Here is a 56,110-nt window from a genome sequence, read left to right on the forward strand (position 1 = left end):
ATTCAGGAGTATCTATCCGATATTCTGGACTTCGCCCACTGGAACCTTCCACAGACCAACGACGATGTCCGGCGCGTTTTGTGCGATGTGGTGCGCGGTGGTCGCCTTGTGCCGTATATGGACAGGGAGTGGACGCAGCGCCCGCGCGTGTTCCGGCTCACGCCAGCACCGCAGTTCTGGCAGTCAGCCAGTGCATCAGGCGGGGGAAACGCGAACCGTCCATTGACATGGGATCAGTGGGTCTCGTTCAAGGCCGCACAGGAGGGAAAAACGGCTGGCGCAGGGTCGGTCCTGTCTACGGCATTCGATGCGCCCTCGCAGGTAGCCAAAGCCGCTCGCGGCTTAACACAGGCTGTGAGTAGTGCCGCGAGTACCAGCGGAGAAGGTGGAGGCGCAGGACTCTTGGGGTTCGTTAAGACGGCGGCAGGCGCATTGGCCAGCGGCGACGATGTTTCGGACAGCGGCACCACCGAAGGTGAGTCGACGTCGCTCAGCGACTCTCAGCCATTCGACTATCAACCAGATAGCTCAAGTGATGACACTCAGCAGTTCGCGGCGCGTGGCGTCCGCTTGACGGGCAACGAGCCCGGTGGCTATCGCACGAATCCTAACGGCGTGGATGTGGACTACTTCGATTCGAATGGCAACCTCTGTGCTCAATATCACGCGAGCCACGGCGAACCACATGGTCATAATTTCTCCGATGGGAAGCGGGACAACGCTCACCTCCCGATGTCTCCAATTAACTGCGAATGAAGAGAAGGCGATGAATAAACCGGAACAGACTTGGGGCTGGGAATTGGCAACCCGAAGCGACATGCTAAAGCGTGTACTGGGAACGTATACGTCGTTTCATGATTCGGCCGTTCGCTCTTTTTGCATGATTCGTCGGCGAGAAACGCGCGAAGGTGCTGACGGGCTTCCAATGCCCGGTACGCGAACGCGCGACCTGGTAGATGTGCAACTGGAAGTGCTTCACGACCGCTATGGACCGCCTCCTGCAGGGCGAACCCGCGACTACGTCGTTTTCCTTGACTGTCTTGACGTGCGAACCGCAGAGATTGACATAAACGCAATGCTTGAGGAAGCCACCATAATGGAAATGTCGCTTACCAAAGCCGAAGGCGGATTGCTCAAGCTAGACCTGGTGCCGAACGTCGGATTAGACATTCGACTCACCTGTGCGCAAGTCGTCGTCCGCGACCTGCAGCCCTATGTCCGCCCATCCTCATGAACGGCAGCGACATGACAGACACCATACTGACGGCATGGAACCATTTCCACGATTGGTATTTGAGGGGCGTCTCAGCAGATATGAATGCCGGAATTGTGGAACTGACGTTGATGTTCGATGACAGAAAAACACGCGCCCGTGTGCTTTTCAAAGGCGTATCCCGGTGTCTTATGAACGATTTTCTGATTCAGAACATCATCTACAATGCAAAGATACTGACAGACTACAGTGTCGAAGAATACGCGCGAGCACTCGGCATGCTCGAAAAGTCATACTTCGGCAAAGAAAATCACAACCCAAAGCCAATAGCAATGTTCACCGCAACGCTAGGCGCTGAAATACTTGTCGAATTCGATACTTTCGATGTAATGCCTGACTCCACCGTCGGATGATTGACGAATGCAGCATACGGCATATCTAGATCATCATGAGCGCGATATGGGGAAACGCACAGCGGCATACTGATGGCACGAGATCGGACGAGAAAATTTGAAATCTTCACGCTCGACGTCTCGTAAATTGAGCGACTCAAACAAACTACCGTCGTATCGGATTGGACGTTATATAAAATTGACCCAGAAATTGGAGAATAGGCGGCAAACACAGCCACGAATGGCCTATGGGGATTGTGGATTCAACCGGTCGATATGCAGAGCCTATCCATGATTGAACATTTCGCCTGCTACTATGACCCGGACACCAGGAGCCTGGTGCCCAACACGCTCTAACACTCGCTAGCCCCCGCTCTCATCCTCGCTCGCAGGCACGGAAATGCCGATGCGCGCGAACGTTTCCTCCAGATGATTCACGCACACGCGCACTTTCGCAGACTGCGCGAGCCGCGCCGGGTACACGGCCCAGACGTTGGCCGGCTGCGTGACGCCGGGCAGCACGCGCTGCAAGCGCCCGCTTTCCAGCAATGGCGCGACATCCCACATCGAGCGCAGCACGATGCCGCGTCCCGCCAGCGCCCACTGCACGGCCACCTCGCCGTGATTGGTGGAAAGCGGCCCGGCCACCTTCACCGAAACCGTTTCGCCATGCGCGTTCAAGCGCCATACGCCGAACGGATGATCGCGTTCCTTGATCGCGAGACACGCATGCTCTGCAAGATCGGCGACTTCCTGGGGCGCGCCGCGCCGCGCGAGATACGCGGGCGCCGCGCATAGCACGCGATAGTTCGTGGCAAGACGCCGCGCGATCAGATGGCCGGCGATCTCGTCGCCGATACGCACGTCGAGGTCGAAGCCCTCGCCCGCCACGTCGACGAGCCGGTCGAACAGTTCGAGCCGCACGCTCAGTTGCGCATACCGCTCGGAAAGACTCGCGAGCGCAGGCGCGACGAAATTGCGGCCAAAGCCGAAGCTGCTCGACACGCGCAATGTGCCGCGCGGAATGCGCCGCGCGGTGGAGACGTCATCCACGAGCCGCTCGACCTCGTCGAGGATCTTGCCGGCCGATGCATACACGCGCTCGCCCGCCTCGGTCATCGCGACGCGCCGCGTCGAGCGGTGCAACAAACGCGTGCCGAGACGCGCCTCGAGCACGCCCACGCGCTTGCTCACATAAGCCGGCGACGCCGAAAGCGCTTCGGCCGCCGCACTGAAACTCGCCTTGCGCGCGACCATGCAGAACACGCGCAAGTCGTCGAGTTCGGGCGACGCTACGGACTTCGGCGCTTTCGGTGCGTCCGGCATGTGCGTCACAGCGCGGCGGCTACCGCTTCGCCCAGCACAGTCGTGTTCGCCGTGCCACCCATGTCGGGCGTGCGCGGGCCTTCCACCAGCACCTTCTCGATGGCCTGCATGATCGCGTCGTGCGCGGCCTTGTATTGCGCGTCGCCGTTGCCGAGGAAGTCGAGCATCATCGCGCCCGACCAGATCATCGCGATGGGGTTCGCGATCTTCTTGCCGAAGATGTCGGGGGCGGAACCGTGCACCGGCTCGAACAGCGAGGGAAACTTGCGCTCGGGGTTCAGGTTCGCCGATGCCGCCAGACCGATCGTGCCCGTGCATGCCGGGCCGAGGTCCGAAAGAATGTCGCCGAAGAGGTTCGATGCGACGACCACGTCGAAGCGATCCGGCTGCAGTACAAAACGCGCGCACAGAATATCGATGTGCTGCTTGTCCCACTTCACGTCGGGATACGTCTGCGCCATGGCCGCCACGCGCTCGTCCCAGTAGGGCATGCTGATCGAGATGCCGTTGGACTTCGTGGCCGCCGTGAGCTGCTTGCGCTTGCGCTGGTCCGCAAGCTCGAACGCGTACTTGAGAATGCGGTCCACGCCGTGACGCGTGAACACCGACTCCTGCAACACGAACTCACGCTCGGTGCCTTCGAACATCTTGCCGCCCACCGAGCTGTACTCGCCCTCGGTGTTCTCGCGCACCACGAGAAAATCGATGTCGCCAGGCTTGCGGTTGGCGAGCGGACACGGCACACCCGGCAACAGGCGCACCGGGCGCAGGTTCACGTACTGGTCGAACTCACGGCGGAACTTCAGCAGCGAGCCCCACAGCGAAATGTGATCGGGCACCTTGTCGGGCCAGCCGACCGCGCCGAAATAGATCGCATCGAAGCCCTTGAGCGTGGCGAACCAGTCGTCGGGCATCATCTTGCCGTGCTGCAGGTAGTAGTCGCAGCTTGCCCAGTCGAAATGCGTGAATTCGAGCTTCAGGCCGAACTTCGCGGCCGCCGCCTCGACGACGCGCACGCCCTCGGGCATCACTTCCTGGCCAATGCCGTCACCGGCAATGGCGGCGATTTTGAATGTCTTGCTCATGCTGCGTTCTCCGTTTCTGTCTGTCGCGATGCGCCAGCATGCCTGAAAAACGGCGCGCGACCAGCCCCGCAGGCGTGGATAGATTCAACACGAAACGTGAATAATCGCACGAGTGCGCGCCACGGTCCATGCACGAGCCTGAATTCAGCGTCCGGCGATTTCCTGCCGATGCCCGATCTCGCCTACACTCTCGTTTGGCTCCACCGCGCCTTTCGCTGGACCGGCGCATATCCTGATCGACCGACTTATGTTCTCGCTTTCCGACACCCTTCCCTCCGACAAACCCGCCCTCTACGAATCGCTCGCTGCGCAGGCGCGCTCGCTGATCGAAGGCGAAACCGACGTCATTGCGAACGCGGCAAACTTCGCTTCGCTCGTGTTTCATTCGCTCGAAGGGCTGAATTGGGCGGGCTTCTATTCGTTCGACGGCACCGAGCTCGTGGTCGGTCCGTTCCAGGGCAAGCCGGCGTGCGTGCGCATTCCCATCGGCAAGGGCGTGTGCGGCACCGCAGCGGCCACGCGGCAAACCCAGGTGGTGCCCGACGTGCACGCGTTCGCGGGCCACATTGCGTGCGATTCGGCTTCGCAGTCGGAAATCGTCGTGCCCCTCGTCACGCCGGACGGCGAGCTGATCGGCGTCTGGGACGTGGACAGCCCGCATCTCGCGCGCTTCGACGAAGAGGACGCGAAAGGCATGGAGTTGCTCTGCCGCACGTTCGTCGAGTACGGCATGAAGCGCGCTTAAACGCGCTCAAATACCACGCTCAAGCGCGTTGCGCGAGGTCTGCGGCAACGCGCCGTGGTGGTGCCAGTGCAGCAATGCCAGCACATCGAGAAAGGTCCAGGAGCCGCTAAGAGGTTGCCAGCCAGCGGCGCGACAGCCCACGCCAGAACCTGGCCAACCTATGCTTGCGCGTGCTGCTCCGCCAGCGCGGCGAGGGCTTTTTCCACACGCTGCAGGACTGCGCCCCAGGCGCCGTTCTCGCCCTGGCGATAAAGCCGCGCCGTTGGATACCACGGCGAATCCTCCCGGTCTCCGAGCCAGCGCCAGCACGCCGCATAGCGCGACAGCACCCACACCGGCTTGCCGAGCGCTCCGGCCAGGTGCGCCATCGAGGTGTCCACGGTAATCACGAGATCGAGATTCGCGACGATCGCGGCGGTATCGGCGAAATCGCGCACGTCGTCCATCGGGTCGAACGGACGCAAGTCAGTGGGAATCCCGGCGAGTTGTGGCCGCGTCGTCGCGCCGAGTTGCAGGCTCACGAACGTCACGCCCGGCGTGCCCAGCAGTGGCATGAACGCGCGTGCGTCGAGCGAGCGGCGCTGGTCGATGGCGTTTGAACTTGCCTCGTCCTCGCGCGGATTGCCGGCCCATACGAGCCCGACCTTCAGCCCCCCCGCGGGCAGCCGCCTGCGCCACGCCTGCGCCTGCGGCGCGTGCGCATGCAGATACGGCACGCGCGCCGGAATCGACGCGACCGAGGTGCCAAAGCGCAGCGGCAGGCTCATCGTCAGGCACCAGAAGTCGTGGCGCTCGATACGCCCCTGGCCGTTCAACGGGATCACGCGGTCGGCGCCCGCGAGCGTTTCGAACAACCGCGTGAGCGCCGGCGCGCAGGCAATGCTCACGTGCGCCGCGCCCAGCGCCTTGAGCATCGGCACATAGCGGCAGAATTGCAGGCAGTCGCCGAGCCCCTGTTCGGGCCACACGAGAATCGACTTGCCCGCGAGCGGTTCGCCTTGCCACTGCGGATACGGCACGGGCGGCCGGCCGACGCCGCCCTCGCCGATCGACGGATCGTGGCGCGCTTCGTACAACGGCCACGCCGCCTCGTACGCGCCCAGACGCAGCAGCGGCAACGCCAGGTTCACGCGCGCCGCCGCGTAGTCGGGACGCAGCGCGAGTGCGCGCTGATACGGCTCGATCGACGCCTCGACCTGGCCGAGTTGCCAGAGCGCGTTACCCAGGTTGTTGTGGACTTCGGCATGGCTGTCGTCAAGCGCGAGCGCCCGGCGGCATGCGGCCTCCGAGTCGGGCAGGCGGTTCATCTCCTTGTACAGCAGGCCCAGGTTGTTCCATGCCGCGACGTGATCCGGATGCTGCCCGAGCACCGCAAGATACGCGGCTTCGGCTTGCTTGAGGCGGCCCAGACGCCACATCAGCACGCCCTGATTGAGCAGCGCCGCGGCATGATGCGGATCGATCTCCAGCGCGCGTGAAAGCTCGGCTTCGGCTTCATCGGCGCGGGCGTCGTTCATCAGCGCGAGGGCGAGGTTGGCGCGCGCGGGCAGGTCGCCGGGGCGGATCGACAGTACGCGCCGGTACGCGTGGCAGGCGGCCGCGAAATGTCCGCGACGGTACAACCACGCGCCGAGTGCGACGTACGCGTCGGCCTGCGCCTCGGGCGTGGCAAACGGTGGCGACGCGCGGTGCCGGGCGTCGCCGGCGAGCGTGCGGGCTGCCAGCTCCAGGGCCCTTGCGTCGGCGGGCTCGGCGTCCAGCACGCGTTCGAGCGCGCCGAGCGCGCTCTCGTGCCGGCCCGCCGTGTGCGCCGACAAGGCGTCATGCCAGGCGGCGTCTGCGGACGGTGTGCGAGCTAGGGACAGGTTCATCGGCGATCTCATGAAAGGCAAAGCGCTTGCGGCGCGACATCGCTCAATCTATGGACGTCTCATCGTCATGAACATTGGCAAAGTCCGAAAATGCGATTTCGGGCCCAATCGCGCCCTTATACTGGCTGCGCGCCGCGCCACCGTTGCGCGCGGCGCCCTGTCCGATCCTGGCCGAGCGTCCCGTGCAGCCGCATGTGATCTTGCGCGTCGCCACGCTCGACGACGACCCCGGTGCACGCCCCGAGTTCCATATCTGGACCTCGCACGACGTCCCCTGGCTCACCGATGACGGCGAAACGCCGCATCATCCCGAGTGGGCCACGTGAGCGACGTGAGCGCCTCGGCACATGCTCAGGAGGCCGAATCGTCTTGCGCGTGCGCCTTAACGAAGTCGACGAACGCGCGCAACGGCGCCGGCAGGTGCCGCCGTCCGGGATAGTAGAGAAAGGGCCCCGGAAACGAGACGTCCCAGTCGTCGAGCAAGCGCACGAGCGCGCCGCTTCGGATATGCGGCAGCAGCATCTCCTCGAACAGATACACCACGCCGACGCCGTCGAGCGCCATGTTGATCAGCAAGTCGAGCGCGGCGCCGGGACGCACGACGAGCGGCGTGGGCGGGTCGAGGCGCAACACTTCGCCATTGCGCTCGAAATGCCAGAGCGGCAGCGCGCCGCCCGCGAACTGCACGCGCAGGCAGGCATGCCCGAGCAGCTCGCGCGGATGTTCGGGCTGCCCGCGCGCCGCGAGATACGCGGGCGAAGCGGCCGTCGCGAAGCGCTCCACGCGTGGGCCGATGGGTATCGCGATCATGTCCTGCTCGAGCCGCTCGTCATAGCGGATACCGGCGTCGCAGCCGATCTGCAGCACGTCGACGAAGCCGTCCTCCACCACCACTTCCACGCGGATCTCGGGATACGCGCGATGAAACGGCGCGAGCACGCCGGGCAAGATGGTCCGCGCCGCGCTTGCGGGCACGTTCAGCTTGAGCGTGCCCGCGGGCTTTTCGCGGTAGCCGTTGAGCACGTCGAGCGCCGCTTCCATCTCGCTGAAGAGCGGCGTGATCGATTCGAGCAGCCGCTGGCCCGCCTCGGTCGGCGCGACGCTACGCGTGGTGCGGTTCAAAAGGCGCAGCCCGAGCTTCGCCTCCAGCCTGCGCACCGCGGCGCTCAGGCTCGACGCCGAGACGCCGCCCACGCGCGCGGCATCGCGAAAGCCACCCGCGCGCGCCACTGAAACGAAAGCGGCCAGATCGTTCATTTCCATCGGCATCGTTCACCTCGCACTGCTCGAACGCACTGTTCGAAATTATGCACAGCCTGTTCTGATCAGACGGGATTATCGGACAATTCGAACGCGCCCATACTGCGGGCATTCGTCAACCGAGGAGTACGCAATGCCGAACCGCAAACCCGCAAGCACGTATGAACTGGCCGGCCGTCAGGTGAACCGCATGGGCTATGGCGCCATGCAACTGGCCGGGCCCGGCGTGTTCGGGCCCCCGAAGGACCGGGCGCAGGCCGTCGCGGTGCTGCGCGAGGCGCTGGCGCTGGGCGTCGATCACATCGACACGAGCGACTTCTACGGCCCGCACGTGACGAACCAGATCATCCGTGAAGCGCTGCACCCTTATGCGCAAAACCTCACGATCGTCACCAAGGTGGGCGCCGTGCGCGACGACAAGGGTGCCTGGCTACCGGCTCTCGAGCCCGCCGACATCGAGCGCGCCGTGCACGACAACTTGCGCAATCTGGGCCTCGAAGCACTCGACGTGGTCAACCTGCGCATCATGGGCGATGTTCACAAGCCCTCCGAAGGGCCCGTGGAAAAGCAGGTCGAAACGCTTGCCCGGTTGCGCGAGCGCGGCCTCGTGCGCAACGTGGGCATGTCCAACGCCACCGCTGCGCAGATCGCGGCGGCGCAACGGCTCGTGCCCATTGTGTGCGTGCAGAACCACTACAACCTCGTGCACCGCGACGACGACGCGCTGATCGACGCACTGGCCGCGCAGGGCATTGCCTACGTGCCGTTCTTTCCGCTCGGCGGCTTTACGCCGATCCAGTCGTCGGCGCTTGCGTCGATCGCCGCTCGCCTCGACGTCACGCCGATGGCGCTCGCGCTCGCGTGGCTCCTGCGGCGCTCGCCCAATATTCTGCTGATTCCGGGCACGTCCACGCTTTCGCATCTGCGTGAAAACGTGGCGGCGGCGCAGATCGATCTGGACGACGAAGTGCTCACGGAACTCGACGCGATCGGCAGCAGCGGCGGCGCAGCCGCGCACGCCTGAGCGCCAGGCCGTCACGCCATGTCGGCCGTCTCCAGCTTGTTTGCCAGCGCGTCGCGAATGAGCGCGACCGGCCGCACGAGGCGCCCCGGCAGCGCCCCGTGCACGAGCCACACGTTCAGGCCCGAGCGGAAGTCGGTCGCGTCGATGACCTGCAGCTGGTCGCGCAGCGGACTGCGCGCGAGCGCCTGCGGCGCGGCGAGCCCGACGCCCATACCGCGTGCGACCAGCGAAAGCTGCAGCTCCGAGCCGAACGCCTCGACCGCCACGTTGAACGGCAAACCCGCCATGCCCATGGCGCGGCTCAGCGCCGAGCGCATCCCGCAGCCGTCCTGGTTCAGCACCCACGGGTGATGCGCGAGCGCGGCGAGCGTGGTGGGCTCGTCGGGCAAGCCGAACGAGCGCGCCGCGACGACGAGGGTCGGCGTATAGCCAAGCTGGGTCGCGACGACACTCTCCGGCGGCGCAACGGCGGCGGGCAGCAGAATGACCGCCGCATCGAGCCGTGCGCGCTCGACTTCGTCGAGCAGCCCCGGCGACCAGCCCGCCCTCACCCGCAGCGTCAGCTTCGGAAACTCGCCACGCAATTGATCAACGGGCTGCTCGAGCGCCAGCTCCGAGAGAAACGGCGGCACACCGAGCTTGAGCTCGCCAGTGGGTTCGGTCTCCGGCGAAGCGACCGACATCAGGTCGTCGACCGCTCTCAGGACCGAGCGCGCGAGGCTGTACACCTCGTTGCCAGCAGCCGTGGGTTTGAGGGGCTTGCTCTGGCGGTCGAGCAACTCGACGCCGAGCGTCGTCTCCAGGTTCTGCACGCGGCGCGTAAGGCCCGGCTGCGTAAGGAAGAGCCGCTCCGAAGCCCGCACGAGCGAGCCGCTTTCGACCACCGCCACGAAGGCTTCCAGATCTCGCGTGTTCACAACGACTCCGCATAAAGATTATCGCGATAATTCAATTGTCGCATAACGTGAGGCTCCCTACGATACCTGGACCTGCCACGTTGCGGAGCCAATCGATGGAGCACCCCGCTGAAACCTGTACGCGCGTGATTGCGCGCGAAGCCACCCCCGCGAGTCACGCCACGCTCACGCTGCCGATGACACTGTTCTTCGCCGCCGCTGTCGGCGTGATCGTCGTCAATCTCTCGGCGGCTCAGCCGCTCGCCGGGCTCGTGAGCCATTCGCTGCATCTGCGCCCGGCGTTCGTCGGCGCGGTCGCCATGCTGCCGCAGCTTGGCTACGCCGCCGGCCTGCTGCTGCTCGTGCCGCTTTGTGATCTGCTCGAAAACCGGCGCCTGATTTTCCGCACACTGCTTGCCTGCTCCGCCTTTCTCGCCCTCGCGGCGCTGGCGCGCTCGGGCCCACTCTTTCTCGCCGCTGCGTTCCTCGCGGGAGCGACCTCCAGTGTGATCCAGATGCTCGTACCGATGGCCGCCTCGATGACGCCCGAAAGTCATCGCGGGCAGGCGGTAGGCAATGTGATGAGCGGCCTGATGCTGGGCATTCTGCTGTCGCGGCCGCTTGCCAGCCTGATAGCGGGAACGCTGGGCTGGCGTGCGTTCTACGGGATCGAAGCGGCAGCGGATGGCGTGCTCGCCGTGGTTCTCTTCCTGCGCACGCCTCGCCGCATGCCGGCCGTGACCGCACGCTACGTCGATCTGCTCTATTCGCTCTGGACGTTGCTGCGCACCGAACGCGTTCTGCGGCGCAGCGCTTTCCTCGCGTCGCTCGCGTTGGGGGCGTTCTCGGCGTTCTGGACCGCCGTTGCGCTGCTGCTGTCGCAGCCGCCGTTTTCGCTGGGCATGAACGGCATTGCCGCATTTGCGCTGGCCGGCGCGAGCGGCGCGATCGTCACACCGCTCGCGGGCCGGCTGGGCGACCGTGGCGCGGGGCGCGCGGTCCAATACGCGGCGCACGCGACGATGCTCGGCGCGGTCGTGCTGCTGGGTGTGGCGGGCGCGGGCTGGGGTGGCTTTTCGCCCGCCGCGCACCCCGTGCTGGCGCTGGGTCTGCTCGTTGCGGGCGCAGCCTCGCTCGATGCGGGCGTGATCGCCGACCAGACACTAGGGCGGCGCGCCATCAACCTGCTGAACCCCGTCGCGCGCGGGCGGCTCAACGCGATTTTCGTGGGAATGTTCTTTATCGGCGGCGCGGGCGGCGCGCTCATGGCCGGCGCGGCGTGGGCCTCGGCGCGCTGGAGCGGCGTGTGTTTCGTCGCACTCGGCTTCACGGTAGCGGTTATCGCGCTCGGCTTCGTTTATCGTGCGTCGCCGGCCTCTACCCGCTAGCGCGCCCCCGGCGCGCCAATGAAAAAGCCGCGGCTCTTCAGCCGCGGCTTTCCTGTATCTGAATTGCCACTCGCGTATCCACTCCCCGGTCGATCCGTCACGCGCGCGGCAAAGCGCTCACGCCTGCTGATCCGACCCGTCCGCGGACTGCGCGGTGTTGTCGTCGGCAGGCTTTTCCTCTTCCTTCTTTTCGACTAGCTGCTCGACTTCCTTGGCGCCCTCGAAACCGGCAACCGCCGCTGCCGCCTTGGTCAGAAAGCCCGCATTTGGATCGAGCTTCTCGGCGCCTTCCACTGCGGCCACCGCACCGGCAATTTCTCCGACCTTGTCCAGAATGCCCATATCATCCCTCCAGTTGAAACCCGCTCCGGGCTGACGAGGCGATGTCTCGCCTCCCGTGCGCCGCATCTTCCATCCAGCGAGCGCGCCGCTTCATTGTGTGCCTGGTGAATGGCCGCATCAATCACTAACTCATTAATCTGACAATGATTAACGATTCCATATACGAACGTATATTGCGACGAGTCAATAGTTTGACTATAGTGAAATTGTCTCCTCCATGTCTCCTCCTGATATGGATTCAGCCCGCAATCGCTGCGGGCTTTTCTTTTTCCCGCGTTGCACTTTGGCCCGCGCTTTGGTCCGCTGCTCGCCTTGCTCCAGCCTGGGGGCCGCAACCAGGCACGCGGCGTCCGCTGGCATAATTCACCCTTCGCCGTTTTCCAGCCCTCTTACACTTCGCCGCTGCAATGAATCTGCATACCTGGTGGCTGTTCCTCGTCACCGTCTTCGTCGTCTGCGCCATTCCTGGTCCCAACATGTTGCTCATCATGTCGCACGGCGCGCAGTACGGATTGCGCCGCACGAGCGCAACCATGGCCGGCTGCCTTTCCGCACTGGTCCTGATGCTGGCCGTCTCCGCAGCCGGACTCGGCGTGTTCCTGCAGGCGTGGCCGACCATGTTCAACGCGCTTCGATTCATCGGCGCCGCGTACCTCGTCTATCTGGGCATCAAGGCTTGGGGCGCGCCCGTGCCCGAGGCCGCCGCCGACATTGCCGAGCGTGTGGCCGCGCGCCCCGTGCGCTCGCCGCTTGCGCTCTACCGCAACGGCTTTTTCGTCGGCGGCAGCAACCCGAAGGCGATCCTTTTCGCGGCGGCGCTCCTGCCGCAGTTCATCGACGCGACCCGCCCCGTGCTGCCGCAGTTCGGCGTGCTCGTTGCGACTTTCGCCGTGTGCGAAGTGAGCTGGTATCTCGTTTATGCGGGTTTCGGCACGCGCATCGGCGCGACGCTCAAAAGCCGGCGCGTGGCGAAAGCCTTCAATCGTGTGACGGGCGGGGTGTTCGTTGGCTTCGGCGCGATGATGGCCTTGCTTCGCCAGTAGGCCGGTCAGGCGGCGCGGCGTCTAGCACGCTTGCGCGCCCATCGCGCTTCTCCTACGCTTTTTTCGTCGTCTTTCCGCTTCGAGCCTGCGATGAAGTCCCATCGGCACACCATCTTCACGGCGCTGCTCGCCGCCGCCCTGTTCGGCATCACCACGCCGCTCGCCAAGGCGCTGCTCGGCAGCGTGTCGCCGTTCATGCTCGCGGGGCTCTTCTATCTCGGCAGCGGCTCGGGCCTCGCGGTCGTCCTGCTGTTGCGCCGACTCTCGGCGCGCCGTGGCGACTCGGCACCCGCACACGATCCGCTTCGCCTCGCCGAATTGCCGTGGCTCGCCGGCGCGATCGCCGCGGGCGGCGTGGCGGCTCCCGCCCTGCTCATGCTCGGCCTGAACACCACGCCCGCCGCCACGAGCGCGCTGCTGCTGAACCTGGAAGGCGTGCTGACGGCGCTCATCGCATGGGTCTGCTTTCGCGAAAACTTCGATGCGCAGATTGCGCTAGGCATGCTGGCGATCGTGGCGGGCGGCGTGCTGCTCTCCTGGCCCGGCGCGGTGTCCGGCGTTGCGGCGGGCATCGCGCCTGGCTCGCTGCTCGTCGCGCTGGCGTGCCTGTGCTGGGCCATCGACAACAACCTCACCCGCAAGGTCTCGACCAACGACGCGATGGTCGTCGCTTGCACCAAAGGGCTCGTGGCCGGTCCGGTGAATATCGGCATTGCGCTCGCCGCGGGTGCGCACTGGCCCGCGTGGCAGGCAACCGGCGGCGCCATGGCCGTGGGGTTCGCGGGCTATGGCGTGAGCCTCGTGCTCTTCGTCGTCTCACTGCGCCATCTCGGCACGGCGCGCACCGGCGCCTACTTCTCCGTGGCGCCACTCTTCGGCGTGGCACTTTCCTTGCTGCTGTGGCCGGAGCGCCCGGCGCTCGCTTTCTGGCTCGCGCTCGCGCTCATGGCGTTCGGCGTCTGGCTGCATGTGCGCGAGCGGCATGACCACACGCACACGCACGAGCCGCTCGAACACACCCACGCTCACCGGCACGACGAACACCATCAGCACGAGCACGATTTCGCGTGGGACGGCACGGAGCCGCACACGCATGCGCACCGTCACGCGCCGATCACGCATAGCCACGCGCACTACCCCGACGTGCACCATCGGCACGCACATTGACGGCGGGACGAGTCGCCGCCGCATCGATCTGAAAGCGACGTCAAGATTTCCCAGGACCACCGCGCTTTGCGCGCGCACGATGCACTCGTCATAAAAACGAAGGAGGCAAGTGCCATGGCTACCGTCTACCGGGACATTCTCGTTGAAGCCGCGGCGGATGACGTATGGGCCGCGCTGCGCGATCCCGCCAACGTCGCACACGTATTCGCTGGCGTGGTGACCGAGGCGCGCATGGAAAACGAGATACGCTGGGTCACGTTTGCCAACGGCACGGTGATCGAAGAACGCGTGATAGGCGTGGACGACGCGCACATGCGCCTCGCCTACACCGTGGGCGGCGGACGATTCGAGCATCATCACGCGACGCTCCAGGTGATGCCGGATTCGCCGCAACGTTGCCGCGTGGTCTGGATCAGCGACTTCAAGCCCGACAAGCGGATACAGATGGTCGAGCCGCTCACGGATGCGGGTTGCGAGGCGCTCAGGCGTAATCTCGCCCGGCGATAGGAGTGGGCCGGTTAGCCGTCGTCGCGGCCACGGCGCGCGCCTGGCGTTTGCGCCGCGCGCCCTGGAGACGGGTGTCATTCACGCCAATGGCGGATGTTTTCCAGTTGCGCGGGCCAAATTCGAGCGCGGTGGCCGGGTTAGGCAGTTAGTTGCGTAAATGAAAATTCGCCAAGCTTGCGCGAGTCCGGTCCAGCGGCGGCGCGGCGGCGAAACGGACTGTGCGACGGCGCCCATACCGGCACGCCATTTGCGCTCAGAATAGTGCCAGATGATTCGACAACGGGAGCGGCAATGGGGGCAGGAAAATTAACGTTGGCTGTGCAATGCATGACCGTCTGCGCGGGCCTTGCGGGAACACCGGCTTCACACGCCGCAGGCACCTTCGACGGCAATTGGAACGTGACGCTCACCTGCCCCAAAGGTGCCGCGGGCACATCCGGCTACCGCTATCAATTTCCGGCCGAAATCCAGGAAAACGTCCTGCACGGTGAGCACGGCGAAAGAGATGCGGGTGGCTGGCTCACGCTGGACGGCAAGCTCGAACCCGACGGGTCGGCCACCCTCGTCGCACAGGGTCTGGCCGCACCATCGCCCTACGCGATGGGCCACGCCAACGCCAAAGCGCCCTATTCGTACGAAGTCAGCGCACAGTTCGACGCGACTTCAGGCAGCGGTTCGCGCACGACGGCGCGCAAATGCGACTTTGTGTTCGTAAAAGAATGACTGGCGCGGACGGCTCGCGGCGCGCACGAACCGGCGCCAGAAAAGAAAAAGCCCGCTTCAGAGAGCGGGCTGAATCCATATCAGGAGGAGACATGGAGGAGACGAATGCAGTATAGGGTTTTCCCCTAATCTGCGCAACTGTTTTTTTCACGGTTTGCCGCAGCCTGCTTCGGCCCTTAATCGGCGTGCTTTTCTCTCTGAACCGCGCCGAAATGAAACGCAAGAAAAAGCCCCATGACGAGCGCGCCGGCCAGCACCGCGACGAGGTCTTCACGCGTGACAGGCTGTTCGAGCGGGCGCATGCCAAGCGCCACCGCGATCGCGATCGCGATATTCACGAAGCCCCAAACCACGTTCACAACGGGCGACGAGTCGCCTCGCCCTCGCGGACGCGCGAAGGGCGTGGGAAAAGGCAGCCCCTGCAGGCCGGAAGCCAGATGCGGGACCGCGTTGCAAAAGAACGCACCGGCAAAAAAGAGCCAAACGTACGGCATGTCGTAACCTCGAACGGACCAACGGAAAGGGGCAGCGGGATGGCGCATCGGCGGCGATCGCCGCGCTGAAATGCGAGGATACCCTCACAAATAATAGTAGAGAGTCGCCTCGCATAAGTCAATTCATCCGGTTCGGATGGAATGATTCCGTACGTCCAGATGCCGCTCGAATCGGCATGAAATCTATCATGCTAATATGCGAGGAATTCCTCTCATATCCCCGCATTTGAAGAATTCGTCATGACGCCCTCCACGCCTGTCGCGCAACCCGCGCGGCCAACCGAACCCAAACGCGAAAGGGGCCGCCAGCGGGTGGCCGCGATCATGGACGCCGCCGTCACCGTATTCACCGAGAAGGGTTACGACGCGGCCACCATGACCGAAATCGCGGCGCGCTCGTCCACGGCAACGGGCTCGCTGTACCGCTTCTTCCCCACCAAGGAGGCGCTGGCCGAGGCGCTGTTGCTGCGCTACGCGCAGCAGGCGAGGAACGGACTCGCCGAACTCGAGCAACAGGTCCCGGAAATGACACTCGAGGCCGTAGCCGATGCGCTCGTCGACTTCGTGCTGCTGTTGCAGTCGCAACGCAGCTTTGCCGTCGCTCTCGTCGACGCCCGCAGCGGCAGCGACGACCACCGCAAGCGCTTTCGCGAGGCGATGCGCTCAGGCGTGGCCGCCATCCTGAGCCGCGCGATCGTGCATCTCAAGCCAGCCAAAGCAAAAGTTATGGCGATCGTGCTGATCCATATGCTCAAGGGCGTCGCGAACATCGCCAACGAAGAGCCCTCGGCGCGGGCCGTGCTGATGGCCGAGCTTCGCGATCTCGTGCGCCTGTATCTCGTTTCGGCTGCGCAGCGCGCTGACGGCAAATAGCCTGCTGACGCAGGAGAAACGGCGTCAGGCGCGCGCGATCTTTGTGCGCTACCATCGCTGCATGTCCGAACAACCGCTACCCGCCGCTGCCGCGCCGCTCTCCCAAAGCGCTTACGCCACTGCGTTGGCGGGTGTGATCGCACTGCTCGCGTGGGGAGCGCTTGCCGCGCAAACCGACATCACGATTGAGCGCATGGTGCTGCGCGGCTTCGATACGTTCGAGGCCATCGGCCGGCTTTCGGCCTACCTGACCAATCTCACGGTGCTGCTCGTCGCGCTCACCTTCACCTGCATCGCGCTGCGCCTGCGCGCGTGGCCGGCACGCTTCTTTAGGGCTCCGGGCACAGTGAGCGCCGTAACGGTGTACATCGTCTTCGTTGGCATTGCTTACAATGTGTTGCTGCGTCATCTCTGGACGCCGCACGGATATCGCGCGTTGCTCAACGAAAGCCTGCATACCCTGATTCCGCTGTTATGCGCGGCGTATTGGCTGCTGTTCGTGCCGCGCCTCACCCTTGGTGCTCGCGATCGCCTCGCCTGGCTCGTCTATCCGCTGGGCTATCTCGCCATCACCTTCTGGCGCGGCAGCGAGACGGACTTCTATCCGTACCCGTTCATCGACGTCGGGCAGCTCGGCTATGCGCACGTGCTCGTCAACAGCGCCTTGCTGCTCGCCGCCTTCATGGTGCTGATGGCGCTCTTCGTGGCGATCAACGCGAGAAGGCGCCCTGCCATCGTGGCAAACGACGGGCTCGGCGCAACGGACTTGCGGCGCCCCGACTAACTTGCCGTTTCTCGATCAAATCCATGCCTGTCTATATCGCCCTTCTGCGCGCCGTGAATGTCGGCGGAACCGGCAAGCTCCCGATGCCCGAACTTCGCGACATGTGCGAAGCGCTCGGGTTCACGCACGTGCGCACTTATATCGCGAGCGGCAACGTGGTGTTCGAGAGCCGGCTGGCCGAAGCATCGGTGAAAAAGAAGCTCGAGCAGAGCCTGGAGGCTTATGCCGGCAAGTCCGTTGGCGTTGTGGTGCGCACGGCCACGGAATTCGCCGCGGTGCTGCAAGGTAATCCGTTTCCGGCTGCCGCGCCGGATCGCACGGTCGCCATCTTTCTCGACATACCGCCGCCCGCGGACGCACTCGACCATGTGAGCGGCCAGAACGCAGAAGAATTGCGCCTGGGTGAGCGCGAGATCTATGTGTTTTACAAGGACGGCATCGGGCGTTCGAAGCTCAAAATCGCTGCGGCGAAAGCTGGCACGTCGCGCAACATGAATACCGTGGCGAAGCTGCTGGAGATCGCGCAAGCGTGACCTCCAGGTGAGTCGCGGTGCACGCCGCTCTTCAACAACCCAAAGAAAGACCCATGATTACCTGCTACCTGCGTTACGTCATCGATCCATACCGGCTCGAAGAGTTCGAAACGTACGCCAAAATGTGGATTCCGCTCGTCGAAAAGTTCGGCGGCACGCATCACGGCTACTTCCTGCCTTCCGAAGGCGCCAACAATATCGCGCTCGCGCTCTTTTCGTTTCCAAGCCTCGCGGCCTATGAAACGTACCGCGCCGATTCGATGCAAGACGCCGAGTGCCAGGCCGCGTTTCGTTATGCCGCCGATACGCGTTGTATCGTGAGTTACGAGCGGAGCTTTTTCAGGCCGGTGTTGTCATAACCGGCATTGCACAAGCGCTACGCATCACCCCCTGCCCGCCGCCGTAGCCAACGCCGCCTGCTGCACCTCCCCACTCGCCTGCCCCGGATCGCCCTTGCTCGTATCGTGCAAGCGATCCGGAATGAAAAGCGCCATCACGCCGCTCAGGAAAAACACCGCGCCAACTACAAGAAAGCCCATGCCGATCGAAAACTGCGTGGCGATATAACCGATCACGACAGGCGCCGCGCCTGAACAAAAGCGCCCCACGTTATAGGAGCCGCCAACAGCCGTGCCGCGAATACGCGTTTCGAAGCTCTCCGACATGAACGTGCCGATCGTGCCCAACGGCACGCCATAAAGAAAGCCGAACACGAGCATCAGCCACGCGATGTTTTCGCGGGTGTGCAATAGCACGATGACGGGCAGAAAGACGGCCGCGCCGATACAGCCGAGCACGTACACGCCGCGCCGGCTCCAGCGGTCGCCCAGCCAGCCCGCCACGATCTTGCCGATGAACGCAACGACCCACGTCGCGGTCATGTACCCCGTCATCGCGCTGAATTTGATGTGCAATTCGCTCTCCAGATACGTGGGCAGCCAGTTGTTCAGGCCATAGAACCCGGAGAGCGCAAACACGGAAGCAAGCGACCAGAAGATGAACATCCTGCGCGCCTGGCGGTCCGCGAAAATCAACGCGTAGCGGTTGTCGTGCCAGCGGCGGGCGCTCGGGCGCGCCGCGGCCTCGCTCATGCGCCAGCTCGGCGGCTCGGGCACGAAGAAGTGAATCGCCACCGCGAGCACCACGGGCGCAGCCGCCATATAAAACAGCATGCGCCAGCCATAGTGCGGCAGGATCCAGGTGCTGAGCGCGATCACGGTGATATAGCCCGCCGAAATCGCTGTTTGCAGCACGCCAAGTATCAGCGAGCGCCGCGCCATGGGCACGTACTCGGCCACGAGCGTGCTCACCAGCACCATGCAGCCAATACCCATCGAACTGATGAAGCGCACCACTGCGAATTCGAGGAAGCTGTGCGTGAGACCGAGCAGGCCCGCGCCCACCGAGAACAGCATCATCGCCCAGACCACCACGCGCACACGACCGAACGAGTCGCTCGCCCAGCCGCCCAGAATGCCGCCAATCGCCATGCCGAGCAGCGTCAGGCTACCGAGCGCGCCCGCTTCGACATTGGTCAAGCCGAATTCAGTCTTGATGCGCGTGAGCGTGAGGCCGTACATCATGACGTCCGCGCCGTCCACCAGCAGCGCGAGATAGCCGAGCGCGAAGACGAGCAGCCAACGGTTGGCGTTTCCTGCGGATGTCGTTGTGTTCATCGACAAAGGTCCTGCAATCAAAGGCTTGAATGGGCCGCAAAAGACATGCCGTGCGCAACTAGCGCAGGCGCGAGAAACGCGCCGAGCAGCAGGCCCGTTTCTTCGTGTTGCGAGGTGTACCAGCCCTCTACGTGCGTGAGGTTCATCGTGCCGACACAGCGGCCGTTGTAGGCAACCGGTATGTTCAGAATCGAGCCGAGGCCCATCGCCGTCATGACCGCGTGATCGTCGAAGGCTTCGCGCAGGCCTTGTGGCGTGGTCGCGCGAAACGGTTCGAGATCCGAAAGAATACGTTGCGCCCATGGCGTGCCGCTTTTCTTCTTGCGTCCGCCCGGTGGGTAGACGTCCGGCATGTTCGTGAACAGTCGCTCCACCTCCTGCTTCCCGGCGTCGTAGGCCATGATGGTGAAGAGGCGAAAGCCGATCGCTTCGGCGGCGACGGCACACACTTCGCGAAAAATCGCATCCGGTTGCCCGGGCTGGCGAATCACGCGCGAAAGGCGCGCGAGATCGGCGACTTCACGCTGCAGCGCATAGGGTTCGTTCACGAGGGAAAGGGGCGTTTGCATGGGACGTAGGGAAGTGGGCAAGGCGTGCGCTCAGCCTCGCAGCCCGTCGCGGGCGAGCGGCTTGTGCGTGTCGAAGCCCGCCTGCGCGCCGCTCGCCTCGATGTCTTCGAGCGAGCGATTGCGGGTTTCGATGCCAAGGAAGAACACCACGCACGCGCCCGCCAGCAACACGGTAGTCGTCATGGCGAACACGCCGAAAAAGCCGAACGCCGGGTACACGAGCCCAACCAGAATGGGTGCGCTCACTGAGCCGATACGGCCGAACGACGACGAAGAGCCCGTGCCGGTCGTGCGCACGGCCGTAGGGAAGACCTCCGGCGTATAGGCATAGACGCCCGCAAAAGCGCCATTCATGAAGAACGAGAGGCACACGCCTGCCACCGTGATCTGCACGCCTGTATGCGAGAAAGCCAGCGCAATTGCGGCAAGGCCGCCGAGCGTCATATAAGAGGCCACGACGCCTTTGCGGCCAATGCGTTCGTTGAGCCACGCCGCCGAGAAATAGCCGGGAATCTGCGCACCGTAGATGGCGATCGAATAGCCAAAGCTCTTCGTGAGCGTCAACCCTTCCTTGACCAGCAGGCTCGGAATCCACGAGAAGAACGAGTAATACGCGAAGGCGACGGAAAACCACATCAGCCAGCTCACCGCCGTCGTGCCCACGAGCCGCCGCGAGAACAGCGTCAGCACGTTTTGCAGCGCACTGCTACTGCCCTGCGCCACGGCCGGAATCGCGCCTGTCGAGCCAACCGGCGCCAGCGCAATCCCCTCTTGCTCGTAGCGCGACTCGATGGCCCGCACGATAGTGTCGGCCTCGGCGGAGCGTCCGCGGCTTTCGAGCCAGCGCGGCGACTCGGGCAGCGTTCTGCGCCACCAGAGCAGCATCACCACCGGCAGCGAAGTCAACACGGCAAGATAGCGCCAGCCGTCTGGGAAATTGCGCACGACGGTATAGCCGAGAATCGATGAACTTAGATATCCGAACGACATGAAGCCGACGAGCGCGCCGCAGAACATGCCGCGATAGCGACGCGGCACGAATTCTGCAAGAAACGGGGCGATCACGACCGTTTCCGCGCCCGAGCCGAAACCCGCGAGTATGCGCAGCGCGAAAAACGTGTGCCAGTCTTGCGCGGTGGCGCTCGCCATGGATGCCGCGCAATAGATGGCCAGCGCGCTCATCATGATGCGGCGTCGGCCGATCACGTCGGCCAGCACGCCGGAGAGGAACGCGCCGAAAAAATAACCGATATACGTGCTGCTGGCGACGAGTCCCGTTTCGGCGCTCGTCAAATGCCAGAGCTTGCTCACGACTGGCAGCAAGAAAGCAAGCGACGACGAGTCCAGCCCGTCGAACATATAGCCAAGCCCGCCGATCAGCAGCAGTTTGCGGTGGAAGCCAGCGAGCGGCAGTCTTTCGAGTCTGGCAGCGACGGTGGACATGGTCAGTCGGTTCCGGTTGAGCGTGGCACGTGTTTAGCGGCCAATCGCGTAGGCCTGCATCTGGCGCGGCGTGGCCGCGCCGCGCATCAGGCCGTTGCGGATGCCCACCGCGCAGACGCGCCCGAGCCCCCACGGCTCGGCCACGGTGAGGTCGTGGCCGCGCGCGCGCAGTTCGGCGAGCGTGGCTTCGGGAAAGCGCGACTCGGCCGACATCTTGCCAAGCTGCATCGAGCGCGGATAGAACGAGCCGGGGAAGTGCGCCGTCTGGAACGAAGGGGCGTCCACGGCGGCCTGCAGGTTCATGCCCGCATGCACGTGACGCAGGAACAGCTGCATCGACCACTGATCCTGCTGATCGCCGCCCGGCGTGCCGAACGCGGCATAGGGCTTGCCCTCGCGCGTGACGAGCGTGGGCGAGAGCGTCGTGCGCGGACGGCGGCCCGGACCGAGCGACGAAGGCAGGCCCTCTTCCATCCAGAACATCTGCGCGCGCGTGGTGATGTTGAAGCCGAGGCCGGGCACCGCGGGCGACGCCTGCAGCCACCCGCCCGACGGCGTGGCCGACACCATGTTGCCCCAGCGATCGACCACGTCGAGATGCACGGTGTCGCCGCGCAATTCGGGTAGCGGCGCGAACGTCGGCTCGCCCTGGCCGAAACCGCCCGGCTGCTGCCGCCCCGCGTTCGCCAGAATGCGCGCCGCGCGTGCTTCGCTGTCGAGCAGCGCGCCCGGACGGAATTCGAATGAGGCCTTGTGCGGATCGACAAGACGGCGGCGCTCGTCGTTGTAGGCGTCGCTCAGCAGCGTCTCCATCGGGACGTTCGCAAAGCGCGGATCGCCGTAGAACACGTCGCGGTCGGCAAAGGCGAGCTTCGACGTTTCGATGACCGTGTGGACGAAATCCGGACCGAACGGGTCCATCGCGTCCAGATCGAAGCCCTTGAGCAGCGCGAGCTGCTGCAGGAACATCGGCCCCTGGCCCCACGGTCCGGTCTTGTGCACACGCAGGCCCTGATAGTCGTACGAGAGCGCTTCCTCGTAAGTGGGCTCCCAGCGCGCGAGATCGTCTGCATTGAGCAGGCCGCGATTGCGGCGGCCCGAGGTGTCGAGCACGTCGGTCGAGCGGAAATACTGGTCGATGGCGTCGGCCACGAAGCCGCGGTAGAACGCCGAACGCGCGAGCTCGCATTGTTCGGCGCGATCGCTTTTCGCGCTCGCCTCGCGCAGGATGCGGCGGTACGTGGCCGCAATGGCGGGATTCGCAAACAGTTCGTTCGGTGCCGGCGCGTCGCCGTTGCGCAGCCACTGCTCGGCGGAGGTCGTCCATTCGCTGAGAAAGAAGTCCTTGATCGCGAGAATCGACGCGCACATGCGCGGCAGAACCGGATAACCGTGCTCCGCGTAGCCGATCGCGTAGCTCAGCACGTCTTCGAGCGGCAGTTGCCCGTAGTCGCGCAGCATCGTCATCCATGCGCCGAACGCGCCCGGCACCACGGCGGGCAGCAAGCCGGTGCCCGGCACGACTTCGAGCCCGAGCGCGCGCATGCGCTCGATCGTCATGGCCGCGGGCGTCACACCCTGGCCGCACAACACGCGCACGCGGTCTTCCCGCGCGCTGTAGAACACGACCGGCAACTCGCCGCCGGGACCGTTGAGATGCGGCTCGACAATCTGCAGCACGAAGCCGGCTGCGGCGGCCGCGTCGAACGCGTTGCCGCCCTTCTCGAGCACCGCCATCGCCGACGCGCTGGCAAGCCAATGCGTGGAGGCCACCATCCCGAAGGTCCCGATCAGTTCCGGACGCGTTGTAAAAGACATCTTCCACTCCCTGTGCGAAAGGTTCGAACTTCTGCCGAACCATTCACTATTGGCTCCACAATCCGTCACGATCAGCTTACGAAGGAAGATTTTTGGCCGCACCCGGTGTTAACCCTTAAATTTACGCGCTTATGCCAGCTTTCGTCAGTCCCTGAGACCTCGTGTCTTGCGCGCGGCAGCCTGACTGCTAGAATCGAACCAATACTTAATGGTTCACATCGCACCATGGAAAGATCCGCGCTCGACAGCCTGCTTGCCTACATCGCACAACACCGGTTGAAAGACGGCGACGCGTTGCCGCCCGAGCGCAAGCTCGCCGAGGACCTGGGCGTGAGCCGCCGGGAACTGCGCGCGGCGCTTGCCTCGCTGGAGGCATCGGGCCGAATCTGGCGCGGCGTGGGACGCGGCACCTACCTGGGCGCGCGGCCGCTGAAATTCGCGCCCACGCTGCGCGGCCTGCGTTCGCGCACGAGCCCGGCCGACATCGCGGAGATGCGCCTCATGTTCGAACCGGCATTAGCCGGTCTTGCCGCGGCGAAGGCCACGCCCGAGGATCTGACCGAGCTGGAGAAGTGCGTGAAAAGAAACGCGACAGCAAAAAACGATGAGGAGTGGCAACTATGGGACCAGCGCTTTCACCTGCTGATCGCGCAGGCCTCGCGCAATCCCGCGATCATTGCCCTCATGGAAGTGATCAACGGCATGCGGGTCAAGCCAACCCAGCGTGAGAAGACCACGGACCAGGCTACGCGCCATCATTTCGCGCAGCAGCACCAGTCCATCGTCGATGCGATTCTCGAGCGCGACGGCGAAACCGCCGCGCGCTGCATGCGCGAGCATCTGCTGAACGTGCAGGGATACGGTTCGCCGCATTGAGTGCGGAAATGCCAGCGCGCTGAGCGCTCACTTCACCGTGGACGCCGCGGCCTTGCACGTTACGGCATCCTGATCACCCGTGCCACCGCTGCAGCCGATTGCGCCGATCAACTTGCCGTCCTCGACCAGCGGAAAGCCACCGGGCGAAGCCACGAGCCCCTGGTCGAGCGTGGCCACGTAGGCATGACCGCTCTCGAACTGGCTGTAGAAAACGCGTGTCTCGCGCCGAAAGCGCGCGGAGGTGCGCGCCTTGTTCTGCGAAACCTCGATGGAGGCGTATTGCGCGCCATCCATGCGTTCGAACGCGACGAGATCGCCATGCGGATCGACCACGGCGATGTTCATTTTCCAGTCGTGCTTGCGCGCCTCGGCTTCAGCGAGTGCGAGCAGATGCTTCGCCGCATCGAGCCCGATAGGCAAACCGTAAGGAATATCGTAAGGCATACGCTCCGGCACAGCGGCATCCGGCGGCGTGGAAGCTGACGTTTGAGCCTGCACGGTGGTTACAAAGACGAGACAGGCTGTGGCTGCGATCTGAACACAGTGATGCATTGCCCCCTCCTACGTCGGCGGGCCCGGGGCGCAACGCGCGGCAAGCCCAGGCCAACCAACATACTCGCGCAACACGCTGTGTGCAAGGCCGAAGGGTCAGCCCTCCTTACCATCGGCACGCGGCGCGATGAGCCAGCCGGCGTAGCGGTAGCAATAGGCCGCGAACGCAACGACCCAGCATGCACCTGAAGCTTCGATCCAGAACGTGAGCCACTGTGGCGCGAGCCATGGTCCCGCCACACGCATCAACGCGGCGATCACGAGCAACCCATAGCAGGCGATATCGAAGCCGCCAGCCACCAGCTTGCGGCCCGTATGTCCGCGCGCCGTGCGCGTGATCATCGCCATGATCGCGCAGCCGATAGCGCCCACCGTGAACGCGTGAATGGCCAGCGTATGCGCGACGAAACCCAATGCGGCGAGCGCAAGCAGCGCGAAGCCAACAGGTATCCACGCATAGGCGATGTGCAAGATGGTCAGGATCGGCCGGTTGCCGACCCGCCACGAACGCCAGCCCCAGATGCGCGCGCCTTGTGCACACGCCGCCGCAAGCGCCGCTAGCGCGACAAGCACGCCGGAGCCGAACACCGCGTCGAGCACGAACGCCAGTGCGCTTAGCGGCAGCACCGCGCGCTCGACCCCATGCCAGCGCCGTGCCGTGTAACCCGGCACAGCGTTGGCCGTGAAAGACGGGATGATGCGCCCGCCGATGATCGTGATGAACAGCACCAGCATGCCCACGGCGAGATACGCGCTGTGCAGCGCCCAGTCCGCGCGGCCCGCCAGCATCGAGAGGTGGAACGCCACGTTCAGCGCGGCGAGCATGCCGAGCGCGACCGGCAAGAAGATGTTGTGGCTGTTCTTTGCGCCGATAAGTACACGCAGCAGCACGATCGCGCACGCGGGAAGAAAGAGGCTGTCCACCACGGCGGCCACGCCAGGCGTTGCGTAGGCAACGGTAATACGCCCGGCGAGCCACAGCAGCCAAAGCGCCGCCAGCGACTTGCCCTGTGCTGGCGTGACCGACGTCCACGCGCGCACGGCGGTCAGAAGAAACCCCGCTACGATCGCCGCGCCGAAACCGAAAATCATCTCGTGCACGTGCCAGAACATGCCCGGCAGGTACGAACCGAGACCCGGCAACGGGTGGCCGGCATACGCGGCCATCCAGGCCAGCACGGCCGCGCCGCCGAAAAGCGCACCGCCAAGATAGAACGGCCGGAAGCCGAGCGCCCACAGCGCGAAACCACCGCGAGCCGCGGGGGTGGGTTCTTCGATTCGAAAGACGGTCATGATCGCCCTCGCCAATACATACATTTTCAATGCATGTTATATGGACTGGCGAAGAAATGCCGCTGCAAAGCTGAAAACGCGATGTAATGCCGCAGGCGCGAGTCCCGCCGCTCCCTGCCGGCGCCACGTTCGACGAGAAAACGGACGCGGCCCGCGCCGCGTCTCTCGCTCAGAACATATGGCGCAAGCCCACCATCATGCCGAGCTGCGTGGTGGTCGCCGCTGCACTGACGCCAACAAAACCTTGCAGTTGCGCCCCGACCAGGCCGCCGCGGTACAACGAGTAATCGGCTTCCGCATAAACGCTCGTCGCACGCGAGAGATCGTAGTCGGCCAACAGCTGGAATTGCGTGGCGTTACCATCGCCGCTTAGTTTCTTGCCTTCTTGCAGCGTGCGCCACACGTTGGCGGAAAGATGCGTATTGTCCCCGACCAGCTGCGAAACGCCGCCAAAGAACATTTCACGCGAAGAAAACGTATTGAACTTGAGCGCAGTGAGTTGCGCGGCTGTGAACGGGCCGTTCGGAAAATTCCCCATAAAGCCGGCGTCCTGCCGGTTCATCGCCCAGCCGAAGTTGACGGTCGTTTCCGCAAACGTGTACGCCGCGCCTGCGGTCCACGCCTTGAAGTGCGCGGAACTGTTGATCGCGTCGCGCGTGTCCAGATAGCCTGCGGCGAGGCGCAACGGCCACTGCGGAATATAGGTGACCGAGGCGCCGATCTGGCTGCCCGCGCCGAATGCGCCGGCTTGTCCGCCGAACGCGTATGAGAGTTCAAGCGTGATGTCCTGCCAGCGCGCAATGTATTTCGCCATGTTGCTGGCCCAGACGCCCTGGGCCATCGCGACTTCCGGGCGGAACTGGTAGACCGTCGGCAACCACTGCGCACTCACGTAGGTTTTCAGCACGGCATCCGCAAGCGGGTTGGTCTGGCGCCCCAGCGTCAGCCGGCCGAGCGTGGAAGACTGCAAACCCACATACGCCGTGTTGAAGAACGGATAACCGGGATCGCTCATGCCGGAGTTCGGGAAGAACCGGCTCTCCAGCTGGAAAACAACGCGATTGCCGCCGCCGAGATCCTCCGCGCCAAGCAGCCCCCAGTTGCTTTCGCTGAGACCGCCGTTGGCGAGTTGAACCTTGTCGTCCCCGGCCGCATTGGCATGGGTCGTATAGCGCACGGCGGTGTCGACGATTCCGTAAAGCGTCACCGACGATTGCGCGTGCGCCGCCGAACCAAACGCAGCCATCGCCACGGCAACGGCCATCCGCGCCGCCCCGCCGAACTTGAGCTGCATTGCGTTGCTTGATTGCATCGAGTCTCCTGTCGCAGTTATCACGTAGTTATCAATTGCTGGCCGAACATCGACTTCAGTCGAGAACGACAATTCGGAATGCTTGACATCACGCCGCAATCCGGCGTGCGATGCGCTCGATCGACCGCTCAGGGTTGAGCACCACGAGGCCGCCCAACGCAAGCACCACGAGCAGCGCCCCGGTAAGCAGCAGGCCTTGCTCGAAGCCCACCGCTACGTTGTCGTGCGCGCCGCGAATCAGCCAGCCCACTACGGGCGGCGCGACGATGCCTGCTATCCACGCGACCGAATACTCGATGGCGAGCGCCGCGCCGCGTTGCCCGGCTGGCGCGATCTGCGCGACCATTGCGGGGCCGAGCGAATAGATGATCGGCGTGGTGGCGATCGCCAATGCGATCAACGCGATCTTGACGAATGGGCCGAAATCGCAAACCGCAACCCCGAGGAGCAGAACGCCGCCAACGGCCAGACACCCGCAAACGAACGCACCGCGCGCAATACGCGATGGCACGCCACGCGTCATGAGCCGCTGCGACCAAGCGGAAAGCACGAGGCTCACCGGCGCACTCGTTACGAGCACCGCGGCGAAGAGTTGGCCGGCGCGCTGCGGCGCAAAGCCGAGCCCCTGATTCAGGTAGGCGGGCAGCCAGGTCAGGGCGAGCGCCAGCGTCAGGAAGGCCGCAAAGTGCAGTGCAATGATGCACACCACGGTGCGGTCGGTCAGGAGCGCGCGATAGCGCACGCGCGGCGCGGGTTCATCCGCATCCGGGCCCGTTGCCACGTTCGTTGCGTGTGCATCGAGTTGCCCTTCGCGCCCGACGATCAGCCACAAGACAGCCCATGCCAAACCCAGCGCCGCCAGCACGATGAAGTTGGTGCGCCAGCCCCACCGCGCGTCGATCCAGGGCACGGCAATGCCCGCGACGACCATGCCGAACACGCCGCCCTGCTGGAACACCGAGACAGGCAGATTGCGCTTTGCATCGGGAAACCACTTGTAGCAAGCATGAATCGCGATGGGCTGCGCCGGCCCTTCGCCCGCGCCCAGCAGCACGCGGCAGGCGATCAAGGTGGCAAGCGACGCGCTGTACGCAATCGGAAGCTGCACAACGGCCCACAACACGGCCATCGCGAACAGCAGCCACCGCGTGGGCCAGCGGTTCGAGAGGAAACCGCCCACCACGCCTGTCACCGCGAACAGGAAGAAGAAGCTGCCCGCGAGCAGTCCGTATTGCGCTGGCGACAGGCCAAGCTCTTTCATGAGCGGCGCCGCGACGAGACCGAGCACGACCTTGTCGATGAAATTGATCGCAACGAGCAGGAACAGCATGAGCGTCATGAACCAGGCGCGCGCGGGTTGATAGGTGGGTTGCATGCTTGTGTTTTCTGGAAGTGAGACGGCGCGGCTTAGCGGCCTGAGCCGAAGTACCAGCGCAAGACCGCACGCTGAACTGCACGGCCATAGGGCGGATGAAACAACTCGACCGGAAACCATCGATGCTCGGCGAACACGGCCTTGGCATGCGAAAGCTCGCGAAAGCCCTCTTCGCCGTGGTAATTGCCCATGCCCGACATGCCGGTGCCGCCGAAAGGCAGCGAGTGGTTCATCGCGTGCCATCCCCAGTCGTTGAGCGTGACACCGCCGGAGTGCGTTTCCTGCATCACGCGGGCGCGCTCGCGCGCATCGGCGCCGAACCAGTAAAGCGCGAGCGGACGCTCGCCCCGGCGCACGTAGTCGAGCGCATCGCCAAAGGTTTCATACGCGATCACCGGCAGCAGCGGACCAAAGATCTCCTCGCGTGCAATGCGCATCTGCGGACGCACGCCGGTGACGATGTGCAGCGGCAGCTGGCGTCCGGTCGTCGCACACGACCCGCATACGGTGACCTTCGCGCCAAGCGCGCGTGCGTCCTCCAGCAGTTCGAGCATGCGGCTGTGTGCACGCGCATCGATCATCGACGTATAGTTCGCGCCGTCGCCCACCCACCCTTCGAAGGCCTGCGCGGCCGCTGCCACAAACGCTTCGACCGATTCGCGGGGAACCAGCGCATAGTCGGGCGCAACGCAGATCTGGCCCGCGTTCACCGTCTTGCCGTGAACGATGCGGCGCGCCGCACGCGCGAGATCGGCCGAGCGCGAGACGAGCGCCGGAGACTTGCCGCCCAGTTCCAGCGTAACGGGCGTCAAGTTGTCGGCGGCGGCACGCATCACCTCGCGCCCCACTGCCGGCGAACCGGTAAACACGAGATGATCGAAAGGCAGTGCGCAAAAACGCTTTGCGCACTGCGCGTCGCCCTCGATCACCTCGACTTCGTCCGGGCCGAGTGCGTCCGCAAGCAGCGCGCGCAGCGCACGCGAAGAGGCGGGTGCGTATTCCGAGGTCTTGATCAGGCAGCGATTGCCCGCGGCGAGCGCGGTGGCGAGCGGCCCGAGCGCGAGATAGAACGGAAAATTCCAGGGCACCACAATGCCGACCACGCCCTTGGGCTGGTACTGGACCGCGGCGCGATTCGTGCTGAACAACAGTTCGGGCGAGCGCCGCGACGGCCGCATCCAGCGCTTCATATGCCGCAACAGGTGGTCGATATGCAGCAGCGAAGGCAGCAGGTCGACGAGCATCGTCTCGCCCGCGGCGCGCACGCCGAAGTCCGCCGCTGCGGCTGCCGCGCAATCGGCGGCGTGACGGCGCAACGCGTGACGCAGGCCCTGGAGCGTGTCGCGCCGTTGCGCGTAGGTAGGATAAGGCGCGGCGGCGAAGGCCGCGCGCAACGCTGCGAAACGTGCCGCCAAATGGGACGCAACGGGATCGTCCGCGTTGTGCGGCGTGCGCCATGCCTGATCGATCAGCTTCATTGAACGAGTCTCCCGGGATTGTCAGTGGCCTGCGTTCAAACCGGCACGTCACCGATAATCGTCGCGCGCAGCATGCGCCTGCGAGCTGGGAAGTAGTCCTGAATAGCGTAGTGCTGCGTCGAGCGGTTGTCCCAGAACGCAATCGTGTTGGGGCGCCACTTCAGGCGCACCTGATACTCGGGCACGGCCGCCTGGCGATACAGGTATTGCAGCAAATCCATTTCGGCCAGGCGGAAATCGAAGCCAAAGCGCACCTCATTCTTTTCGATGAAATTCGCCAGGTGCGTTGTGAACGCTTCGTTCACGTACAGCACACGCTCGCCTGTTTCCGGATGCGTACGCACGACTGGGTGCATGACCGGCGGAAATGCGGCGCGGCGCGACTCGCGCTCCTCGGGCGTCATGCGCGTGCCAAATGCGGGCAGCAGATCATGGACGGCGATGAGGCCTGCCAGCGCGTTGCGCGTGGCCTCAGGCAACCGCGCGTACGCTTCGGCCATGTTCACCCAGATCGTGTCGCCACCCACCTTCGGGCACTCGATACAACGCAGCATCGAGCCCATCGAAGGACGCGCACGCCAGCTCACATCCGAGTGATAGACGTTTTCGCGGCCAGGGATCTTGCTGTCGCCGCCCAGCACCACAAGCTCCGGATGATCGGGGTGATGCGGAAAAACCGGATGCACTTCCAGCTCGCCAAAACGCTGCGCCAGTGCCACCTGCTGTGCGGCGCTAATGTCCTGATCGCGGAACACGAGCAGCTTGTGCTTGAGCAGCGCAGCGCGCAATGCGGCGTACTGGTCGTCGTCGAGCGGCTGCGTGAGGTCGATGTTGCCGACCTCCGCGCCAATCACAGGCGACATCGGCTCGATGCTGAACGACGTCTTGAGGGCGCCCGCACTGACAATCGCGGGACTTTCGGGGGTGGCGTGCATGACTCTCTCCATGGTGATTCGAACCCGGCGCACAAAAGATACTCACGGGTATCGTTTTGAAAGATACTATTGGGTATCATTTGACGGGTCAACCGAGGGTTTTCCCATGTCACACCACGATGAAAAGCCGTTGTCCGAGTCTCTGGAAAGCGGGGACGGGTTCGTCGCGCCGCGCTACCGCAGCGGCCAGCGCTCCGCCGACGCCCTGCTGGAAGCGGGCCGGGTCCTGCTTGCGGAGATCAGTTACGAGGCGCTGAGCATCAACGAACTGTGCAGTCAGGCGAACCTTACGAAGGGCGCGTTCTATCGACGCTTCGAAAGCAAAGACGCCTTCTTTCACGCGCTCCAGCGTCTCGCGCTCGACGACGCGGCGCGCGTGCAGCGCGCGCTGACAGTCGAGTTGGATCGGGGTGGCGCCAGCACGACGACTGCCGCCGAGTATCTGCGTCTCGTGGTCGATAGCGTGCGCGTGTGGCACCTGAGGCATCGCGGCATGATTCGGGCTTCGTTGCAGCGGCGCGACCATACGGCCGACGGCTGGCAACCCATCAAGCAGTTCGCGCGCGGTTTCGTCGACGAGATCGCGGCGCACCTCATCCGCCTGCCGGAACTGCGGCGCAACAAGGAAGCGGTGGCGCGGCTGAAAATCGGCTTCCAGACTGTTATCGCCACGATGATCAATGCGGCGCTGAACGACCCCGGCCCGCTGCGGCTGGACGATACGGCCATGACCGACGCACTGAGCCGCATGCTCACGCTCTACGTGGTGACGCCCGAAACCGATACCGCGGCCTGAGCCGCTCCACAGGCAGGCTTAAGAGGAGGTTCTTTGGGCTGCGCTTCCGGCGCGGCCAAGCCTCGCCACCCGCGGCTGCGGGTGAGTCGCACGCCCTCGCGCCACATCGAGCGACTCGCCGGCATAGGGCAGCCACACCGTGAAGGCCGTTCCGCCCCCTTCGCGCGACGCCACTTCGACGCTCCCGTGATGAGCCTCTACGATCGAGCGGACGATAGACAGACCGAGCCCCATGCCGTGCGGCTTGGTGGTATAGAACGGCTCGAACAGGCGCTGCGCCGAAACGGCCCCGCAGCCGCTGCCGCGGTCGGCCACGGTGAATTCAACGCCGTCGGCAAGCCGTTGCGTGCTTATCGTGAGGATACGGGTGGCCTGGCCGGTATCCTGCATGGCGTCCATGGCGTTGATCGCGAGATTGAGTACGACTTGCTGGACCTGGACCGGGTCGCCCATGATCTCCGCATTGCCTGCGGCGTAATTCTCTTCCACGCTAATGTTGCGTCGTTTCGCTTCCGGCGCGATCAGCTTCAATGCGCATTGCAGTGTGGCGTCGAGCGGCAGCGGACTGAACGCTACGCTCTGCTTCTGCAGCAAGCTGCGCAAACGCTGCACCACGTCATTGGCCCTCAATGCATCGCGCTTCACATCGGAGAGGATTTCCCTCAACTCGTCGGCATCGAGATGCGAGGACTTCATGAGCAGTTCCGCGGCATCCGCATTGCTCAGGATCGCGCCCAGCGGCTGCCCCACCTCATGCGCAATCGAGGCACTCAGTTCGCCCACCGTCGCGAATCGCGCCGCACGCGCGAGTTCGCCGCGCCGCGCAGTGACTTCGGCTTCCGCAAGCCGGCGGCTACGGCGCTGCGCCAGCAACGCGACGATGGTGAGCGTCTGGGCCAGCAGCACCGCCAGCGCGATCAGCACCACTCCGCGGTATTCGCGGAAAATCGACCTGGGAAAGTCGATCAACCGGCACTCCGCTGGCAGCGCCGAGGCAGAAAGACCATAGCGTTCCAGTTGCGTGACGTTTGCCGTGCACCGCGCGGGCAGCGCGGGGAACGCCGGCCCGTCGACGCGGCCTGGGCTGCGCAGGATCGACAACGCGGCTTGCGCGGTCAAGCGAGCGTTTTCTTCGAAGTCGTACATGGCGCCCGCCGTCACCCCGCCGTCGAGATAAGTCGAATACCACGCGTAGATGGGCGCACGCGAAGCCGCGACCAGATTGGGCACGATTTGATACGGCAAATAACGATGCCCCTCGCTGTCCCGATACATGGTCGTATAGACCACGGCCGTTTGCCTGTCGAGGCGCGCGAGCCGCTGCTCGATCTCGCGCAACGGCAGCCCCCGCCATGTTTCGACGGTGCTCCAGTGAGCGCCGTGCAACGTTGCCACCTGAGCGACGCGATCGATGAATGAGTAATCGGTGTCGGTCGCGCCCCCGATCACCACGAGTCGATGCGCGTCGGGTTGGAGGTCCTCCGCGATCGCCAGCGTTTTCGTGATGTCGATTCGAAACGGCACGCGATTGAAGCCTGCGGGCAGCGTGTGCTGCGCAAACCACTCTTCAGGCACACTCGTTAGCAGTACGGGTGCGCCGGGCCATAGCTGCGCGTGATTCTTCAATGCGAAATCGGCGGCATGGTTGCCTATCCCCACCACGAGATCGATGCGCTGATCCGCATACTTCTTCTTCATTAGCGCCAGAAATTCGGGCGCGAGGTCGTCGGAGCCGAAGCGAAAGCCGTCGAGTGCGTCGAGATACACTTCCGCACCGTTTGCAGCGGACGTCTCCAGTATGCTTCTGAGCGCCTTGATCTGTACCAGGACAGCCGGCTGTATCGGGTCTGCGCCCGCGAGGATCTCCACGCGCGCGGGTTCCGCGGCGAGCGCGGCCGCCGCGCCAATGAGCAGCCACACGAGCGTAATTGTCCCTGTCGCTTCGGCAAGCCCGCGCACCCGCGCCAAAGCACTCGAAAGCGCGGCGAGCACGCCAGACCGCCGATGTCCGCAAACATGCATCGACAGGCTTCCATGAACGGTGCGTGGCAAAGCGCCTTTCTCCATTTCAGGCACGGCGTGAGATCATTCGCTGAAACATGGTCGCACTTCGTCTTTAAATCCGGATATTCGCGAATGCCGACTAGTGCAATGCGTCAATTAGCAAGCCCGTAATTCGTTCGCTTCACGCCATCCCTTCAAAAAGAAGATCTTCCACTCAGCCGATTGCCGAAGGCATGCTGCGCCATTTGACCTTGAAAGCTGGATTTGGCGGCTTCAGGTTTGCAGCGAGCGACTGGCGCAGTTCATCCCCCCTTCATGCAATGCGTTATAGCAATTTCCGCAGTTTCCCGGCTCCTGACTGTACAGAAAGGTTGGAAACTGACGTTATCAGACACCTCATGTTTAGTATGGCGAATATTCAATATGAATCGAAACCAATGAAATGACAGCCCGTATTGCCCTGCCCTTGCGGGCAATCCCGTTGCCCCTTCTACCGATAGCGAAACCGTGTGGCCGCTCCGATACTGAACGCCGGTACGTCAACGCTCCGGCTGACCATGGCCCATCCCGCACCTGAAGCGACCAGTGACATCCGTGACACCGCCTCGCCAACTGGATCGCCAGATATGGTCCACATTGCGGGCGGCACATTCCTGATGGGCTCGAATCAGCACTACCCGGAAGAAGCGCCGGCGCACAAAGTGCGCGTTCGCAGCTTCTGGATAGATCGCCATACGGTCACGAATGCCCAGTTCAGGCAATTCGTCGACGCGACCGGCTACATCACCTCAGCCGAGCGGCCGGCAAACCCCGACGATTATCCCGGCGCATTGCCCGAGATGCTGGAGCCCTCTTCGGTGACGTTCGCCAAACCCCCACGCCGCGTTGACCTGCGCAATCACTACAACTGGTGGGCCTACACGCGGGGCGCGGACTGGCGGCATCCACGCGGCCCGGCCAGTTCACTGGAAGGGCTCGAGGATCATCCCGTCGTGCACGTCTCCTATGAGGACGCCGCCGCTTACGCGCACTGGGCGGGCAAGGACCTGCCCACCGAAGCCGAATGGGAATTCGCCGCGCGCGGCGGCCTGGAGGGCGCCGAGTTCGTATGGGGCGATGAGTTCACACCCGAAGGCCGGCAAATGGCCAATACGTGGCAAGGCGAGTTTCCGTGGCAGAACCTGCTCGAAGACGGCTACGAATGGACCGCGCCGGTCGGCTCGTTTGCGCCCAACGGCTACGGCCTCTACGACATGGCCGGCAACGTGTGGGAGTGGACGAGCGACTGGTACCAGGACCACGGCAAGATCGTTAAGGCGTGCTGCACGCTGGACAATCCGCGCGGCGGAACCATCGAATCCAGCGTCGACCCGCGCACGCCGCAACTCACGATACCGCGCAAGGTCATGAAGGGTGGCTCGTACCTGTGCGCACCGAATTACTGCAGGCGTTACCGGCCCGCCGCGAGAATGGCTCAGCCTGTCGATACCTCCACGTGCCATGTGGGCTTTCGTTGCGTGGTCCGCGATAACGCTTCCGGTTGAATCCCACACCGCTACCGTCGACGGTAGCTCTACGACAAGGAGTGTTCCATGGCGGGCAAGAAGAAACCCAACTTCCTGATCCTCTGGGGCGACGACATCGGCCAGTCCAATCTCAGCATCTTCACGAAGGGGCTGATGGGCTACCGCACACCCAACATCGACAGCATCGGCGAGGCCGGCGCAGTGTTCACCGACTACTACGGCGAACAGAGCTGCACCGCAGGCCGCGCGTCGTTCATCACGGGACAGTGCGGCTTGCGCACGGGACTGACCAAGGTCGGCCTGCCCGGTGCGCCGCTCGGTATGCGCGCCGAGGATCCGAATATTCCGGAACTGCTGAAGGACCTTGGCTATAGCACCGGACAATTCGGCAAGAACCATTTCGGCGACCGCGACGAGCATCTCCCCACGATGCACGGCTTCGACGAGTTCTTCGGCAACCTCTATCACCTCAACGCCGAGGAAGAGCCGGAACTACCCGACTACCCCGATGCCAACGAGTTTCCCGACTTCCGCAAGAAGTACGGCCCGCGCGGCGTGCTGCACTGCTGGTCCGACGGCAAGGGCGGCCAGAAGATCGACAATACCGGCCCGCTCACCAGAGAGCGGATGAAAACGGTCGATACCGAATTTCTCGCGGCCGCGAAGGAGTTCATCCAGAAAGCGCATAAAGAAGACAAGCCGTTCTTCCTCTGGTTCAACACCTCGCACATGCACTTCCGCACGCATATCGAGGACCGCATCCGTGGCCAGGCAGGTCGTTGGCAGTCCGAATATCATGACTGCATGGTCGAGCACGACAAGCATATCGGCGAGATGCTCGCGTTGCTCGACGAACTGGGCATTGCGGACGACACGATGGTCATGTACAGCACCGACAACGGTCCGCACATGAACTCCTGGCCCGACGCCGGCATGACGCCGTTTCGCAACGAGAAGAACTCCAACTGGGAAGGTGCGTACCGCGTGCCCTGCCTCGTGCGCTGGCCGGGGGTGATCGAGCCGGGCACGGTGTGCAACGAGATCGTGAGCCACCTCGACTGGCTGCCCACCATCGTCGATGCAGCGGGCAACCCGGATATCAAGGAGGAACTCAAGAAAGGCTTCAAGGCCAATGGCAAGGACTTCAAGGTCCATCTCGACGGTTTCAGCCTGCTGCCCTACTTCACCGGCAAGGCGAAGAAACCGGAGCGAAAAGGCTTCTTCTATTTCACCGACGACGGCGACCTCGCGTGCCTGCGCTTCGACAACTGGAAAGTGGTCTTCATGGAGCAGCGCACGACCGGCACATTGAGGATATGGGCCGAACCGCTCGTCACCTTGCGGGTGCCGAAGATATTCAACCTGCGAACAGACCCCTACGAACGGGCCGATATCACATCCAACACCTACTACGACTGGCTGCTCGATCACGTCTTCATTCTCGTGCCGGCACAAGCCGGCGTCGCCGAGTTCCTGCAGACCTTCAAGGAATTCCCGCCACGCCAGAAAGCGGCGAGCTTCGGCGTGGACCAGGTGGTCGAGAAGATGATGGACGCCGCAGGCGGCGGTCACCGCTAGCCACCGCTAGCCACCGCCAGTCAGCCCACGCGGCGCGTGTTCGCGCGCCACTGCGTTAGTGCAGCCCTCGGGTGGCGTTCGTCCGCACGCCACCGAGGGCACGCCGTGCCAGGATATCCATGGACGCCAAGGCCCTGACTCTCCTCGCGCTCCAGTGCGCCATTGCAGGAACGGTCTTCACGTATGGCTTGCAGGCCACGCGCGACGACCTGCTCTACATCGCACGCCGGCCCGGCCTGCTCGTGCGCTCGCTCATCGCCATGCTGGTTATCATGCCGCTCATCGTGGTCGCGTGCGTGTATTACCTCCAGTTGCCGCAGCCGACCGCCGTCGTGCTGATCGCGCTCGCCATCTCGCCGGTGCCGCCGCTATTGCCCAGAAAACACAAGAAAGCAGGCGGCATCGCGCCCTACGGCCTGGGTTTGCTCGTGGTGCTTGCGCTGGTTTCCATCGTCACGGTTCCGCTCTCGGTGGCACTCTTGAACTGGCTCTTTGCCGAAGCGATAGCGGTCGGCCCGGTTGCGATCATGAAAATCGTGCTGACCATGATCATCGCCCCGCTCGTGGCGGGCGTGCTGGTCTCGAAGCTCGCTTCAGGCGCCGCACAGCGCCTGCTCGCGCCCGTTCGGCTCGTGGCCACCGTACTGCTGTTTGCGGGCATACTCGCCCTGCTGGCAGGCACCTGGCATGGAATCTGGGTGGCCACCGGCCACTGGACGGTAGTCGCCATCGTTGCCTTCGTGCTTGCGGGCCTGATCGTCGGGCACTGGCTCGGCGGGCCCGAGCAGCAGCACGCATCAGTGCTTGCGCTGTCCACCGCCTCGCGCCATCCCGCCATCGCACTGTCCATCTCCGCTGTCAACTTTCCCGGCGAGCAGTTCGCACCCACGCTGGTGCTCTATCTGATCCTGTGCACGATGCTGGCCATTCCGTACGTGAAATGGCAACGCAGCCGCTCAGCGCTTTCATCCGGCACGCCTTAAAGGTCACGCCATGCCTACCTCACATGACCGCGAGAATCCCTTGATACCCGACACGGACTTGTCGGCGCCCGTCAAGCCCGACGAAGGCACGCTGCAAACGCGCGCACGCACCTCGCTCGCGATCGAGCGCACCTTTCTCGCGGCCGAACGCACGCTCATGGCCTGGCTGCGCACCGCGCTGTCGATGATCAGCTTCGGCTTTACGCTCGCGAAGTTTTTCGAATACGTGGAAAGCCAGAAGGGCGCGCCCATTGTCGGGCATTTCGGCACAACGTGGTCGCCGCGCGCGGTCGGCACGGCGATGGTCGTGATCGGGACGGTGGCCTTGCTGGTCGCGGTCGTGCAGCATAAGCGCCGCGTCAATGCGCTGCGACGCGAGGGCCTGTTGCCGCAATGGAATCTCGCCTACTGGGTCGGGATTGCGGTGGCCGCGCTCGGCGCATTTGCGCTCGGTACGTTGGTGCTGGACTGATCGCCGACGGGGACCGGCAACGCCGGCACCCGCGTCAAACCGCTTTTTCTTCACGACAACCACCTTATCTTTATTCAGGATGCCAAATGATTTTGATTTCAATCAGCGCATCCTCCCTCTTTGATCAATCAACACCCCCACGTCACGTGCGAATTCAGTCCCTCACGCAATTCGCATAGAACCCATTATTTGGGACGCCGGATGATCAGTGTTTACACGAATGGGTTAGGTGGCCGCTCTTTTCATAATATCAACGCACTAAAAGCGGCGGTACGAGACTACTCCACAGGAGGCACCGTGACGGGCATCCGACTGAGCGGCGTAACGAAGCGGTATGGCGAAACCGAGGTGATCACCGGCCTCGACCTCGACATTCAATCCGGTGAGTTCCTTGTCTTCCTTGGCCCCTCGGGCTGCGGAAAATCCACATTGCTGCGCATGATCGCCGGGCTCGAAACCGTGAGCGACGGCCAGATCAGCATTGGCGAGCGGCGCGTGAACGAACAGCCTCCGGGCAAGCGCGGCGTGGCGATGGTGTTTCAGCACTACGCGCTCTACCCGCACATGACCGTGTACGACAACATGGCGTTCGGCCTGCGCAATACGGGTGTGAGCGCTGGCGAAGTCGACCAGCGCATCAACGAAGCCGCGCGCATGCTCGAACTCAGCCCGCTGCTGCAGCGCCGCCCCGCCCAGCTTTCGGGCGGCCAGCGCCAGCGCGTTGCAATCGGGCGCGCCGTCGTGAAGGAGCCCGAAGCGTTCCTGTTCGACGAGCCGCTCTCCAACCTCGACGCCGCGCTGCGCACCCGCACGCGCCTCGAACTGGCGCGCATTCATCAGCGCCTGCACTCGACCATGGTGTTCGTCACGCACGACCAGGTCGAAGCCATGACGCTCGCCACCCGCATCGTGGTGATGAACCGCGGGCGTATTGAGCAGATCGGCGCGCCGCTCGAGATCTACAAACGGCCCGCCACGCGCTTCGTCGCGGGCTTCATCGGCACGCCGGCCATGAACTTCATCGATGTCGAGCGCGTGGGCGACAACGGCAGCCGGCTAATCGTCGGACTGCCGTTCGACGGCGTGCACGCGCCCACGGCCATTGCCACAGCGAGCCTGCCCGCGGGCAAGCTCACGCTGGGCGTACGCGCCGAACACGTGCTGCTGGACCCGCAAGGGCCGCTGGTTGGCCGCGCCGAAGTCATCGAGCGGCTCGGTGACCGCTCGCTCGCCCATGTGAGCATGCCCAACGGCCAATTGCTCGTGGCCGAGTTGCCGCGTGCGCGCGAGCTCGATATCGAAACCGGAGACACGATCCGCATGAGTCTCGACGCGGCGCACCTGCATGTGTTCGACGAAACCGGGAAGGCGTGGCATGGCCTCTAACCGCTCGCTCGCCATCCCGCTGCCAAAAACGCGCGACGGCCGGCGGCGCAACCTGCGCGCGCCATGGTCCAACGCGCTGTTCGTGCTGCCGTTCGTGATCGTCTACGTGCTGTTGCTGATCGTCCCGTTGTGCCTCGGCTGGTGGCTCAGCCTGCAACGCGTGGACCTGCTCGCCGGCACGAGCGAGTTCATCGGCATGCGCAACTATCTCGACCTCACGCTCGACCCAATTTTTCGCGGCGCGTTGCGTAACACGTTCTACTTCGTCATCCTCACGGTCCCGATTTTCGTTCTGCTTGGCCTGGCGCTAGCGCTGGTGCTGAACCGCCCCGGCCGCTTCGGCGCAGCGCTGCGCGCGCTGTTTTTCGGGTCCTCGGTGTTATCGGTCACAATTGTCACGCTGGTCTGGAAGCTCGTGATGATGCCCGGCAACGGCCTGCTCGCCGACATGAGCCACGCGCTCCATTTGCCGGAATTCGTTCCGCTGATGCACGAGGCCACCGCGCTGCCCGCCATCGCCGTCGTCACGGTCTGGTGGATCATGGGCCTGCCGATGATGCTGTTTCTCGCGGCGCTCCAGCAGATTCCGCAGGAGCTTTACGAAGCCGCGGCGCTCGACAGCGCTTCGCGCTGGCGCACGTTCACGAAAATCACGCTGCCTTCCATCTGGCGCACTGTCGCGCTCGTGGCAGTGATCGAAGCGGTGCTGCAGTTCCAGTTGTTCGGCCAGGCCCAGCTGCTCACAGACGGCGGCCCGAACAACTCCACGCGCCCGCTCGTGCAATTCATCTACGAAACCGGCTTCCGCCAATGGTCGTTCGGCTATTCCGCGGCAGCGGCGCAAGTGCTTTTCGCGCTGATGCTGATCGGGGTGGTTGCGCAGGCCTGGCTTCTGCGCAAGAAGGAGAAGGCATGAGCACGCTGGCTTTCGAGACGCGCTCGCGCGGCTCGCTAACGGGCCGCATGGGCGACCGACTGATGCTCGGCGCCGTGGTGGTGCTCGCGCTGCTGTGGATCACGCCGCTCGTCTGGGTGCTGTGCCTCTCGTTCAAACCGAACGCGTTTCTCGAGCAGCACACCGACGTGCTCTTCTCGCCGCCTTTCACGCTGCGGAACTACACGAACATCCTCAACACCTCGGCGGTGGGTGGGTGGCTCGTCAACAGCCTCATCGTTTCGATCGGCCAGACGCTGCTCACGCTCGTCATCGCCTCGCTCGCGGGCTACGGCTTCGCGCGCACCGAGTTTCCCGGCAAGCGTTATCTCTACGTGCTCTGCCTTTGCGGACTCGCGGTGCCCGAGCAGGCGCTCGTGATTCCGCTACACCATATCTTCGCCTCGCTCGACTGGCACAACACCTATGGCGCGCTGATTCTGCCGCGTCTCGCCTCGCCGTTCGGCGTGTATCTCATGACGCAGTACTTCAAGGCCGTGCCCATCGAGATCGAAGAGGCCGCGTTGCTCGACAATGCTTCGCGTTTCAAGGTGTTCTGGCGCGTCGTGCTGCCGCTTTCGCTGCCGGCGCAAGCCACGCTCGCCATCTTCACGTTTCTCAGTGCGTGGAACGACTATCTCTGGCCGCTCGTGTCCGCCTCGAAGCCCGAGATGTACACGCTGACAATTGGGCTCGCTTCCACGCAAGGCAATTTCGCCCAGTCCGAAGGCATTGGTTACCTCATGGCCCAAGCCGTCTTCGCCGGCTTGCCCATCTTCGTGCTGTATCTGTTCTTCCAGAAGTACATCGTGGCGGCCGTGGCCGGCACCGCGGTTCGGTAGACGACGCCATCGAGTCACGCTTCGATCTGTTGCGCTCTATTTTTAATTAATTCGTAGTACAAACAAAATGATCCACTGGGAGCGCAGCGACAGCGCGGCAGCTGGATCTTCCACAGGAGAGAGACATGAGAAGATCGTTGGTGCGCGGCGTACTCACGCTCGCAGCGCTCGGCCTCGCGGCGGGTTTGACCGCGCCGGCCCAGGCCAAAACGGAAATCACGCTGTCGCGCTTCTTCGGCGCTTGCGACGCCGAATACGGCAAGGTCAACGACGTGAGCCAGGCCTCGGGCGAGTGCGGCATCATCACGACGCTCGTGAACCAGTTCAACGCGACGAACAAGGAAGACATCGTCGTCAAACCGCAGATCATCGAGTGGGCGCCCTACTATACGCAGCTCGACGCGCGCATTCTGAGCCGCGACGTGCCGACCATCTCGGTCATGCACGAAGCCGTGCTGGGCGACTACGTGAAGCGCAATCTGGTCGAACCGCTCGACGACGGCTTCAAGTCGGTTGGCGTGGACAAGAGCGACTTCACGGCCCAGGCGCACCGCGCCGTGACGTTCGGCGACAAGACCTATGCGCTGCCGTTCGACACGCATTCGTGGCTCTGGCACATCAACGTGAACCTGTTCAAGAAGGCGGGCCTCGTCGACGCGAGCGGCAAACCCATCCTGCCGAAAACGCCCGACGAACTGCTCGCGCAGGCGAAGCAGTTCAAGGCCAAGACGGGTCTGCCCTATTTCGCCGTGCCGATCGCCAATGAATCGGCCGCGCAAACGCGCACGTTCGACACCTGGGTCTATCAGCAAAACGGCACGCTGTTCCCCAATGGCCCGACGAAGATCGACATGCACACGCCGGCCGCCACCAACGCGCTCACGCTCTACGACAAGCTCATGAAGGCGGGCTCGATCACGCCGGGCCTTGACTACGGCGCGGCCAATCAGGCCTTCGAAAACGGCAAGGCGGGCGTGCTCATGTGCGGCACATGGATGATCGAGGACTTCACGAATCTTGCGAAGAAGCCCGACTCCCCGCTTGCGAACGGCTACGACGTGGTGCCGTTCCCGAACCTGTACCAGAAGAAGGCCGTGTGGGCCGACGGCCACTCGTGGGTCATGCTCAAGGGCGGCGCGAAGGACGAGAAGACCCGCCACGCCGCGCTCGTGTTCCTCAAGTTTCTCTACGACCACGACGGCGACTGGGCGCGTACCGGCCACCTGCCCGCACGGGAGTCGATCATCACGAGCGCCAGCTTCAACGCGCTGCCGCACCGCGCGGAGATCAAGGAGATCTCGGCCACAGGTTACGCGCTGCCGAACACGGTGCCGCGCCAGTTTGCAATCCAGCAGATCGTGGGCGAAGAGACCAGCAACATGCTCTCGACCGGCAAGTCGGTTGCCGACGTGCAGAAGGAAGCTGAACAACGCACCAACGCCCTGCTCGCACGATAACGTCAGCATGCGGTGCACGCCTGCGCGGCGCGCACCGCCTCACTTCACACCGCTACAGCATGGATAGAGGAACACCATGATCGCTTCCCGCCTCATCGTCGACCGCGACTTCGTCATTTCCGAACTCGACCGGCGCCTGTTCGGCGTCTTCGTCGAGCACATGGGCCGCTGCGTCTATACCGGCATTTTCGAGCCCGGCCATCCGGACGCCGACGAGCGCGGCTACCGCAAGGACGTGATGGCGCTCACGCGCGAACTCGGCCCGACGATCGTGCGCTATCCCGGCGGCAACTTTCTCTCGGGCTACAACTGGGAAGACGGCGTAGGCCCGCGAGAAAAGCGCCCGCGCCGCCTCGATCTTGCCTGGTACTCCACCGAAACCAACCAGTTCGGCACGAACGAATTCATCGAATGGTGCCGCTCGCTCGACATCGAACCGATGTACGGCGTGAACCTCGGCACGCGCGGCCCCGACGAAGCGCGCCGATTCGTCGAGTATTGCAATCACCCGGGCGGCACGGCGCTTTCCGACCTGCGCCGCGAGCACGGCTATGAAAGGCCCCACGACATCAAGTTCTGGTGTCTCGGCAATGAAATGGACGGCCCGTGGCAAATCTGCCGCAAGACGGCCGAAGAATACGGGCGGGCCGCACTCGAAACGGCCAAGCTCATGCGCTCGGTCGACCCCACCATTCAGCTCGCCGCGTGCGGTTCCTCCACGCACGAAATGCCCACCTATGGCGCGTGGGAAGACCGCGTGCTCGACCATTGCTTCGAACAGGTCGATTTCATTTCGCTACATACTTACTTCGAGAACCGTCGCGATTCGACCGCCGAATTCTTCGGCAATATCGAAGTGATGGATCTGTTCATCAAGGAAATTGTCTCAGTGGCCGACAGCGTGGCCGCGCGCAAGCATTCGTCCAAACGCATCATGCTTTCATTCGACGAATGGAATGTCTGGTACAAGGCGCGCACCATCAACGATCTGCGCAAGCCGGGCTGGCCCGAGGCGCCGCGGCTCATCGAGGAGGTCTACAACCACGAAGACGCGTTGGTCGTGGGCGGCGCGCTCATCACGATGATGAACAACTCGGACCGCGTGAAGACCGCCTGTCTCGCACAACTCGTCAACGTGATCGGGCCGATCATGACGGAGCCCGGCGGCCGCGCGTGGCGTCAAACCATCTTCCACCCGTTCGCACAGGCCTCGAAATTCGGCCATGGCCGCGTGCTCAAGCCGGTGATCGATTCGCCCACCTACGAAGCGGAAACCTTTCCGGAGATCCCTTATCTTTGCGCGGCGGTCGTGGACGATCGCGCTACGGGCACGACGACCCTCTTCGCGCTCAATCGTCACCTGAGCGAGGAGATGGAATTGAATGTCGAGCTGCGTGGACTCGGCCGCGAACGTACGCTCGATCACGCGCTCGAGTTGTATCATGCCAACATGAAAGCGGTGAACACGGTGGAGGCGCCAACTACAGTGGCGCCGGCAGTCAACAACGCCGTGTCGGTCGAGGGGGAACGCGTGCGCGCGAAGCTCAAGCCGGGCTCGTGGAACGTGATTGTGACGACCGCCCGATAACACAGCACGCACACGCTGTGCACGACGTCCATGAAGGGGAAGTGATGTTCGAGCGCGAACCGATCGTTGGCAATATAACAACGCAGATCGCCAAGATTATCGGCATGCGCGTGGTCTCGGGCGAGTTCGCGCCCGGCGACGCGCTGCCGGTCGAAAGCGAACTGTGCAGCGCCTACGGCGTGAGCCGAACCACGCTGCGCGAAGCCATCAAACAGCTGGCGGCCAAACGGCTCATTGCCGTTTCGCCCAAAATCGGCACACGTGTCCTGCCCTTCTCCGACTGGAACCTGCTCGACCGCGACGTGCTCGCGTGGCGCCTCAACGCGCAGTTCGACTCGAAGATCGTCGAAGACATCTTCGAAATGCGCATCTGCTTCGAGCCGCGCGCGAGCTTTCTCGCCGCGCGCCACGGCAAGGAAGACACCTTCCAGATCATCGAGCGCCGGTACCTGGAACTGGCGAGCGCATACGGCCAGTCAGCCCAGCATGGCGCCTCCGACATTCGCGCAGCCGCCGACGCCAATCTCGAGTTTCATCTCGCCATCATCACGGCCTCGCAGAACGGCATGTTCATCACGATCGGCAATGCGATCAAGGCGGCGCTGCGCGTGTCGTCGGAGATGATGCAGCGCCAGGCCGCGAAGCCGAGCGAAGACCTCGAACTGCATGACGCCGTGCGCCGGCATATCGTGGCGCGCGAAGCCGACGCGGCGGCGGCTGCCATGACGCGCCTGCTCGAACAGTCGCGCGACCGGATTCTGCGCTATACGATCGCGCCGTGACGACGGTGGGCACGCGTTCGCGCGCTGTGCCCGCATTGTGCTGATTGCACCATCCGCCTCTACGCACGGCTTGCGCGCCGCCGCTACCCGTGCGCACCCTGGTCCGCGCCCGCTTGCGCCGACTATGCCGAAATCGTCACGAGTCGAACCCTAATCGACCAAGACGTACCTATTTTCGCTACCTAGACTGGCTTCGCCGATCTCGCCACGCTTCTCGCGCGAGCGCGAAGCTCACAGGCGTGTTCGCAACAACTCAAGATCGCATTCGCCGGCACCGAAGCAGGCAATGTCCGGCATTGCCCACCATGCACCTGAGGGGAAGTGAAAAGTGAATTTGAAGGTAACGCACTCCGCACTTGTAGTCGCCTGGGTATTTTCATCCGCCGCCGCGCACGCCGATGTCGTCAAGATTGGCTTTGCCGCGCCGCTCACGGGCGCGCAGTCGAACTATGGCACCGACATGCAAAAGGGCGTGCAACTGGCCATCAACGATTTCAACGCCACGCATCCCACCATCGGCGGCAAGGCGGTATCGTTCGAACTGGACTCGCAGGACGACCAGGCTGATCCGCACACGGGAACCGTGGTGGCGCAACGCCTGATCGACGATGGCGTGAGCGGCATCATCGGCCACTTCAACTCGGGCACCAGCATTCCTGCATCCGATCTGTACAACCGCGCCGGGCTGCCGCAGATTTCGATGGCGACCTCGCCGGTGTATACGGCGCGCGGCTACAAGACGACGTTTCGCCTGTTGACGAGCGACGCGCAGGCTGGCCGCATTGTCGGCTCCTATGTCGTGAAGTCGCTGCACTACAAGCGCATTGCGATTATCGACGACCGCACCGCCTACGGCCAGGGCATTGCCGACGAGTTCGCGAAGGCAGTCGAAGCCGCCGGCGGCACCGTGGTCAAGCGTGACTACACGAACGACAAGGCACTCGATTTCTCTGCAATCCTGACCAATCTGAAGGGCATGAATCCGGATGCGGTGTTCTATGGCGGCGGCGACGCGCAGTCGTCGCCGATGATCCGCAAGATGCGCCAGCTCGGCATCAAGGCGGCGTTCGTGACCGGTGAAATGTCGCGCTCGCCCACCTTCCTGAAGATCGGCGGCAGCGCGGCCGAAGGGGCGATCGTCTACATGGGCGGTCTGCCGAAGGACAAGATGCCCGGCTTCGCCAGCTACGCGTCGCGCTACAAGGCACGCTTTGGCGAGGACCCCATCACGTACTCGCCGTACTCGTACGATGGCACGATGGCGCTTCTCACCGCGATGAAAAACGCGAACTCGACTGATCCCAAGGTCTATGGCCCGTACCTCGACAAGCTGTCGATCAAAGGCGTATCGGCGGCGACGATTTCGTATGACCCGACCGGCGACCTGAAGGATGCGCCTGTGACCATCTACAAGGTCCAGCATGGCGACTTCAAGCCGGTCGATACGATCGCGGGCAGTTGATCTCTTCGCGGGTCCATGAAGGACCCGCTGAATCCGCACTGTTTGGTCCTGGCCATCAGTGCGGATTCGTGCATCTCCCGCGCGCCCACCGTTCGAACACCCTCGGGTGCCAGATCGCTGTGTGCGATTGACCTGCGACGTGTCTTGCGTGCCTGTAGCCGGGCATGGCTGTTGCGCCCTTGCTCATACGTGGCGATACCGCCGCATGTCGAAAGCGAAGGGAGACAGTCATGAGGCAAACCGTATTGGGCGTCTACGACAGCTATGGGAGCGCACGTTCCGCGCAAAAAGCACTAGGCGAAGCAGGCGTTGCGCAGGCCGATATCGCCATTTACTCGATGTCGGTCGAGGCCCCGCTAGAAAAAGGGCCGCGTGTGTATGCGCCTGGCTTGAGTGATCCTGGGCAACACACACCGGTATTCGATCAACTCGAACGCCTGTTCGCGCGGCTCTTCACGCACGGCGCGTATCCACCGGAAACCGAAGATTACCGGGAGTTCGTTCGCCGCGGCGGATCGGTCGTCAGCGCGGACGTTTCCGAAATGCAGGTGAATCTGGCGCGCGAAGTCATGCGCTGCGCGGGCGCCGCGGACATCGAGGAGCGCAGCCAAGCCTGGCACAGCGCTTCCTCACACATCGCGCCCTCAGGAAGCACGACGCGAGTGCCCGGCAATTTGCACGCGACGTCGCCCGAGGCGGCGGCGCAGACACGGCGCGCTGCGTATGCTTCGGCAGTGCCAACCGTGGTCAGCGGCATGCAGCAGGTCACCACGCGCGCCGCAACCGCGCCCGAAGCGACCGCGAACGCAGCCGGAGCACAGCAGACATCGACGAGAGGCCTGGTAGGCGACCCTGTCATGGGCACGCCAATCGACGACGCCTCATACGAGACAGAAGTCCGCAAAGACTACGCCGCCAACTACGCCAACTCCGGCATGTCCTACGAAGAATATTGCGCAGCTTACGAGCACGGCGCAATGCTCGGGCAGGACGAACGGTATAGCGGACACGACTGGCAAGGCGTTGAACCGAATGCACGCGCGGATTGGGAATCTCGCTACCCGGAAAACGGCTGGGAAAGGTTCAAGGCTGCCGTTCGCCACGGCTGGGAGCGCATGAAGGGCGTTTGATGCGTTTGATGCCCTCGTGATCCCTTCTGCTTCCCACTGCTTACCGTCCCAGGCTGCTGAGTTGAGCAGCCTGGGGGCGCTCGCACTCAATTCACCTTCTTTCCCTCTCCCGCCCAAGACAGCGCACGCCAATCCGGCGTGCGCAAATCGCGCCTGAGGGTCGTCCTCCGACCCGCCTCAAAGCATCGCGTATTCACGCCCCCCCGGCTGCATGTGCGCCATTCAATCTTGCACATACGTATACCCCTGGAAGGACTCGTAAGCGATTGGCCAAACGCCACGCTGATTCTTGCTTCATGCAAGCGCTCTCGAAGCGAAGATTTGCCTCGCCGCTCGCCGATTGCCCCCCGATCGGCGTAAGGCGGGGCGCGCTTCCCCCCTCTCGGCGCGCCCCTTCTTTTTGTTCCATTGCGCCAAGGAGGCCCATCATGACCAGCCCTATCGGTTCGAGCAGTATTGCGCACACGTCCTCGTTGACGTCGTCGGGCGAAAACCGCAGCACCAAGAACTCCACCACGGGAAACACCGGCGGCAACCCGTTTCCGCAACAGGAAACCCTGCATCCGGCTGCGCCGGTCGGTCCGCTCGGCCACAACATCAATACCTCGGCATGACCACTTCGCCGTCACGGGAAACGCCGACGCAGCGCTCGCCCATGTGCCTGACGCCACGGTTGTCAACGCATCTGGTGCGCGCCGCGTCGGCCGTTGCCCTCGCCTGCCTCGCCCTGCCGCTCGAAGGCTGTGCCGTGGTGGCCTTTCCATGCCGGGTCGCATCGGCCACGCTGAAGATCGTGCCGTTGGTCGGCCACCCGGCGGCCGTGCCGTTCGACGCTTGCGCGGCGGCGGTCGACTGATCGAGGTCCAGCCGATGAAACGGGCGCCATTGATCGCTTTCATTTTGAGCGCAGCATACCTGGCCGCGCCGCTCTCGTCCGCGCATGCGGACACGCATTTCGAAGGGCGCGTGCAAACGTACGTCGCGCCGAAGGCCCCCGCCCCTGCGGCAGCGGCGAGCGCGGTGAATGTTGCGAGCGCGGTGAATGTTGCGAGCGTGGACTCTGCGGCGAGCGCGGCAAAACCGTCGGCAGCGCCCGCGAAAAAGCGGCGCGCAGCGCCCGTTGCATCGGCCACCCGGGCGCGCGTTACACCGCCGGACGACTCGCCGTTCGCGTTTCGCGGCATTGCACTCGGCACGCCGCTGAGCGCGCTGCGGCAAACGGACATGGTGCGCGCGACGCCACACGAGAGCGAGCTGCTTTGCGAAACCGATATCGCGGGCAGCGACATCGGCATGATAGTCAAGAGCTACACGAGCCTTACCGTGGCCTGCCGATGGGCGCACCACACGGCGCAAGGCTGGACGCCTTCGCGAGCCGTGGTGGACGGCGTGCCCGCGGTCGACCATATCCTGCGCTTTGCGCACGCCACAGCCGGCGACCCGCTGCGTCTGTATGAAATGTCGTTCGTCGTGGATTCGACCACGGCGTTCGATTTGCGCAACCTGCTCGCCACGCGCTACGGTGCACCGCGCGTGCTCGGCGCACCTTCGCTGCCGCTGCTCGTGTGGGAGAACGCGTCGAGCACGATCACCATCTGCCTGCTGCCCGACAGCCAGCGCGCGACGCTCACGTATCTGCTCAAGCCCGCCACGCTGCGCGGCAAAGGCAGCGAGAAGACGCTCAAGCTCAGCCAGTTCGACGAAGGTTGAATCGGAACGCGCCGAGCAGCCGCCCGGACGAACTCCGCCGATTTCGCTACATCCGATGAATCACTCTCGCACCCACTACTCCGCCATGCCATTCGTTCAATCGGAATCCTCAATTTCAAGCGCATGCCGCACGACTCGCTCGAAAGGCCTGCCGTACGTATTGGTGTGCGCATCGCTCGCCACTGCGCTCGCTGGCTGCGCGACGCCGGAGTCGATCGTCAATACGCCCATGACGCCGCCGCTCGCGGAACCGCTGCTGAACGTCAACACCAGCGGCGCGATCTACCAGTCGGGCACCGCCATCTCGCTGTACGAAACACCGCGTGCGCAGCGAATCGGCGACGTGCTCACGATCCGGCTTTCCGAAACCTACAGCGGCAACGACGTCACGAGCGCCGCCGCCAAGCGCGAGAGCAACATCACGGCCACGGCGGCCGATCAATCGACCGGCGCGGCGGCACGGCTCGCGCACCTGTTCAATATCGGCTCGGCTTCGACTACGTTCAACGGAAGCGGCAATCACTCGCTTTCGAGCGACATGACCGGCACATTGGCCGTCACGGTCATCAGCAAGACGCCTACGGGCAATCTGGTGGTCTCGGGGGAGAAGATCATTGCGATGAGCGGCGAGCATCAACGCCTGCGGCTTTCCGGGATCGTCAATCCGAATGACGTGGAAGCCGATAATTACGTTGAGTCGGGAAAGATCGCCAACGCGCGGATCGAGCAGGTTGGGCGCGGATTGCTCAACGATGCGACTACCGTTGGCTGGTTGCAGCGTATGTTTCTTAGTGTGCTGACGTTCTGAGGCTTTTTGGTCATTCCCGGTCGCGTTGGCCTTTCCCTGGTTTCAAGGAAAGGCCAACCGTGTCAGACCGGTCACGAAGCCGGGCATAAAACGCTCAGTCTTCCTCATCATCAGGCATTTCGCCTTCAAACTCGTTGGCGTACTCACCGCCAGCTTCACCCTCATGCTCGCGAGCATGTTCGCCGAAGCGCTCGGCGAAGCCAACTTCGCCATCGGGCACAAACACGTATCCGTGCCCCCATACCGTCTGAAGATAGCGCGGCTCGGAAGGATCGGTTTCGATCAGCCGCCGCAAGCGCCAGATCGCCACGTCGAGACTACGATTGCGGTACCGCCCCGCTTCCCCGTACACGATTTCGATAATGCGTTCGCGTGAAAGAATCGTCATCGAGTGATTGACGAACAGCTTGAGAAACGCGAACTCGCTAGACCGCAGCGGCATACGAACCTCATCGCGATACAACTCCCGCGAACGGAAATCGAGCTCGAAAGGGCCGAAGCGAAACGATTCGCGGCTCTCCGGCGCGCCCGTGAGGTTCGAAATGCTGCGCCGGCGCATGACCGACCGAATGCGCGCCACCAGTTCGCCCGGATCGAACGGTTTGCCAACATAGTCGTCGGCGCCGAATTCGAGGCCCAGCACGCGGTCGATGACTTCATTGCGCGCGGTGAGCATGATGACCGGCAGGTCGTCGCCGCTTTCGCGCAACGCGCGCAGCGCGCTGATGCCATCCACTTCCGGCATCATGATATCGAGCACGACAACCTGCGGCCGCTCGGAGCGCAGCCGCTCCTGCATCGCACGCACGGAAGGCAGCGTCGTGACGGTGAAGCCGCGCATCTGCAGATATTCGGCCGTGACGTCGCGCACGACCGGATCGTCGTCGACGAGAAAGATATTATTTGCCATGCGTAAATCGTAAGGGACGAGAACGAGCCGGTACAGGCCCGCAGCCTTACCAATCCTTTCCCGCGCGGCGCGCGGGCCACCAGATTTACTGGTCGCGTGAAGCGGACTGGAATGAATTGCTCAATTGCGTCTGGTCGACCACCATGCTGTCCACCAGCCCCTTGAGCTTTACCGCCGCACTCGAATAACGGTCGGTGCCGAGGCCGCGCACTTCGTAACGCCCCGTAACGGCAATGTGGTTGTGCATGAAGATCGTCAGATTGATCGTCGAAAGATAGGCCCGGCTTTCGTCGCTGAACGTCGGTTTGCCAAATTCGATCGATGCGTTATACACGAGACGTCCTTCGCAGCTCACCGGCTCCGTTCCGGCGCCGTACACGTCCGAAGTCACGCCGCGCTGCGAGAGCACGAGCTGCAGCGAAGGCACGAAGTCTCCCGACGTGACCATGGGATTGTTCTCGATACAGATCGAGCTGAGATTGACCGGCCGGCCCGTCACGAATTTAGGCGAGGAGTAATTCGACGCGACCGCGTAACCCGCCTGAATCACGGAGCCAGTCGCATCGGCCGCGGTAATGAGCGTCCATGCGCAGCCGTTGAGCGCGAGCGCCGCGGCACACGCGGCGCCGAGTTTCACCGTGCGTGCGCTCGCACGGCTGACATATGACACGATTTCATGTGGCATGGGAGCGGATACCCGATGCGTTGATGGGCTGCGCGGACCATGACGTGCCCCCGGCAGGACTCAGCACGCATGATCGTTGCTAAGCGACGCGCGCGATGGCCGGGACATCGGTCAATGTTGAATGCCACTTTCCACTTCTTCAAAATCCTCCCGCACGGTAAGGACCTGAACACCCGCATTGCACGCCTTTTCAATGCACGGGTGCGCGCTACAGGCCGTCATCGCCCATTGGCGATTACCGCGCGCGGCGGTACATGTAATGTTTAGTAAGCGCTTCTGCATTCTCCCCGCTGAGTAAGACATTGCAGATTCATCGCCGCGCTATCTTTCTCACTGCAGTTCCCACTGCGGTTCTCACTGCGGCGCCTCGCGTCTTTGCGACGCCGCACGAGCCACACGCTGCTACCGTCTTTCCCCTATTTCAACATCATCATGGCTGCCATGAATCGAGAACCGAAAATCCGTCGCGCCCCCTTCTTCAAGCGCGGCCTGAACGCTGCTGCGATCGCGCTGTTCGCGTCGCTCGCTGGCTCGCCGTTCGCGCACGCTGCAAGTTTTCACTGCCCGCGCAACGCTTCGGCGTCCGAGCGCCTCGTGTGCAACGATCCGACACTCTCCGCGCTCGACGACAAACTGGCCGCGCTCTATCGCAGCGCATTCGACGCGACCACCGATACGACCGCGCTCGAAGCCGACCGCGTGAGCCAGTGGCAATGGCGCCAGCACAACTGCAAGGACAAGGCGTGCGTGACGGACTGGTACGACCGCCGTATCGCCGAACTCGAAGGCGATCTCAAGCATGGCAAGCAGGCGTCCGTCCAGCGCGTGAAGGAAGGCGTCGTGGACCAGCACCTCGCCCCTTCGGCACAGGACGCCGTGCTCGAAATGCACGGCATCCCGCCCGCGCCGAAGGACGAAAACGCAGCGGCCGCCCCCGCTGCGGACAACGCGAAAAGCGTGAAGAAGGCGGGCGCAAAGGTCGCGTCGGCCGACGCCAACGCGCCGCTTCATCTGCAAAAAATGCCGAGCGGCGTAGCCGCCGACGCACGCCAGACGAAGCTCGCGCAAGCGCACGCTCATCGCCTGCCCCCCAAGGAAGCCGCACCGGCCGGTGACGTCTCGGCGGCGACCGCGAAAATGGCCGGCGCGAACTCGGCATTCGCTAAGGCGGCCGGCATGGCGTCGATCGACGCACCGCCCGTGCAGCCCGCGAATCCCGCGGCCAACGACGCCGCAGCAAAGCCCGCGGAACAGGCAAGCGCACAGCAGAACGCGGGCGCGCTCAACTGCGCCACCGTTGCATCGACGGAGCACGCGCACGCTACGCAAACGTCCATTGAGCAAGGCACCGTCGCCCTGAAGTAAGAAGCCATGTAAGCTGCGGCAAGAAATCTGCGGTCGCGCGCTGTTCTGCCGGTTGTCGATATCAAATAAAATACGACGATGAGTCCACACGTTCTCATCGTCGACGACGATCCGGTCGTGCGCGATCTCCTCTCCGGCTTTCTTCGAGCCAACGGTTTCGAAGCCTCGGTTCTTCACGACGGCACGCATCTCGGCGCGCGGCTGGAGCGCGAGCGGCCATCGGTCGTCGTACTCGACGTCATGATGCCTCGCACCGACGGCCTGCGCGCCCTCGCCGCCCTGCGCGCGCAAGGCGACGATATTCCGGTGATCTTCGCCTCCGCGCGTAGCGCGGTGGGCGACCGCATTGCCGGCCTTACGCTGGGCGCCGACGACTATGTCGCGAAGCCCTTCGATCCCCAGGAATTGCTGCTGCGTATCCAGACCGTGCTGCGCAGGCGCGGCAACAGGCCCGCAGGCGCACCCGCGGCGCGCGAACGTTACCGCTTCGGCGCTTTCGAGCTCGATTTCATGGCGCGCACGCTCGAACGCGACGGCAAGCGCGTGCCGTTGCGCAGCAGTGAGTTCGTGCTCCTGAAGATTTTCACGGAACATCCCTATCGCGTGCTTTCGCGCGTACTGATTCACGATCTGCTGCACGCAGACGGCATGGAATTTAACGAGCGCAGTCTCGACGTGCCGGTGTGGCGCTTGCGCCGCGTGATCGAAGACAATCCCGCACAGCCGCGTTACGTGCAGACGCTGCGCGGCAAGGGTTATGTGTTCGTGCCGCAGAGCGGGGTCGGCATCGAAGGCGACACCGAAGCCCCCACTGCGAATTCCACCGCAGACGACAGCGGCCATAGCACGAACGCGTAATTGCATGAACAATCCGTTGAATACGCTGTTCGGGCGCATGGCGCTGATGTCCGCGCTCCTGCTGTTCGCCATTCAGGCATGCTGGTTCATCGTGTTCGCGCCACAGCCGCGCCGCCACGAAGTGGAAGGCTTCGAGCGCGGCCTGCTGCTCATGCTGCATGCTGCGACAAGCGCGGCGCCCGGTATGGCGACGGGCGCGGCAACGAGCGCGCCTCCCAATGAAATGGACCTCGCGCCTGCCCTGCGCGTGCATCTCGTGCCCACCTGGAACATGCCCGCCGACGTGCGGCTCGAAGTTCCGAAGCGCGAGCCGCTCGCCGACTTGCGCAAGCAACTCCTGCGCGATCTGCCGCCCGGCACCGAGATCCTTGCCGACCTGCGCCACCGCGAAGCCCTGTGGGTGCGCTTCGCGGGCCAGCCCACGTGGATCGTCGCGCCTGTCGATCTGCCGCCGGCGCGCAATCTGCTGCCGCTGTTCGGTTCGATGCTTGCCATCTCGCTGCTCCTCGCATTGCTCGCCATGTGGCAAATGCAGCGGCCGCTTTCGCTCGTGGCCCAGGCCGCGCGCGCGTTCGGCACCGGCCATCGTCCCGCGCCGGTCAAACAACACGGGCCGCGGGAATTGCGCGAACTCATCGGCTCGTTCAACGGCATGATGAAGCAGCTCAACGAAGCCGACGACGATCAGGCCGTCATGCTCGCGGGCGTCGCGCACGATCTCAAGTCGCCGCTCACGCGCCTGAAGCTGCGCGCGAGCATGATGGGCTCGGAGCGCGAGCGCGAGCAACTCATACGCGAAGTCGATTCGCTCAACGATATCGTTCAGCAGTTTCTGGAATTCGCACGGCAGCGGCCCGAGTCGGGGCCCGAGGTGGAAGTCGACGCGCTGCTGCGCGAGCAGTTCTTCTCCGATGACGGCGATGACGACGAGGCGCTCTTCAGGCTCGATCTGCGCGCAGGCTCGGCGTTCCGGCTACCGCGCACGCTGCTCGACCGGCTCGTGTCGAATCTCGTCGACAACGCGCTCGAACATGGCGTGCCGCCCGTGGAAATCGCCACGCGCCGCGAAGGCGCGCAGTGGATCGTCGAAGTGCGCGATCATGGCCCGGGCATCCCCCCCGAACGCGTGGCCGCCGCGCTCAAACCGTTCGTACGCCTTGACGAAGCGCGCGGCGGCGAAGGCCATTGCGGGCTCGGCCTTGCCATCGTGACGCGCCTCACGCGCAATCAAGGGGGACGCTGCGAGTTGTCCAATCATCCCGAAGGCGGGCTGCGCGTGCGTATCGGGCTACCGGCCGATGCAAGGGCCGCTGCGTAAGTTCGCGACTCGGTGAGCTGCTCGCTCAGCGGCGCTACGCAGCGCGCGCCGCTCAGACCACGAGCCGGCCGCGCAGACGATCCACCGTTTCGGACGCAATGCCGAGCCCCACGGTGAGATAGCGGTTGAGGTCCCCGTAGCTTCCCTGCACCGCGTCGAACGCGGCCTGCAAATAGCTGGCCTGCACGGGCGGCGCCACATTGACCGAGTCTACGCCCGTCGAGCGCCACGCGGCGCTCAGCATGAAATCCTTCACGATGATTTCGAGCGGCACGTTTGCGATCAGCAGCAACAGCGCGCACGCCCAACCCACCACGTCCACGCCGGTCCCACCCGTGATCAGCAGCGGCCCCGGTGCATCGGCGATATGTTCGAGCAGCGCGCCGTAAATCGAAGATTGCATGCGGCCGGTCACGAGCGTGCGCCAATGCGATTGCATCGCCGCGTCGAGATCGCCGGCCTGCATGCCCGCAAACGACGGCGGCTCGAGCGTACCCAGCACATTGAGCGCAAGGTAAGTGGC

General features: G+C 63.9%; 56 protein-coding genes and 1 pseudogene (1 of these 57 cut by a window edge). 36 read left to right on the top strand and 21 right to left on the bottom strand.

Annotated features, from left to right (window positions below; genetic code table 11):
- From U5A52_RS23990 to U5A52_RS24000, 3 genes and pseudogenes are all read left to right on the top strand, one after another.
- Nucleotides 1-756, top strand: a pseudogene (locus U5A52_RS23990) (hypothetical protein); the annotation flags it as partial.
- Between the two features lie 10 nt (nt 757-766).
- Nucleotides 767-1,234: an Imm50 family immunity protein gene (locus U5A52_RS23995; protein ID WP_321909869.1), complete on the top strand. Its 468-nt coding sequence runs from the start codon at nt 767-769 to the stop codon at nt 1,232-1,234.
- A complete protein-coding gene (locus U5A52_RS24000; protein WP_321909871.1) occupies nt 1,231-1,626 on the top strand; it encodes a hypothetical protein in 396 nt (131 codons plus the stop codon). Before U5A52_RS23995 ends, U5A52_RS24000 begins: the two co-directional genes overlap by 4 nt.
- 342 nt (nt 1,627-1,968) lie before the next feature.
- Here U5A52_RS24000 and U5A52_RS24005 read toward each other — a convergent pair whose 3' ends face one another.
- Complete coding sequence (locus U5A52_RS24005) at nt 1,969-2,931, bottom strand: LysR substrate-binding domain-containing protein (RefSeq protein ID WP_321936498.1); 963 nt, start codon at nt 2,929-2,931, stop codon at nt 1,969-1,971.
- Nucleotides 2,932-2,936: 5 nt separating this feature from the next.
- The gene (locus U5A52_RS24010) at nt 2,937-4,016 is read right to left on the bottom strand and encodes a tartrate dehydrogenase (RefSeq protein WP_321936499.1); all 1,080 of its coding nucleotides are present in this window, start codon (nt 4,014-4,016) and stop codon (nt 2,937-2,939) included.
- Nucleotides 4,017-4,263: 247 nt separating this feature from the next.
- Between U5A52_RS24010 and U5A52_RS24015 the strand changes: the two genes are divergently transcribed.
- A complete protein-coding gene (locus U5A52_RS24015) occupies nt 4,264-4,761 on the top strand; it encodes a GAF domain-containing protein (protein ID WP_415765383.1) in 498 nt (165 codons plus the stop codon).
- Between the two features lie 158 nt (nt 4,762-4,919).
- Here U5A52_RS24015 and U5A52_RS24020 read toward each other — a convergent pair whose 3' ends face one another.
- Complete coding sequence (locus tag U5A52_RS24020; RefSeq protein WP_321936500.1) at nt 4,920-6,632, bottom strand: tetratricopeptide repeat protein; 1,713 nt, start codon at nt 6,630-6,632, stop codon at nt 4,920-4,922.
- Nucleotides 6,633-6,814: 182 nt separating this feature from the next.
- Here U5A52_RS24020 and U5A52_RS24025 point away from each other — a divergent pair, with 182 nt between their 5' ends.
- Complete coding sequence (locus tag U5A52_RS24025; protein WP_321936501.1) at nt 6,815-6,958, top strand: hypothetical protein; 144 nt, start codon at nt 6,815-6,817, stop codon at nt 6,956-6,958.
- Between the two features lie 25 nt (nt 6,959-6,983).
- Here U5A52_RS24025 and U5A52_RS24030 read toward each other — a convergent pair whose 3' ends face one another.
- On the bottom strand, nt 6,984-7,895 hold the full coding sequence (locus U5A52_RS24030; RefSeq protein WP_321909881.1) for a LysR family transcriptional regulator: 912 nt from the start codon (nt 7,893-7,895) through the stop codon (nt 6,984-6,986).
- Nucleotides 7,896-8,025: 130 nt separating this feature from the next.
- On the opposite strand from U5A52_RS24030, the gene U5A52_RS24035 reads away from it, so the two are divergent.
- A complete protein-coding gene (locus U5A52_RS24035; protein WP_321936502.1) occupies nt 8,026-8,916 on the top strand; it encodes an aldo/keto reductase family oxidoreductase in 891 nt (296 codons plus the stop codon).
- Between the two features lie 11 nt (nt 8,917-8,927).
- Here the strand turns inward: U5A52_RS24035 and U5A52_RS24040 are convergent, their stop codons facing one another.
- Nucleotides 8,928-9,833: a LysR family transcriptional regulator gene (locus U5A52_RS24040; protein WP_321936503.1), complete on the bottom strand. Its 906-nt coding sequence runs from the start codon at nt 9,831-9,833 to the stop codon at nt 8,928-8,930.
- Between the two features lie 95 nt (nt 9,834-9,928).
- On the opposite strand from U5A52_RS24040, the gene U5A52_RS24045 reads away from it, so the two are divergent.
- Complete coding sequence (locus U5A52_RS24045) at nt 9,929-11,200, top strand: MFS transporter (protein WP_321936504.1); 1,272 nt, start codon at nt 9,929-9,931, stop codon at nt 11,198-11,200.
- 117 nt (nt 11,201-11,317) lie between these two features.
- Here the strand turns inward: U5A52_RS24045 and U5A52_RS24050 are convergent, their stop codons facing one another.
- A complete protein-coding gene (locus U5A52_RS24050; RefSeq protein ID WP_321909886.1) occupies nt 11,318-11,542 on the bottom strand; it encodes a hypothetical protein in 225 nt (74 codons plus the stop codon).
- A 407-nt stretch (nt 11,543-11,949) separates the two neighbouring features.
- Between U5A52_RS24050 and U5A52_RS24055 the strand changes: the two genes are divergently transcribed.
- The 4 genes from U5A52_RS24055 (at nt 11,950) to U5A52_RS24070 (ending at nt 14,982) form a co-directional block, all read left to right on the top strand.
- Nucleotides 11,950-12,585, top strand: a complete 636-nt coding sequence (locus U5A52_RS24055) for a LysE family translocator (RefSeq protein WP_321909888.1) — start codon at nt 11,950-11,952, stop codon at nt 12,583-12,585.
- 90 nt (nt 12,586-12,675) lie between these two features.
- The gene (locus tag U5A52_RS24060; RefSeq protein ID WP_321936505.1) at nt 12,676-13,752 is read left to right on the top strand and encodes a DMT family transporter; all 1,077 of its coding nucleotides are present in this window, start codon (nt 12,676-12,678) and stop codon (nt 13,750-13,752) included.
- 114 nt (nt 13,753-13,866) lie between these two features.
- Complete coding sequence (locus tag U5A52_RS24065) at nt 13,867-14,259, top strand: SRPBCC family protein (RefSeq protein WP_321936506.1); 393 nt, start codon at nt 13,867-13,869, stop codon at nt 14,257-14,259.
- Nucleotides 14,260-14,550: 291 nt separating this feature from the next.
- Nucleotides 14,551-14,982 carry a hypothetical protein gene (locus tag U5A52_RS24070; protein WP_321909997.1) on the top strand — a complete coding sequence of 144 codons (432 nt, stop codon included), beginning with the start codon at nt 14,551-14,553 and terminating at the stop codon, nt 14,980-14,982.
- A gap of 176 nt (nt 14,983-15,158) precedes the next feature.
- On the opposite strand, the gene U5A52_RS24075 is transcribed toward U5A52_RS24070, so the two are convergent.
- The gene (locus tag U5A52_RS24075; RefSeq protein ID WP_321909999.1) at nt 15,159-15,476 is read right to left on the bottom strand and encodes a hypothetical protein; all 318 of its coding nucleotides are present in this window, start codon (nt 15,474-15,476) and stop codon (nt 15,159-15,161) included.
- 240 nt (nt 15,477-15,716) lie between these two features.
- Here U5A52_RS24075 and U5A52_RS24080 point away from each other — a divergent pair, with 240 nt between their 5' ends.
- From U5A52_RS24080 to U5A52_RS24095, 4 genes are all read left to right on the top strand, one after another.
- Complete coding sequence (locus tag U5A52_RS24080) at nt 15,717-16,349, top strand: TetR/AcrR family transcriptional regulator (RefSeq protein ID WP_321910000.1); 633 nt, start codon at nt 15,717-15,719, stop codon at nt 16,347-16,349.
- 61 nt (nt 16,350-16,410) lie between these two features.
- Complete coding sequence (locus tag U5A52_RS24085; RefSeq protein WP_321910002.1) at nt 16,411-17,133, top strand: Pr6Pr family membrane protein; 723 nt, start codon at nt 16,411-16,413, stop codon at nt 17,131-17,133.
- A gap of 23 nt (nt 17,134-17,156) precedes the next feature.
- Nucleotides 17,157-17,666 carry a DUF1697 domain-containing protein gene (locus U5A52_RS24090; RefSeq protein WP_321910003.1) on the top strand — a complete coding sequence of 170 codons (510 nt, stop codon included), beginning with the start codon at nt 17,157-17,159 and terminating at the stop codon, nt 17,664-17,666.
- Nucleotides 17,667-17,719: 53 nt separating this feature from the next.
- Nucleotides 17,720-18,025, top strand: a complete 306-nt coding sequence (locus tag U5A52_RS24095; RefSeq protein WP_321910005.1) for an NIPSNAP family protein — start codon at nt 17,720-17,722, stop codon at nt 18,023-18,025.
- 24 nt (nt 18,026-18,049) lie between these two features.
- Here the strand turns inward: U5A52_RS24095 and U5A52_RS24100 are convergent, their stop codons facing one another.
- Genes U5A52_RS24100 through U5A52_RS24115 form a run of 4 tightly spaced genes read right to left on the bottom strand, consistent with a single transcriptional unit; the run spans nt 18,050 to nt 23,172 of the window.
- On the bottom strand, nt 18,050-19,342 hold the full coding sequence (locus U5A52_RS24100) for an MFS transporter (protein WP_321936507.1): 1,293 nt from the start codon (nt 19,340-19,342) through the stop codon (nt 18,050-18,052).
- Nucleotides 19,343-19,359: 17 nt separating this feature from the next.
- Nucleotides 19,360-19,911: a GAF domain-containing protein gene (locus tag U5A52_RS24105; RefSeq protein ID WP_321936508.1), complete on the bottom strand. Its 552-nt coding sequence runs from the start codon at nt 19,909-19,911 to the stop codon at nt 19,360-19,362.
- Nucleotides 19,912-19,941: 30 nt separating this feature from the next.
- The gene (locus tag U5A52_RS24110; RefSeq protein WP_321936509.1) at nt 19,942-21,354 is read right to left on the bottom strand and encodes an MFS transporter; all 1,413 of its coding nucleotides are present in this window, start codon (nt 21,352-21,354) and stop codon (nt 19,942-19,944) included.
- A 33-nt stretch (nt 21,355-21,387) separates the two neighbouring features.
- A complete protein-coding gene (locus tag U5A52_RS24115) occupies nt 21,388-23,172 on the bottom strand; it encodes a gamma-glutamyltransferase family protein (RefSeq protein WP_321936510.1) in 1,785 nt (594 codons plus the stop codon).
- Nucleotides 23,173-23,397: 225 nt separating this feature from the next.
- Here U5A52_RS24115 and U5A52_RS24120 point away from each other — a divergent pair, with 225 nt between their 5' ends.
- The gene (locus U5A52_RS24120) at nt 23,398-24,048 is read left to right on the top strand and encodes a FadR/GntR family transcriptional regulator (RefSeq protein ID WP_321910015.1); all 651 of its coding nucleotides are present in this window, start codon (nt 23,398-23,400) and stop codon (nt 24,046-24,048) included.
- A gap of 27 nt (nt 24,049-24,075) precedes the next feature.
- Here U5A52_RS24120 and U5A52_RS24125 read toward each other — a convergent pair whose 3' ends face one another.
- The 6 genes from U5A52_RS24125 to U5A52_RS24150 all read right to left on the bottom strand — a co-directional run bounded on the left by U5A52_RS24125 (nt 24,076) and on the right by U5A52_RS24150 (nt 30,993).
- Entirely contained in the window at nt 24,076-24,492 is a 417-nt protein-coding gene (locus U5A52_RS24125; protein WP_321936511.1) for a heme-binding protein, read from the bottom strand.
- A gap of 204 nt (nt 24,493-24,696) precedes the next feature.
- Nucleotides 24,697-25,893 carry an NnrS family protein gene (locus tag U5A52_RS24130; protein WP_321910019.1) on the bottom strand — a complete coding sequence of 399 codons (1,197 nt, stop codon included), beginning with the start codon at nt 25,891-25,893 and terminating at the stop codon, nt 24,697-24,699.
- Between the two features lie 169 nt (nt 25,894-26,062).
- Nucleotides 26,063-27,205, bottom strand: coding sequence for a porin (locus U5A52_RS24135; RefSeq protein ID WP_321936512.1), 1,143 nt, complete (start codon nt 27,203-27,205; stop codon nt 26,063-26,065).
- A gap of 88 nt (nt 27,206-27,293) precedes the next feature.
- Complete coding sequence (locus U5A52_RS24140) at nt 27,294-28,580, bottom strand: MFS transporter (protein ID WP_321936513.1); 1,287 nt, start codon at nt 28,578-28,580, stop codon at nt 27,294-27,296.
- Nucleotides 28,581-28,612: 32 nt separating this feature from the next.
- On the bottom strand, nt 28,613-30,058 hold the full coding sequence (locus tag U5A52_RS24145; RefSeq protein WP_321910024.1) for an aldehyde dehydrogenase family protein: 1,446 nt from the start codon (nt 30,056-30,058) through the stop codon (nt 28,613-28,615).
- 35 nt (nt 30,059-30,093) lie between these two features.
- Nucleotides 30,094-30,993 (bottom strand): TauD/TfdA dioxygenase family protein, encoded by a 900-nt coding sequence (locus tag U5A52_RS24150; protein WP_321936514.1) that lies wholly within the window; start codon nt 30,991-30,993, stop codon nt 30,094-30,096.
- Between the two features lie 106 nt (nt 30,994-31,099).
- Between U5A52_RS24150 and U5A52_RS24155 the strand changes: the two genes are divergently transcribed.
- Nucleotides 31,100-31,789, top strand: a complete 690-nt coding sequence (locus U5A52_RS24155) for a helix-turn-helix domain-containing protein (RefSeq protein WP_321936515.1) — start codon at nt 31,100-31,102, stop codon at nt 31,787-31,789.
- Nucleotides 31,790-31,807: 18 nt separating this feature from the next.
- On the opposite strand, the gene U5A52_RS24160 is transcribed toward U5A52_RS24155, so the two are convergent.
- The gene (locus tag U5A52_RS24160; protein ID WP_321936516.1) at nt 31,808-33,781 is read right to left on the bottom strand and encodes an ATP-binding protein; all 1,974 of its coding nucleotides are present in this window, start codon (nt 33,779-33,781) and stop codon (nt 31,808-31,810) included.
- A 638-nt stretch (nt 33,782-34,419) separates the two neighbouring features.
- Between U5A52_RS24160 and U5A52_RS24165 the strand changes: the two genes are divergently transcribed.
- The 16 genes from U5A52_RS24165 to U5A52_RS24240 all read left to right on the top strand — a co-directional run bounded on the left by U5A52_RS24165 (nt 34,420) and on the right by U5A52_RS24240 (nt 50,451).
- Nucleotides 34,420-35,337 (top strand): formylglycine-generating enzyme family protein, encoded by a 918-nt coding sequence (locus U5A52_RS24165; RefSeq protein ID WP_321910032.1) that lies wholly within the window; start codon nt 34,420-34,422, stop codon nt 35,335-35,337.
- Between the two features lie 48 nt (nt 35,338-35,385).
- Nucleotides 35,386-36,897 (top strand): arylsulfatase, encoded by a 1,512-nt coding sequence (locus U5A52_RS24170; protein ID WP_321936517.1) that lies wholly within the window; start codon nt 35,386-35,388, stop codon nt 36,895-36,897.
- 119 nt (nt 36,898-37,016) lie between these two features.
- Nucleotides 37,017-37,880 (top strand): hypothetical protein, encoded by an 864-nt coding sequence (locus tag U5A52_RS24175; RefSeq protein WP_321910034.1) that lies wholly within the window; start codon nt 37,017-37,019, stop codon nt 37,878-37,880.
- Nucleotides 37,881-37,890: 10 nt separating this feature from the next.
- A complete protein-coding gene (locus U5A52_RS24180; protein WP_321936518.1) occupies nt 37,891-38,352 on the top strand; it encodes a DUF202 domain-containing protein in 462 nt (153 codons plus the stop codon).
- A gap of 297 nt (nt 38,353-38,649) precedes the next feature.
- Nucleotides 38,650-39,738, top strand: a complete 1,089-nt coding sequence (locus tag U5A52_RS24185; RefSeq protein ID WP_321936519.1) for a sn-glycerol-3-phosphate ABC transporter ATP-binding protein UgpC — start codon at nt 38,650-38,652, stop codon at nt 39,736-39,738.
- Nucleotides 39,728-40,654: a sugar ABC transporter permease gene (locus tag U5A52_RS24190; protein WP_321910039.1), complete on the top strand. Its 927-nt coding sequence runs from the start codon at nt 39,728-39,730 to the stop codon at nt 40,652-40,654. The genes U5A52_RS24185 and U5A52_RS24190 overlap by 11 nt, the downstream gene beginning before the upstream one ends.
- Nucleotides 40,651-41,514, top strand: a complete 864-nt coding sequence (locus U5A52_RS24195) for a carbohydrate ABC transporter permease (protein ID WP_321936520.1) — start codon at nt 40,651-40,653, stop codon at nt 41,512-41,514. The genes U5A52_RS24190 and U5A52_RS24195 overlap by 4 nt, the downstream gene beginning before the upstream one ends.
- 125 nt (nt 41,515-41,639) lie before the next feature.
- On the top strand, nt 41,640-42,971 hold the full coding sequence (locus tag U5A52_RS24200; protein ID WP_321936521.1) for an extracellular solute-binding protein: 1,332 nt from the start codon (nt 41,640-41,642) through the stop codon (nt 42,969-42,971).
- A gap of 76 nt (nt 42,972-43,047) precedes the next feature.
- Entirely contained in the window at nt 43,048-44,559 is a 1,512-nt protein-coding gene (locus U5A52_RS24205; RefSeq protein WP_321910045.1) for an alpha-N-arabinofuranosidase, read from the top strand.
- A 17-nt stretch (nt 44,560-44,576) separates the two neighbouring features.
- Entirely contained in the window at nt 44,577-45,341 is a 765-nt protein-coding gene (locus U5A52_RS24210; protein ID WP_321936522.1) for a FadR/GntR family transcriptional regulator, read from the top strand.
- 328 nt (nt 45,342-45,669) lie between these two features.
- Nucleotides 45,670-46,803 (top strand): branched-chain amino acid ABC transporter substrate-binding protein, encoded by a 1,134-nt coding sequence (locus tag U5A52_RS24215; protein WP_321910049.1) that lies wholly within the window; start codon nt 45,670-45,672, stop codon nt 46,801-46,803.
- Nucleotides 46,804-47,033: 230 nt separating this feature from the next.
- Nucleotides 47,034-47,933 (top strand): hypothetical protein, encoded by a 900-nt coding sequence (locus U5A52_RS24220; protein ID WP_321936523.1) that lies wholly within the window; start codon nt 47,034-47,036, stop codon nt 47,931-47,933.
- A gap of 428 nt (nt 47,934-48,361) precedes the next feature.
- Nucleotides 48,362-48,547, top strand: coding sequence for a hypothetical protein (locus U5A52_RS24225; protein WP_321910051.1), 186 nt, complete (start codon nt 48,362-48,364; stop codon nt 48,545-48,547).
- Complete coding sequence (locus tag U5A52_RS24230; protein ID WP_415774047.1) at nt 48,544-48,789, top strand: DUF6726 family protein; 246 nt, start codon at nt 48,544-48,546, stop codon at nt 48,787-48,789. Before U5A52_RS24225 ends, U5A52_RS24230 begins: the two co-directional genes overlap by 4 nt.
- Nucleotides 48,790-48,803: 14 nt before the next feature.
- Nucleotides 48,804-49,643, top strand: a complete 840-nt coding sequence (locus U5A52_RS24235; protein ID WP_321936524.1) for a hypothetical protein — start codon at nt 48,804-48,806, stop codon at nt 49,641-49,643.
- Nucleotides 49,644-49,806: 163 nt separating this feature from the next.
- A complete protein-coding gene (locus U5A52_RS24240; protein WP_321936525.1) occupies nt 49,807-50,451 on the top strand; it encodes a flagellar basal body L-ring protein FlgH in 645 nt (214 codons plus the stop codon).
- Nucleotides 50,452-50,545: 94 nt separating this feature from the next.
- Here U5A52_RS24240 and U5A52_RS24245 read toward each other — a convergent pair whose 3' ends face one another.
- The gene (locus U5A52_RS24245; protein WP_321910054.1) at nt 50,546-51,361 is read right to left on the bottom strand and encodes a response regulator; all 816 of its coding nucleotides are present in this window, start codon (nt 51,359-51,361) and stop codon (nt 50,546-50,548) included.
- Between the two features lie 85 nt (nt 51,362-51,446).
- Complete coding sequence (locus U5A52_RS24250; RefSeq protein WP_321910055.1) at nt 51,447-52,046, bottom strand: hypothetical protein; 600 nt, start codon at nt 52,044-52,046, stop codon at nt 51,447-51,449.
- A 441-nt stretch (nt 52,047-52,487) separates the two neighbouring features.
- On the opposite strand from U5A52_RS24250, the gene U5A52_RS24255 reads away from it, so the two are divergent.
- From U5A52_RS24255 to U5A52_RS24265, 3 genes are all read left to right on the top strand, one after another.
- Entirely contained in the window at nt 52,488-53,411 is a 924-nt protein-coding gene (locus U5A52_RS24255; protein WP_321936526.1) for a hypothetical protein, read from the top strand.
- A gap of 78 nt (nt 53,412-53,489) precedes the next feature.
- Complete coding sequence (locus U5A52_RS24260; RefSeq protein ID WP_321936527.1) at nt 53,490-54,269, top strand: response regulator; 780 nt, start codon at nt 53,490-53,492, stop codon at nt 54,267-54,269.
- A gap of 4 nt (nt 54,270-54,273) precedes the next feature.
- Nucleotides 54,274-55,587, top strand: coding sequence for an ATP-binding protein (locus tag U5A52_RS24265; RefSeq protein WP_321936528.1), 1,314 nt, complete (start codon nt 54,274-54,276; stop codon nt 55,585-55,587).
- A gap of 52 nt (nt 55,588-55,639) precedes the next feature.
- Here the strand turns inward: U5A52_RS24265 and U5A52_RS24270 are convergent, their stop codons facing one another.
- Nucleotides 55,640-56,110: the 3' portion of a tyrosine-protein phosphatase gene (locus U5A52_RS24270; protein WP_321910060.1), read on the bottom strand. 462 nt of this gene lie beyond the right edge of the window; the window shows 471 of its 933 coding nt (coding positions 463-933); its start codon lies beyond the right edge, outside the window; its stop codon occupies nt 55,640-55,642.

The organism is Paraburkholderia sp. J8-2, from assembly GCF_905220195.1.
In the GTDB taxonomy this organism is placed as follows: Bacteria; Pseudomonadota; Gammaproteobacteria; order Burkholderiales; family Burkholderiaceae; genus Paraburkholderia.

Coding starts and splice junctions, on each gene's coding strand:
- U5A52_RS24070 (WP_321909997.1), top strand. CDS start 14,551: ATGGGGGCAGGAAAATTAACGTTGGCTGTGCAATGCATGACCGTCTGC.
- U5A52_RS24105 (WP_321936508.1), bottom strand. CDS start 19,911: ATGCAAACGCCCCTTTCCCTCGTGAACGAACCCTATGCGCTGCAGCGT.
- U5A52_RS24015 (WP_415765383.1), top strand. CDS start 4,264: ATGTTCTCGCTTTCCGACACCCTTCCCTCCGACAAACCCGCCCTCTAC.
- U5A52_RS24100 (WP_321936507.1), bottom strand. CDS start 19,342: ATGAACACAACGACATCCGCAGGAAACGCCAACCGTTGGCTGCTCGTC.
- U5A52_RS24085 (WP_321910002.1), top strand. CDS start 16,411: ATGTCCGAACAACCGCTACCCGCCGCTGCCGCGCCGCTCTCCCAAAGC.
- U5A52_RS24155 (WP_321936515.1), top strand. CDS start 31,100: ATGTCACACCACGATGAAAAGCCGTTGTCCGAGTCTCTGGAAAGCGGG.
- U5A52_RS24000 (WP_321909871.1), top strand. CDS start 1,231: ATGAACGGCAGCGACATGACAGACACCATACTGACGGCATGGAACCAT.
- U5A52_RS24030 (WP_321909881.1), bottom strand. CDS start 7,895: ATGGAAATGAACGATCTGGCCGCTTTCGTTTCAGTGGCGCGCGCGGGT.
- U5A52_RS24055 (WP_321909888.1), top strand. CDS start 11,950: ATGAATCTGCATACCTGGTGGCTGTTCCTCGTCACCGTCTTCGTCGTC.
- U5A52_RS24020 (WP_321936500.1), bottom strand. CDS start 6,632: ATGAACCTGTCCCTAGCTCGCACACCGTCCGCAGACGCCGCCTGGCAT.
- U5A52_RS24220 (WP_321936523.1), top strand. CDS start 47,034: ATGAGGCAAACCGTATTGGGCGTCTACGACAGCTATGGGAGCGCACGT.
- U5A52_RS24060 (WP_321936505.1), top strand. CDS start 12,676: ATGAAGTCCCATCGGCACACCATCTTCACGGCGCTGCTCGCCGCCGCC.
- U5A52_RS24170 (WP_321936517.1), top strand. CDS start 35,386: ATGGCGGGCAAGAAGAAACCCAACTTCCTGATCCTCTGGGGCGACGAC.
- U5A52_RS24175 (WP_321910034.1), top strand. CDS start 37,017: ATGGACGCCAAGGCCCTGACTCTCCTCGCGCTCCAGTGCGCCATTGCA.
- U5A52_RS24065 (WP_321936506.1), top strand. CDS start 13,867: ATGGCTACCGTCTACCGGGACATTCTCGTTGAAGCCGCGGCGGATGAC.
- U5A52_RS24225 (WP_321910051.1), top strand. CDS start 48,362: ATGACCAGCCCTATCGGTTCGAGCAGTATTGCGCACACGTCCTCGTTG.
- U5A52_RS24130 (WP_321910019.1), bottom strand. CDS start 25,893: ATGACCGTCTTTCGAATCGAAGAACCCACCCCCGCGGCTCGCGGTGGT.
- U5A52_RS24260 (WP_321936527.1), top strand. CDS start 53,490: ATGAGTCCACACGTTCTCATCGTCGACGACGATCCGGTCGTGCGCGAT.
- U5A52_RS24205 (WP_321910045.1), top strand. CDS start 43,048: ATGATCGCTTCCCGCCTCATCGTCGACCGCGACTTCGTCATTTCCGAA.
- U5A52_RS24080 (WP_321910000.1), top strand. CDS start 15,717: ATGACGCCCTCCACGCCTGTCGCGCAACCCGCGCGGCCAACCGAACCC.
- U5A52_RS24245 (WP_321910054.1), bottom strand. CDS start 51,361: ATGGCAAATAATATCTTTCTCGTCGACGACGATCCGGTCGTGCGCGAC.
- U5A52_RS24235 (WP_321936524.1), top strand. CDS start 48,804: ATGAAACGGGCGCCATTGATCGCTTTCATTTTGAGCGCAGCATACCTG.
- U5A52_RS24005 (WP_321936498.1), bottom strand. CDS start 2,931: ATGCCGGACGCACCGAAAGCGCCGAAGTCCGTAGCGTCGCCCGAACTC.
- U5A52_RS24200 (WP_321936521.1), top strand. CDS start 41,640: ATGAGAAGATCGTTGGTGCGCGGCGTACTCACGCTCGCAGCGCTCGGC.
- U5A52_RS24255 (WP_321936526.1), top strand. CDS start 52,488: ATGAATCGAGAACCGAAAATCCGTCGCGCCCCCTTCTTCAAGCGCGGC.
- U5A52_RS24010 (WP_321936499.1), bottom strand. CDS start 4,016: ATGAGCAAGACATTCAAAATCGCCGCCATTGCCGGTGACGGCATTGGC.
- U5A52_RS24265 (WP_321936528.1), top strand. CDS start 54,274: ATGAACAATCCGTTGAATACGCTGTTCGGGCGCATGGCGCTGATGTCC.
- U5A52_RS24135 (WP_321936512.1), bottom strand. CDS start 27,205: ATGCAATCAAGCAACGCAATGCAGCTCAAGTTCGGCGGGGCGGCGCGG.
- U5A52_RS24090 (WP_321910003.1), top strand. CDS start 17,157: ATGCCTGTCTATATCGCCCTTCTGCGCGCCGTGAATGTCGGCGGAACC.
- U5A52_RS24035 (WP_321936502.1), top strand. CDS start 8,026: ATGCCGAACCGCAAACCCGCAAGCACGTATGAACTGGCCGGCCGTCAG.
- U5A52_RS24140 (WP_321936513.1), bottom strand. CDS start 28,580: ATGCAACCCACCTATCAACCCGCGCGCGCCTGGTTCATGACGCTCATG.
- U5A52_RS24095 (WP_321910005.1), top strand. CDS start 17,720: ATGATTACCTGCTACCTGCGTTACGTCATCGATCCATACCGGCTCGAA.
- U5A52_RS24050 (WP_321909886.1), bottom strand. CDS start 11,542: ATGGGCATTCTGGACAAGGTCGGAGAAATTGCCGGTGCGGTGGCCGCA.
- U5A52_RS24250 (WP_321910055.1), bottom strand. CDS start 52,046: ATGCCACATGAAATCGTGTCATATGTCAGCCGTGCGAGCGCACGCACG.
- U5A52_RS24145 (WP_321910024.1), bottom strand. CDS start 30,058: ATGAAGCTGATCGATCAGGCATGGCGCACGCCGCACAACGCGGACGAT.
- U5A52_RS24125 (WP_321936511.1), bottom strand. CDS start 24,492: ATGCCTTACGATATTCCTTACGGTTTGCCTATCGGGCTCGATGCGGCG.
- U5A52_RS24165 (WP_321910032.1), top strand. CDS start 34,420: ATGGTCCACATTGCGGGCGGCACATTCCTGATGGGCTCGAATCAGCAC.
- U5A52_RS24190 (WP_321910039.1), top strand. CDS start 39,728: ATGGCCTCTAACCGCTCGCTCGCCATCCCGCTGCCAAAAACGCGCGAC.
- U5A52_RS24120 (WP_321910015.1), top strand. CDS start 23,398: ATGGAAAGATCCGCGCTCGACAGCCTGCTTGCCTACATCGCACAACAC.
- U5A52_RS24195 (WP_321936520.1), top strand. CDS start 40,651: ATGAGCACGCTGGCTTTCGAGACGCGCTCGCGCGGCTCGCTAACGGGC.
- U5A52_RS24110 (WP_321936509.1), bottom strand. CDS start 21,354: ATGTCCACCGTCGCTGCCAGACTCGAAAGACTGCCGCTCGCTGGCTTC.
- U5A52_RS24180 (WP_321936518.1), top strand. CDS start 37,891: ATGCCTACCTCACATGACCGCGAGAATCCCTTGATACCCGACACGGAC.
- U5A52_RS24075 (WP_321909999.1), bottom strand. CDS start 15,476: ATGCCGTACGTTTGGCTCTTTTTTGCCGGTGCGTTCTTTTGCAACGCG.
- U5A52_RS24045 (WP_321936504.1), top strand. CDS start 9,929: ATGGAGCACCCCGCTGAAACCTGTACGCGCGTGATTGCGCGCGAAGCC.
- U5A52_RS24230 (WP_415774047.1), top strand. CDS start 48,544: ATGACCACTTCGCCGTCACGGGAAACGCCGACGCAGCGCTCGCCCATG.
- U5A52_RS23995 (WP_321909869.1), top strand. CDS start 767: ATGAATAAACCGGAACAGACTTGGGGCTGGGAATTGGCAACCCGAAGC.
- U5A52_RS24115 (WP_321936510.1), bottom strand. CDS start 23,172: ATGTCTTTTACAACGCGTCCGGAACTGATCGGGACCTTCGGGATGGTG.
- U5A52_RS24150 (WP_321936514.1), bottom strand. CDS start 30,993: ATGCACGCCACCCCCGAAAGTCCCGCGATTGTCAGTGCGGGCGCCCTC.